Origin of the sequence: Nonomuraea sp. NPDC052129 (assembly GCF_040680095.1) — a bacterium.
In the GTDB taxonomy this organism is placed as follows: Bacteria; Actinomycetota; Actinomycetes; order Streptosporangiales; family Streptosporangiaceae; genus Nonomuraea.
Genome location: NZ_JBFAVX010000002.1, coordinates 400,470 through 458,140, shown reverse-complemented (window position 1 = coordinate 458,140; position 57,671 = coordinate 400,470). Strand labels below are relative to the sequence as shown.

Genomic DNA, 57,671 nt, shown 5'->3' with positions numbered 1-57,671 from the left:
CGGTCCGCCCTGGTCAGCGGCCACGAGACCCGGCCGCGCGGGTCTGACAGGTTGAACCCGCCCAGCACCCGTACGGTGCCCGCCTTGAAGTCCGGGCTGATCCGGTGCACGCGCAGCAGGAAGTCGGCGCTGTTGTTCTTGCCGCCGTACCCGTTGTCGGACAGCACGTCGAAGCTGCCGTCGCCGCGCCGGACGATGCCGCTGAACCCCTGGACCGGCTGGCCGGCGAAGGGCGGGGTGACGCCGTTGATCGGGGTGGTGCCGATCTGGGAGCCGGAGGGCTCGCTGCCGGGCACGAAGGTCTGCGCCGGGAGCGCGGCGAAGCCGGTCAGCGTGGCGCGGCCCGTGTTGTCCCGCGCGCCGTCCTGTGCGGCGGCGTAGGACGCGGGACCGGTCGTGGGGGCGAGGCTCACGGCCAGCAGGGCCGCGCCCACCGCGAGGGAGATGCGTTTCATGACCGGCACGCTAGGAGCGTCACATGACGTGGTTCCAAACGCAGTGCGTACGAATCATTCACTTTCGGGCGATCAAGATGATCGATCCGGGTGCCGGTTCTTCCTTGAGCGTTCACCATAAGGACGGAGTGCGGGGTGCCGCCCGTTCCCGCGACGCAATTGGGTCGGCTCCTGCAGACGTCAACGTTGGAGGCGATGTCCCATGTCCGCACCTGTCTCTCGCCGTTCCTTCCTCGGCCGCAGCGCCGCCGGTGGCCTCGGCATAGTGTTCGCCGGCAGCATCGAGGCGATCGCCGGGCCCGCCGCGTTCGCGGCCACGCGGCCCCCGCTCGGCTACGGCCCGCTGGTCGCCGATCCGGCCGGGGTGCTGGCCCTGCCCGCCGGGTTCTCGTACCGGATCGTCGCGGAGGCGGGGGTGACGCTGCTGGAGAGCGGCGAGCCGACGCCGAGCGACGCGGACGGGACGGCGAGCTTCACCCGCGGCAAGGGCGCCGGGCTCGAAAGCGACGGAGCGGACAGCGAAGGAGCGGACGCAGAGCTCGGGCGTGGCAAGGGCGGCGCCACGCTGGTCAACAACCACGAGATCGGCGGCAGCGAGCCGTACCGGGTGCCCGCGTTGCCCGGCCTCACCTACGATCCGGGCGCGGGCGGTGGCACCACCAACATCGACGTGGACGCGCACGGCGTACGGATCCGCGAATACGTCAGCCTGGCCGGCACGCACAACAACTGCGCGGGCGGCAAGACTCCCTGGAACACCTGGCTGACCTGCGAGGAGACCGAGCAGCGGGCCGGGGGCGCCTTCCAGAAGGACCACGGGTACGTCTTCGAGGTCGACCCGTTCGACCGGAAGGCCAACCAGGACCCGGTGCCGCTGAAGTTCCTCGGCCGTTACTCGCACGAGGCCGTCGCTGTCGACCCCAAGACGTCGGCGATCTACCTGACCGAGGACGCTTCCGGACCGAACGGGCTCTACTACCGCTGGACGCCGCCGAAGGGGTTCCACGGCGGCAAGGGCGCGCTGCGGGAGCTGGCCCTCTCCGACGGCGGCGCGACCGCGGGCAAACTGGAGGCGTTGAGCTGCTATCGCGACGGCACGCACGTCGCCGACCTGTCGGAGGCCACCTCCCCCGGCACCCGCTACCAGGTCCGATGGGTGGAGGTGCCCGAACGCGACGCGCTCGTCCAGTCCGTACGCACCCAGCTCCCCAACGACCAGGTCACCCGCAGCCGCAAGCTGGAGGGCGCCTGGTGGGCGGACGGCGGCGCCTACTTCGTCGCGAGCTACGCGCGCCACACCGACGGCAGCGTCAACGAGCACGACGGCCAGGTGTGGTTCTATGACCCGCGCCACCAGACGGTCACGCTGAAGACCATCTTCGGCGTCAACCCCGACCCCACCCAGGACACGAACTATGACGGGCCGGACAACATCACCGTCTCGCCGTACGGAGGAGTGATCCTCGCCGAGGACGGAGAGGGCATCCAGCACCTGGTGGGCGTCACCGCGCAGGGCAAGGCGTACCCGATGGCGCGCAACGAACTCAACGACAGCGAGTTCACCGGCCCCAACTTCAGCGCCGACGGCCGGATCCTGTTCGCCAACATCCAGAGCCCCGGCCACGTCCTGGCGATCACCGGCCCGTGGCGCCGTCCTTCCAACGCCGACTGACCAGCTCGGTGTGGCGCGGAGACCGGACTTCGTTATCCGGTCTCCGCTGGGAATTCACGGCCGGTTCACCACGTGCGCCTAACGTCCGGGTTACGGCGAGACGATGGGGACAACGACATGGAGCACGGGACGTTCCTGGTCGTCGTGGTGATCATCACGGCGCTGGCCTTCGACTTCACCAACGGTTTCCACGACACGGCCAACGCGATGGCCACCTCCATCGCGACCGGCGCGCTACGCCCCAAGGTGGCGGTGGCGATCTCGGGCGTACTGAACGTCCTGGGCGCCTTCCTGTCGGTGGAAGTGGCCAAGACGATCTCTGGCGGGATCGTGGACGACAAGCTGGTGACGCCGCCGATGGTGTTCGCCGGGCTGATCGGCGCGATCCTGTGGAACCTGCTCACCTGGCTGTTCGGGCTGCCGTCCAGCTCCTCGCACGCGCTGTTCGGGGGCCTGATCGGCGCGGTCTGGGTCGGCGCCGGGATGCGCGGCGTCCACTTCGACACGGTGCTGCAGAAGATCCTCATCCCGGCGCTGGCCTCGCCGCTGATCGCCGGGTTCGTGGCCATGACCGCCACCTACCTGGCGTACACGATCACCGCCCGCGCCCGGCACGAGTCGGTGACCAGCACCTTCCGCTTCGGTCAGATCGTCTCCGCGTCGCTGGTGTCGCTGGCTCATGGCACCAACGACGCGCAGAAGACCATGGGCGTCATCACGCTGACGCTGATCTCGACCGGCGCGCTCGCCTCCGGCTCCGGCCCACCCGTCTGGGTGATCGCCGCCGCCGGGCTGACCATCGGCCTGGGCACTTACCTGGGTGGCTGGCGCATCATCCGTACCATGGGCAAGGGCCTCACCGAGATCGAGTCGCCGCAGGGCTTCGCCGCCGAGGCGAGCGCGACCACGGTCATCCTGGCCTCCTCCCACCTGGGCTTCGCGCTGTCCACCACGCAGGTGGTCTCCGGCGCCATCCTCGGCACCGGGCTGGGCCGGCGCCTGGCCCAGGTGCGCTGGGGCCTGGCCGGCCGGATGGCGCTGGCCTGGCTGCTCACCCTGCCCGCGGCGGCCGCGGTGGGCGGGGTGGCCGCCGCCGTGGCCACCACCGGCACGCTCGGCGTCACCATCGCCGCCGTGGTCGCGATCGCCGTCTCAGCCGGCCTGTACGCGGCCAGCCGCCGCGAGCCCGTACACGCGGGCAACGTCAACGAACTGCCCACCCAGCCAGAGCGAGTCGCCGCCTGAAACCAACTCCCCGCCCAACCACAGCGGGTGCCGCCTGAAACGAACTGCCCGCCCAATCACAGCGGGTCGCACACCTGAAACGACCCGCCCGCCCAACCACGGCGGGTCGCCGCCTGAGGGGATCGTGATGGACATCAAATGGGCCGCTCTCGGCCAGGTCTTCGTCGTCAGCCTCGCCGTCAGCGTCGTCGTCGTGGTCGTCTTCTCGCTCGGTGTGCTGGCGATATCGGCCCGCCAGGTAGCCGAGGAGCGGCAGGCCACGGGCACCGGCCCGCTGGCCGCCGCCGTCCTGTGCTTCGCCGCCTGCGCGGCGGTGGTCGGCTACGGCATCTACCTGATCGTCCCGCAGTTCCACTGACCTCCACCTCCGTACGGCGACCGCGCGGCGCCTTCCCTGCACCCGAGGACCCGTATGCCCGAGGACCCCTACGCCCGAGGGCGGGACCAGCGGACGAGGATGGACACCGCGATCAGCGTCGTCATCAGCGCGTCGCCGACGTGCAGGACGTAAAGCCCCACCGGATACTGCTCGTGGATGACGGAGCCCGCGATCGCCAGCGCCTGGAACCCACCCCACACCAGGAGGCCGAGCCGCAGCGCACCCGTCCAGGTCACGATCCGGAGCCGGCTCATGAGCGTGGCCAGCACAAGCATCTCGATGACGTTCCTGCCGAACTGAGCGGCTACCTCCCACGCCTGAGGAGAGGTGGACGCGATCCCACCGCTCAACCTCATCCACACGCCGCCGAACACCGCGTAGTAGACGGCGCTGGCGAACAGCGTCGCCAGTGCCGCGCCGACGACCGCCCAGTAGCTGGTCCTGATGGTCGTCGTCTCTCGCCGACCCGCCTGCTGGATCATCTGCTGCTCCGCCCGCTGACCCATCTGCTCGCCCGCCTGCTGGATCGTCTGCTGGTCCATCTGCTGGTTCATCTGCTGGTTCATCGCGATCTCCTGGTCCGCTCGACTTGCCTTTGGTGGGGACGTCGACGCCGATCGGCCGGTCTCGACATCGCCGGCGAACGGGATGCGAACTGATCGCTCGGACCGGGCGAGCGTACGGCGACGGGTGGCGAACGCGCGCTTATAGGCTGTGCCGTGTGTGGCAGGCCAGTGCTTTCGAAGAACAACTCGCGGCAGCACAGGCGCAAGGAGACCTTGCCCTCTGCCTTGGTCTGCTGCGGGCGGCGGATTTCGCGATGCCGATCAGCGAGGCAGCCGCCGCCGGCGACGAGCCCATGGCCTGGGCCACTCAGGCCGACGACGAGCGTACGTGGCTGATCGTCTACACCTCGGCGGGGGCCCTCAGGGCGGCCACCGGCGTCGAGAACCACCGGGTCGTGTCGATGGTGGAACTCGCCGCGGGCTGGCCGGACCTCCGGTGGGGGCTGGCGGTCAATGCCGGGCTGGAGCTCGCGTTCTTCCTGGAGCCGGGTACGGTGGCCAGGCTCGCCGTACCCACACTGGCCCAGGACCACGCGGTCGAACCAGGTGTCCCGATCGTGCAGAAGTTGCTGGGGCCCGCGGAGATCCAGGCATTGCTCGACAACGGCGAGCCGCAGGTGTCCGGATACTGCCACCACGCCCTCGATGTCGCCCACATCGCGACACCGTCCGTGCTCGCTGAAGCGCTGTCGCGGGAGGACGCGCTCACCGACCAGGGTGCCCTGAACATCCTGCGCTGGCCCGCAATCGGCGTCGATCTCTACCCGACGCCCTACGGCGGGGAGGACGAGGAGGGGATGCGGGCCGTCGCCGGCTGGGTGATCGAGGAGCCGCCCTTCGTCGGCATGGGACTGGTGCCGAGCGTAGATCAGACGATCAGGGAGTACAAGGTGACGGGAGTCCCGCTGCCGTACGGGGCGGAGATCGTGGAGTTGGGGATCGACGGGGTCACGCGTGGCCGCGCCGTCTTCGACGGGGACCTCGGACAGTGGCTCCTGCGGGCGGCGCAATGACCCGGTCCCTCTACCGCTGGGCGGCGCGATGACGCGGTCCTTCTACCGCGCCCGCTGGGGCGGGGTCGACTACGAGGCCGCTCCGGAGCTGCGCGCCGACGGGGTGTGGCTGCGTCTACGCGACACCGCCGCGCAGGCCGGGTTCGAGGAGATCGCTTCCGGCGTCTGGGTCAGAGCGGTGCCCGCCGCGGAGTGCGAACGGGTGGACCTCGTCACGACGGTCTGCGCGTGGAAGGGCGCGTCTTTCCTGGTCATCGCGGAGAAGGACGGCGAAGTCCTGCTGGAGTACTCCGGCGCGTCGGTGCCCGTGGCGATCGAGCTCGGGCTGGAGCGGGTCGAGCGGGGCGTGTACCGCCGCTGGATCGCCGGTGACGAGGTGACCGCGCTCCGCGAGCACACCGTTGACCTCGGGAAACTCTAGTTTTTTGCGAATTCACTATGAACAACGGTGAATAACGCCTATATGATCCGTTACTCCTAGAGCGGGTGTTACCTCTCTGTAATAAGGAGATAACGGCACGTGCAATCGACTGGAGAAGCGGGCGCGTCTGGCATGCAGGCTTACGCCGATGAACTACGCCAGGCGTTTATTCGGTTACAGGACGACGGGCTTCGCCTTTTCGCGGAGGCGAAAGCCGTACAAGTGACGGAGAAATCCCAGGACGGCCTGGTCGCGGTAACGGTCGACGCGCGCGGTGAACTGGTCCGGCTGGATCTTGACCCCCGGATTTACCGCCGCCCCGATGCCCGTACTTTGGCCGATGTCATCACCGACACCACCCACCACGCGGCGGAGAAGATGCGGCAGCGCGTCGTGGAGATCTTCGAGCCGGTTATCCCCGCCGAGCAGATGCGGGCGCACCTCGACGGCGACGTGGAGACCGTGCTCGCGCAGCTCGCCGACCAGATGGCGGGGAGGGAGAATGCCGGCGCCTAGCCCCCGGACCCTGTACCTGGGCCCGTCCATCGAGAGCGGCATCGCCCAATGGAACACCATGGCCCTCGACCTGGAGCAGGCGTGGCCGGAGGTGTCCGCGGAGCTGAAGGCGCTCAACGCGGCCGCTCCCTGGGGGAACGGCGCGGAAGGCCGGATGTTCGCGCAGGCCTACCTCAAGGACGACGGCCCCAGCAGGCTGGTCGAATCCGGGACCGCGCTGGTCGGCGAGATCGTGGACGTCGGGCCGCTGCTACGCGAGACCATCGCCAATTCCCGTTCCACGGACACCGCGATCGCGGAGGATCTCGCCTCCGGGGGTCGAATCAGAAGGGAAGTGTGACGGTCCAGCGTGGCGGGTCGCGGTGACGTCAATTCACAGACGCCGGATGGGCTGCCATCGGACAGGTTCGGGGGGATCTCGGCCAGCGATGTGCGTCCGGTGTGGGAGACGGAGAAGCTGCCGGACTGGGTGGTCTACTGGCTGATTCCGATGCTCATGTCGGGGCAGGCGTGGCCCGAGGCCAGCGAAAGCGGTCTGTGGCGGCTGCGGGAAGCGCACCGGCGGGCCGTGGACACCTATGTGGCCACGTTCGAGCCGACCGGCACGGCGGTTCAGACCATCGCCGCGGGATGGGAGTCTCCCGCCAAACCCGTCACGTTCACCCGCGTGGAGCGGATGTACGACGAGCAGACCGGCGCGCTGGCCAAGATGGCCGCCCACCATCAGTACGCCCAGCAGGCGGACGCCTTCGCGCTGGAGACCCAGTACTCGAAGATCTCGATCAACGTGGCCTTCTGGGTGGCCGTCATCGCGATCGCCGTCGCGTTGCTCGTCTCGTTCTTCTCGGCCGGTGCGACGGCGCCACTGGTGGGTCCCGCCGCGGCGAGCCTGCGGCTGGCCATCAGGAACATCCTCACCCGTCTGGGGATCGCGGCGGCCCGCCCGGCCGGGGTCACTGCGGCGGGCAGGCTGACCACGCTGGCGGGCGGCACACTGGGCCGCCGGTTCATGTCGGCCGCGCTGACGCACGAACTGATCGAGGAGATCGGTGAAGAGGTCTTCATCGACGCCTTCACCCAGTACAAGCAGATCCAGATGGGCACCCGGCTGAGCTGGGACTGGGACAAGACCATGGCCGCGGCGGTGGGCGCCGGGGTGGGCGCCGTCGCCGGCACCAAGCTCGGCGCTCCGGTGTCCCGGCTCACCAGCGCCGTCCCGGGGATCAGCCACCTGAACCGGACGGCGGGCGACCTGCCCGGATGGGGCAACGCCTTCCGGCGATTCCCCGGCCGGGCGTTGAACACCGGCCTGAACAACGTGGTGGCCTCGCCCGCGGGCAGTTTCGTGGCCAACGGGCTGGTGTACGGGCAGTGGCAGCCGCCGACCGCCGACTCCCTGGTCGGTGGGTTCATGGGCGGCGCGGGCCGGACGAACACGATCAGCCCGTTCAATCCCAGCGTGGCCGGGGCGGTGCTGCACCCGATGAGCGCCCTGAACTCCGCCATCGACACCGCGGCAGCCAGCGATCTGGCGCGGGCCACCGACCTGGCGCAGGCCAACACGGACCCCCGGCCCAACACGGGCCCTGACACAGGTGCCCGGCCCAGCACGGACGCCCGGTCCGACACGGATGCGCGGCTCGGCACGGATGGGCGGCTCGCTGGTGGTCCGCAGGCTCCGCCGAACGGGACGGGGTCCTACGGCGGGCCGGTCTCCCCCACGGTCCCCCCGCAAGGTACGCCGGGCGGTCCGGGACGGGCGACGGCCGAGCCACCGGTGAACGGCTCCCGGCCGGTGACCTCCCCGAGCGCTCCCGACATGCCCCAGACCAGGCACCCCGCACCCCCGCCTGGGGATCCGCGACCGGCTGGGGATCCGATGCCGGGTGGGGCACAGTCCGGCTCCAGCGCATCGGCCCCCGAGCCGACCCGACCCGCCGAGCCCGCGCCAGCCGAGACGGCACGACCCACCGACCCCGCGACTCTGGCCGACTCGACAACAGGGCCCGATTCGGCGGCACAGGCCGACTCGGCGACGCGGCCCGACCTGGCGGCACGGCCGGATCCGCAGGCCGCCGACCCGAGCCGATCGAGCCCGCAGGCGGCGAGCGGCCAGGAACCCTCGGCCAGCGGTCAAGGAGTCGCGGACGCGCCCGGCCATCCCTCCAGCGAGACGACGACAACGGCGCTCGCCACCGAGGGAGATCACCGGCCCGCGAGCATCGACGACCTCATCAACCGAAACTCCGCACCCCGTACAGCCGTGGACCACGCGACCCGGACCCCGACCCTCAATATGGACCCACCCCCCAGGTCCGGCCAGACCCTCGCCAACGTCCACAACCCACGGAACGTTCCGCTGGCCGCCCAGTGGGAGCCCCTGCGCGGATCGGCCACCCCTGAGCCGATCACCGTCCCCCACACCGAGGGCGCGGCCCGGGTGGAGGCCCGCAGGCTGCTCGTCCCGTGGCGGGGCGGGTTGCACCCCGTCACGGAGTTCACCGTCCGGGTCCAGTATCGCGCCGACCCCCGGCTCACCCCCGAGGAGATCGCCGACGCGCACGCCCGCCTGCTCGAAGGGATCGACCTCTACTACAACCACCAGCACCAACTGGCCGACGGATCGCTCCTCCACGTACGGATGGAGTTCGTGGCCGCGCCCGACGAGGCCCCGGACGGCACGGTCGTCCTGCTGCACCCCGGGACCGGCACCCGCGCCGCCGACTTCGCCGACCGCCGGAGCTGGCACGGCGAGGGTGAGGTGATCAGCACCCCGCTGGACCAGCTACGGTCCTACCGCGACCGGCCCCCGATCCACTATCTGAGCTGGTACGCGGGGATGGAGCCGGTCGTGTTCGCGCACGAGACGCTGCATCTGCTCGGCATGCTCGACGAATACGTCTACCAGCCCGCCGAGGACCGGCGCGACCTGGCCGCGCGCGACGTGCACGCCGACTCCAACCTGCTGGGTCAGGCCCAGCTGTTCTGGTCGGCCGGCCGGCCCGTGCTCGACCGGGACGGCCGTACGGTGGCCGAAACGGCGGGGCTCCGCGACCGGCATCTGGAGCATCTCTTCGCGCTCCTGCCGGAGAGCGACCAGCGGCCCAAGGTGCCGCTCACCCGGCCCGCCCCCGCAGCCCGGGCCGAGGAGTGGTCGCGGCCGGAGTTCGAGCCCGCCGGCCGTCTGCCGGGGAACGTCCTGAGGCTGGTCGAGGAGTTCCCGTCCGACGGGCGCCCGCTCGTGGAGCACCTCCGGCTGCTCGAACGCATGGACGGCCTGTTCGCCGACGGGCGCCCGCTGACGAACGAGCACCTGGCGTACACGGACGCTCTGGTCCGGATGACGCAGGACATCTACGGCACCGGGCCGGAGTACTCCTTCGCCATCGCCGAGCTCGCCGCCGTGAAGCACCTGGCCGAGCTGCTGCTCGACGACTCCGTGCCGCGGATCGACCTGCTGCGGACGGCGGTCAACGCGTTGCTGGGCCGGGACGCGACCACTGCGGTGACCACCCAGCAGATCCACCTGCTGGTGCGCCTCGCGGCGACGGTGTCACCCCACCCCGGAGAGCCGGGAGCGGACACGCTGCGCCGGGCCATCCAGAGCTTCCGGCGCTCGATGCCGGGCGTCATCCAGCTCCGCCGCGCGGGAATCAGCCTGCCCACGACGCCGCCACAGACGGACCCCACCGCAAAAGCGCAGGCGGATCCCACCTCAAAACCGCAGGCGGCCCCCAGCACGGATCGCAGCGCGGATTCCAGCACGGATTCCGCCCCCAATCCCACCGACGGGCTCCGCTCCAGCCTCAGCCCCACGGGTGACCGGAACGCCGACAGCGATCCCCGTCAGTTCCTGAGGTTCTGGCGCGACCTGATGAACCAGGTACGCGCCGAAGCCCACCGGCGCGGCACGGCGCCCCTCGACGAGCTGCAGCAGTTCGCACTTCAGCGCGCCATCGGCCGTATCTTCGCCGCCAACCCCGACGACTGGATGCTCAAGGGCGGCCAGGCGATGCTCTCCAGGAACCCGGGCGGCCGGGCGAGCACCGACATCGACCTCGTCAGGATGTCGGGGAATCCGGATCCGGACGCGATGGCCGACGAGTACGAGGCCGCGCTCGCCCGCGATCACGGTGACCAGCTGCGGTTCGTCCGGGAGTCCAAGACCTACATCCTGCACGGCAAGGCGGTCAGGATGGCGCACACGGTCTACTGCGGCGACATGGAGATCATGCGACTCAGCGTGGACCTCGCCCCGCCGCGTACCCGTGCGGTGTGGAAGGAACCGGAGATCATCCCCTTCCCCCGGCAGATCCTCGCGACGGGGCACCCCGACGAGAGCCCGCGCCTGCGGGTGATCTCGTACCACGACACGCTGGCGCACAAGGTGTCGGGCATCTACACCCACGGCATCAGGACGCTGGAGACGCGCTGCCACGACTGCATCGCCCGTGGCAAGGGGCTGTTCAGCTGCAAGGCGGGCGACTTGCCGTACCGGTGTCAGGACCTGGTCGACATCCTGATGATCATTCTGAACTCGTCGTGGGACGGCCCGGCCACGCACGCGATGCTGCACGCGGAGTTCGCCTGGCGGCTGGAGCAGGGCGAGAACCTGAAGGTGCCGTCGGCCTTCGAGATTCCCAGCCCGGACTGGTTCCGGAAGTTCGACCAGTACGCCAGGACGACCCCCGGCCTGCCGTACGCCGGGCTCACCGAGGCCATTCCGGTCGCGCAGGCGTTCCTCGATCCGCTGCTGCGGGAGGAGGCGCCGCCGCCGAGCCGCTGGGATCCCAACCTCCGCCGCTGGGTGGAGACGGACGACGTCACGGCCCCGGACGCCTCCGGTGACACGGTCGCGCCGGACGGCACCGCGGACATAAGGCATCTGCAGGTGCCCAGCACCGCACCGGCGTCGGCGGTGCACGCCGACCAGGACATGATCGCGATGTGGGATCGGCTGTCCGCGGGCGACCTCGACGCGGAACTCTCCCAGCTCAAGCAGCGCACGGACCTCTCCCCCGCCGAGAAGGTCGACTTCATCCGCAGCCGGATGATGTACGACAGCGGGTACGTCGAGCTGACCCGCGTCCCCGGCCCGGACAACCAGCACTTCAAACACCTGCGCTTCTACGCCCACCAGCGTGGCGAGCTGTACAGCCACGCGGCGGCCCTGATGGCCGATCCGGACACGACGGTCGAGATCGCCTACGAGCCGGACCGCGGCTTCAAGACCTTCCAGTGGGACGCCCATCAGTCCCACCTGGCCTACCTCGGCACCCTGCCGAGCGGCATCACCCTGGACGAGGCCAACGCCGCCGTGCTGCACCAGCTGATCAAGGGGCGCGCCGTCAACGACCCGGCGGCGCTGGTCGACGCCCTCATCGAGCTGCACGCCAAGCCGCTCCGGGACGCCTTAGCCCTGCGGCAGAGGCTGATCGACGACTACGGCATAGAACCGCACCGGGTCCGGCTCGCGTTCGCCAACACGAGCCAGAAGAGCCACTACAGCGAGTCGCAGTGGATGCGGGCCCAGCTCTTCGCCCTGCGGGCGATCCAGGCCGGCCCGGTTCAGGCGCGGCAGCGCATGGTGGACGCGATGCTCGGGCCGGACGAGGCGACGGCCGCACGGCGCACGGCACGGGCCCAGGCGGTGATCGACCGACTCCACCAGGCGAACGGCCAGGCCGACAGGCAGGCGAACGGCCAGGTCGGCGAATACGCCCTGCTCTGGGTCCGTGACACCCGAGGCCAGCCGGTGGGCGGCCGGCATGGCCCGCACCTGGACACCCGGCCCGAGGTCCTGCGCCAGACGATCGAGGCGCTCCACGCGCGCCATCCCGGTCGGCACGTCGTCCTTCTCGGCGACGACATCTTCGCCGGCCGTCCCGAGCTGGAGGAGGCCTGGCGCCAGGAAGGGGTGCTGGACGGGGTCGACACCCGGACGCTGGTGGAGTTCTGGGCGGCCGAGCGCAACGGCGGGCAGGCGCTGAGCTACGCCGAGCAGGGCCTGTTCTTCCATCGCCTGACGACCCAGAGCGACGTGGTGCAGATCGGGATGGAGAGCGGGGCGCTGGAGATCCCGGCCATGCTCGGCGTGCCCACCGTCTACTTCGAGGCCAGGGAGCACGACGGGAACAAGGGCAACCGCTGGCAGCTCTACTGGCAGGACTGGGCGTACGGCGACTCCGAGCCGGTCCTCGACGAGCAGGGCAATCCGCGCTTCGATCCGAGCGGGCGGCCGATCACGAGGTTCGTCACGACGGAGACCGGCCGGGCCCCGCTTCCGGCGATGCGGCGGCTGCTGTTCGGCCCCGACCTGCCCGACCCGGCCAACCGCCGGGGCCAGCCCGTCGCCGTCTACTACCCGGCCCGCGTCGCCGTCACGGTGGACCGGATCAACCGGCTCATCCGCGGCGGTGAGCTGGATCAGTGGCCGGACCGGCTGGGCCGCAGCGCCACGCTCGACGGCGACCACTGGACGTACTGGAGCGAGGAGGACTGGAGGCGAAGCGCGTACTACGCCGAGCAGCTGCGCCGATGGGTGCGCGTGGACGCCAGGACGCCCGAGGGGGCCGGGCGTAAGTGGCATGGCATCCGGCTCGCCCTGCTGGGTGTGCTGGAGCCGCAGTTCACCGTCGATCAGGAGTACGAGGGCGTGTCCCTGGCGCATCCGTACGCCGTGCTGCACCTTGAGCGCTCGCGTATCGACGTGGACGCCATCCGGATCTCCCGGGCGTACGGCCTGGATCCCGGCGAGCGCGCCACCGCCGTCGCGAACGCGATCAAGTCCCTGCTCGACTCGCCGGGCTTCGCCCGCCAGGCCCTCGACGACCTGCGGCTCTTCCAGCTCGACCGGTCGGAGGTCCGTGACCTGGGCGAGGCGGTCGGCCGTGTGACAGCGGCGCCGGTGCGACCGTACGCCGACCGGCTCGACGTCCCCTTCGGCGAGGGGCAGCCGACGCCCCGCCAGGTGCTCGACCGGTTCGACGCCACCAGGGCGGGGCTGTCGGCGGTGAGCGCGCGGGAGGCCGCCGCCTACATCGCGCGACACGCCGCCGCGCGGCCGTGGCTGGCCGCCGCGGCCGGTCTGGACCCCGCCGTCCAGCGCGTGCTCGTCGCCATCGACCAAGGTCAGGGCCATCATCTCGCCCGGCACGGGGCGTTCGCCGCCGACGGCCGGCTCCACGGCCGTGTCGCCCGCCTCGAAGATCCGGCGCAGCTCGACGAGGAGCTGCGGGGACGCGCCACGGACGCGTTCCGGCCGGGCGACCTGGAGCACCGCTGCCCGGACACGGCGACGGCCATCCACGATCCGGTCGCCTTCGCCGTGGCCTTCGCCCGCGCCCTTGAGCACCCGGTCATGCGCGGTGCTCTCGCAACCCCGTTCGACCCCGATCAGCGGCCCGGCAGGGTGTCCTTGCCGATCGACGAGCTGCTCGGCCCCGACGGCCATCTGTACTGCACGGGGTTCCGGATCGTGCCGGTCGACGGCAGTCCGGAGGCCGCCGTCGCGAACCGGTTGATCTGGGTCAGGGCGCTGCGCGCCGGGGAGCGGCCGGGCGTGCTGGAGCCGCAGGCCAGGCCCATGGAGAGCTTCGACGGCGGCACCGTCGAGTTCTTCTTCCAGGTCAACCGGCAGCGGGACGGGTACGAGATCTCCACGATGTTCGCGGATCCGCCGCCGCCGGAGAGGTGAGTGAGCGCCAAGAGCGGCCGGTCCGCCAGGAGATGAATGAGCGTCAGGAGCGGCCGATGATTTCGGCGGCTATGTCCCAGCTCAGCGCCTCATCCCCGCCCTCTGGGATCAGCCGTGCCACCGCGGGCTGCAGGTCCGCCACCCGGTCCGGGTGCGCCAGGGCGGCGTAGCCACGCTGGTTACGGGCGGGCAGCTCGGCCGGGTCGAGGTCGGGCAGGAAGTACGCCACGAACTCCCGGCCGTCCTCCGGGAACCCCTGCCGCCCGGCCAGCGGCGCCAGATCCGCGTGGATCCGGCGCAGGTCGACGAGGTCCTTCTGCACGGCGTCCATGAGGACGCGGCGCAGCTCGCCGTGCTCGGCCCAGCCGGCGGCGAGATCCACGATCGTCCGGGCGGGGGTCGTCACCGGAATCCCCTCGACCACGCTCACCTCATCCGGCTTCAGGGCCGCGACATGCATCTTCGTCGCCCGGGGACCCTCGAACTCCTCCGGCACGGTGAACGTCACCAATGGGCTCGGCTCGGCGCCCAGCCCGTGCAGGCCGCAGGCCGACTCGTGCGACAGGACGGCGTCCTCATGCAGGGACTGCGACCGCTCCCAGCGGAAACTCTCCGGCATGATCGCCAGCCAGGCGGCCATCGGATAGGCGTATCGCGGCCCTGCGGACGACCATGCGAGCTGGTAGACCGCCCAATCCAGCTCGACCAGCAACGCGGACTCGGCGAAATGGAGCAGCGCCGGCTTGTCGATCTCCAGCCGGCCGGCCTGCGCCTCCGTGATCAGCCCGCTCTGGCGCGCGGCGACGGCCGAAAGCGTGGCGAACTGCTCTTCCCACATCATTCCTCCACCAAAGATCCGCGTGACAAGGACAACCTAGCCGCCCTGGCCTCCGCGACTGGCGCTCACGGGCATATACGCAGGTCAGGAGTTTGAAGCGGGTGGAGCTGGCCATGCTGAGCGTAGGGCCGAAGGGGGGACTCATGGCGGTGACGACGCTGACGCAGGAGACGGTGACGAGCCTGTCGGAGCAGGTGGCGGCCCCCTCCTACGACCGGTCGCGGCTCACGCCCGGCATCGTGCACTTCGGGGTCGGCGGATTCCACCGCGCGCATCAGGCGATGTACCTCGACCGGCTGATGAACGAGGGCAAGGCGTTCGACTGGGCGATCTGCGGGGTCGGGGTCCTGCCCGGCGACGCCCGGATGCGCGAGGCGTTGACCGCGCAGGACGGCCTCTACACGCTCGTGCTGAAGCACCCCGACGGAACGCGCGAAGCCCGCGTCATCGGGTCGATCATCGAGTATCTCTTCGCCCCCGACGATCCGGAGGCGGTCATCGAGAAGCTGGCCGACCCGGCCGTACGCGTCGTGTCCCTCACCGTCACCGAAGGCGGCTACAACATCCACCCCGTCACCGGTGAGTTCGACCCGGAGTCCCCGGCGATCCGCGCGGACCTGGCACCCGGCGCGCGCCCGGCCACGGTGTTCGGCCTGGTCACCGAGGGGCTGCGGCGGCGGCGCGAGCGGGGTGTGACGCCGTTCACGGTCATGTCGTGCGACAACATCCAGGGAAACGGCGACGTGGCTCGCCGTACCTTCACGGCCTTCGCCCGGCTCGCCGATCCCGAGCTCTCCACCTGGATGGAGCGCGCGGTCGCCTTCCCCAACTCCATGGTCGACCGCATCACCCCGGCCACCACCGACGAGGATCGCGAGGACGTGGCCCGGCGGTTCGGAGTCCGGGACGAGTGGCCGGTCATCTGCGAGCCGTTCACGCAGTGGGTGCTGGAGGAGCGCTTTCCCGGTGGCCGGCCGCCGTTCGAGGAGGTGGGGGTACAGGTGGTCGAGGATGTCGAGCCATACGAGCTGATGAAGCTGCGCCTGCTCAACGCCGGGCATCAGGCGCTGGCCTACTTCGGTTTCCTCAGCGGCCACCACTACGTCCACGAAGCCGCGGCGGACCCGGCGATCGCGACGTTCCTGCTCGACTACATGGACATCGAGGCCACTCCCACGCTGCGGCCGGTGCCGGGCGTCGATCTGGACGTCTACAAGCGGACCTTGATCGAGCGTTTCTCCAACCCTGAAGTACGGGACACGCTCGCGCGCCTGTGCGCCGAGTCGTCGGATCGGATCCCGAAGTGGCTGCTTCCCGTCGTACGCGAGCAACTGGCCATGGGCGGTCCGGTGACCCGCGCGGCCGCCGTGGTAGCCAGCTGGGCGCGTTATGCCGAGGGCGTCGACGAATCGGGGGCGCCCATCGCGATCGTCGACCGGCTGAAGGACCAGTTGACGGCCATCGCGCGGACGCAGCGCCAGGACCCTACGGCGTTCATCGCGAATCGGGAGCTCTTCGGTGATCTCGTCGATGACGAGCGGTTCGTCCGGCCGTATCTGCGCGCGCTGGAGTCGCTGCGCGCCAAAGGCGCCCGCGCCACGGTTCGGGAGCTCGCGGAGCACCGCACCTGACAATTTTACTTAACTCACGAAAGCCAAAATATCCCCTTATTTCTACGAAAATCTCACATATGAGTTTTCAAACAATGTCGATAAGGGATAAACCTAGTCTCATCGCCCTTTTCTTATGCGGTATCGGGGGGTGAAGAGGCGGTGAACTATCCACCTCAACCGAGCAGGCGCGACATTCTCCGTGGAGCCATGGCCGCCGGCGCAGCGGTGACTCTCGGCGGCGGGCTGAGCGCTTGTGGATCTCGCGGGGACGTGGCGCGAGCCAGCACGACCGACCAGTGGCGCCAGTTCCAGGGCGCCACCCTGAACTTCATCTCGGAGAACACCGCTCCTACCGCCGCCATCGCCGCCAACACCAAGCCGTTCACCGACCTGACCGGCATCAACATCAGCATCGTCACGCTGGAGCTGACCGCCCTGGTCCAGCGGGTCGCCCTGGACCTGGCCTCGGGCCGGGCCCAATACCAGGTGATCTACGCCGACCCCTACCAGGTGCTCGCTCCGTACCAGCGAGGGCTGGTGGACCTGCGGACGCTGGAGGCGAACCCGAATCTGCCCCATCTGCCCGGCGGCATCGGCGACTTCATTCCCGTCCAGATGGACGCCGCCGGCCGGTTCGTCGAGCCCGCGCCGTACTACGCCCTGCCCTATGACGCGCCGACGATGATCTGGCAGTACCGGCAGGACCTGTTCGCCAAGTACCACGACCGCATGGCCCACGACCTCGGGTTCGACCCCACGCCGAGCGGAGACCGGACCTGGGAGGAGTACTTCCGGATCGCCCAGTGGTTCAACAAGAACGCCACCTCGGACGTCAAGTACGGCACCGGGCACCAGGCCAGGCAGCACGACTCCCTCATGAACGACTTCAGCAACGTGCTGTGGTCCTACGGCGGCACCTACTTCGACCACGGCAGGGAAGTGGGCCGTCTGGGCTCACGGGATCCGGGACCGTGCCGGCTCGACTCTGAGGCCGCCATCGCGGGCGCGGAGTTCTACAACCGGCTGCTGTCCATCGCCGACCCGGCCTCGAAGACGTGGGACTGGGACGGCGTCGGCGCCGCCTTCCGCGCGGGCCGGCTGGCGATGTGCCCGAACTGGCATGAGTTCGCGGCCAGCAACGAGCTGGTGCTGCCCGGCAAGGTCGGCTACTCGGTGCTGCCCAAGGGCCCGGTCGCCACGGCCAACATGTACGGCGGCACGGGGATCGGGATCAGCGCGAACACGATGCCCAACGAGCGCGGCGCCGCCTGGCTGTTCCTCGTGTGGGCCACCTCCCCCGAGACCCAGCTCGCCAACCTCAAGAGCAAGGCCGGTGGCGGCACCCCGACCCGGACCTCCGTCTACGAGATGCCGGAAGTGCGCGCGGCCGAGAAGCGGCCGTCGCCGATGCCCAACATGCTCGCGGCCGCCGCGGTACGGCAGGCCTGGACGCCCGACCGGATCGGCCTGCGACCCAAGATCCCCATGTGGAACGAGTGCAACACCGCGATCTTCACCCAGCTGTCCACGATGCTCAGCGGGGCGGAGTCACCGGCGAACGCGATGCGTTCGATCAAATCCCGGGTGGACCGGATCGTGGCGCGAGGGTGGGTGGCCTAGATGGCGCACGCGGCGGAGACCTCAGCGTCGGTACGTGGCTCGGCCCAGCCGAAGAGCGCCGGCCGCAAGGAGCCGCGGGTCGGCTTCGAAGGCTGGATGATGGCCCCCGGCCTGCTGCTGCTGGCCGCGCTGTCGATCGTGCCCTTCATCGCCCTGATCGCGATGAGCTTCTCCCGCGTCCGGCTGCTGGGCGGGGTGAAGCTCGACCTGGTGGGCCTCAACAACTGGGCGCGCTTCTTCACCGACGCGGACATGTGGCTGTCCTGGCTGCGGACGATCATCTTCTTCGTGCTCACCGTGGGGCTGGAGATGGTCCTGGGGATCGGCATCGCCCTGTGCCTGTTCCGCGTGCTGCGCGGCCGTAACATCCTGCTCGGTCTGCTGTTGCTGCCGATGTTCGCCGCGCCGTCGATCGTCGGCCTGCTGGGGCGCTACCTCACCGACTCCACCTTCGGGCTGTACGCGTGGGTGCTGCGCGGGCTCGGGTACACCGGTGACATCCTCGGCGCCCCGGTCAGCGCCTTCGCCGCCGTCGTGCTCATGGACGTGTGGGAGTGGACCCCGCTGATCGCCCTGATCACCCTGGCCGGGCTGTCCAGCGTGCCGCAGTCGGTGCGGGAGGCCGCCGCCGTCGACGGCGCCCGGGGCTGGATGACGCTGCGCTACATCCTCTTCCCGGCGATCTCCAATGTGCTGCTCGTCGCGCTGCTGATCCGCTCCATGGACGCCATCCGCTTCTTCGACATCATCTGGGTCACCACCAACGGCGGCCCCGCCGACGCGACCAAGATCGTGCCGGTCCGGCTGTACGAGACCGCGTTCCGCTTCTTCGACCTGGGCTACGCCGCCGCCATCGGCCTGGCGATGCTGGCCTTCTCGATCTTCATCGCGCGTACCTTCGTCCGGCTGCTGGACGTGAGGGGGTTGACCCGATGAGCACCTCGATGACACCGCCGGCGGCGCCCATGCCTCCGGAGACCCTTCCCGGCGAGGCCACCCGGCCACCGGTCACCGCCGCCCCGCGCGGCGAGGCCCAGTCGCCGCTGGAGGAGAGCAGCCGGCGTACGCGGTGGCTGGTGACGCTGCTCATCGTGCTGGCGCTGCTCTGGACGCTGGTCCCCCTGATCTGGATGCTGATGTCGTCGTTCAAGAACGCCGAGGCCGTGACGGCGGCCACGCCGCAGTTCTTCTTCTCGCCGACCTTGGACAACTACCGCAACCTGTTCACCGGCGCCAACAACCTCGGGCCGTACATCGTGCACAGCGTGCTGGCCGCCGGGATCTCCGCGCTGCTCGCGGTCGGCCTGGGCGCGCTGGCCGGGTACGGCCTGGCGCGCACCCACATGCGCGGGAAGAAACACCTGGCCTTCTGGATCATCTCCACGCGTATGGCGCCCATCGCGGCGGTCGTGGTGCCGCTGTTCCTCATCTTCCGCGGGCTCGGCCTGATCGACTCGATTCCCGGGCTGATCCTGGCCTACCTGACCTTCAACCTGCCCTTCGCCATCTGGCTGATGAGCGCGTTCTTCGCCGAGGTGCCCTCGTCGCTGGAGGAGTCGGCGCTGGTCGCGGGCTGCTCCCGCTGGCAGGCATTCTGGATGGTCATCCTGCCGCTGACCAAGTCGGGGCTGGTCACCACGTTCATCCTGTGCCTGGTCTTCGCCTGGAACGACTACGCCTTCGCCGTGGTCTTCTCCGGGCCGAACTCCCAGACGCTGCCCATCGCCGCCTCCCAGCTGGTCACGCAGACGGGCATCGACTGGGGGCAGCTCACCGCGATCGGCACGATCGTGGTCGTGCCGATGATGCTCGCCGGGCTCGCCGTGCGCCGCTGGCTGGTCACCGGACTCACCCTCGGCGCCATTACCGGGGAGTAGGAGAGGCTATGCGCGCGGCCGTACTGCATGGCATCGGCAAGATCCTGCTGGAGGAGCGTCCCCGGCCCGAGCCCGGTCCCCGGGAGGTGCTGGTACGGGTCGCGTCGGTCGGTACATGCGGCTCGGACGTGCACTACTACGAACACGGCCGCATCGGCGACTTCGTCGTGGAGTCGCCGCTGGTGCTGGGCCACGAGGCGTCCGGCACCGTGGTCGTCAGCGGGCCGGGCGTCGGCCGTGAGCTTGTGGGGCAGCGGGTCTCGGTGGAGCCGGGTACGCCCGACTTCACCTGCCGGCAATGCCGGGCCGGGCGCTACAACCTCTGCCCGCGGATGCGGTTCTTCGGCACCCCGCCGATCGACGGCGCCTTCTGTGAGTACGTCGTCGTGCGCGAGGAGTTCGCCTACCCCGTCCCCGGCAGCCTGTCCGATGACGCCGCCGCCCTGATCGAGCCGCTGTCGGTGGGCGTGTGGGCCTGCCGCAAGGCCCGGGTCGAACCGGGCGCCCGTGTGCTGGTCACCGGCGCCGGCCCGGTCGGGCTGCTGTGCATGCAGACGGCCCTGGCCTTCGGCGCCACCGACGTCCTGGTCACCGACGTGAACCCCGTACGGCTCAGGGTGGCCCGCGACCTGGGCGCGAGCGAGACCCTCGACGTGCGCGAGAACCCGCTGTCCGACGCCGGGTTCGAGCCCGACGTGCTGCTCGAATGCTCGGGTCAGCCGAGCGCGATAGGGCAGGCCATTCGCGCCGTCGAACGGGCCGGGCGGGTCGTCCTCGTCGGCATGGGCGGGGACGAGATCCCGCTGCCGCTGGCCCACGTACAGACCCGCGAGCTGGAAGTGACAGGCACGTTCCGCTACGCCGGCACCTGGCCGGCGGCCATCGCCCTGGCCGCCGCGGGCCGGGTCCAGCTGGACGCGCTGGTGACCGGCCATTACGGACTGGCCGAGGTCGAGCAGGCGCTCACGGCCGGTGCCCGTGACCCCGAGCTGGTCAAAGCCGTCGTCCGGCCGCAGGAGTGAGTTTTAGGGGAGATCATGTCCAGAGTTCTTTACGATGAGGCGACCAGGGTCTATCCCGGAACCGAGCGGCCCGCGGTCGACGCGCTCGACCTCGACATCCATGACGGTGAGTTCCTGGTCCTCGTCGGTCCGTCGGGGTGCGGGAAGTCCACCTCACTGCGCATGCTCGCCGGGCTGGAACGGGTCGACGGGGGGCGCATCTCCATCGGTGACCGTGACGTCACCCACCTGGCGCCGCGTGACCGGGACATCGCGATGGTGTTCCAGAACTACGCGCTCTATCCGCACATGTCGGTGGCCGACAACATGGGCTTCGCGCTGCGGGTGATGAAGGCGCCCAAGGAGGAGATCGACCGCCGGGTCAAGGAGGCCGCGGGCCTGCTGGACCTGACCGAGTTCCTCGACCGCAAGCCCAAGGCGCTCTCCGGCGGGCAGCGGCAACGCGTGGCCATGGGCCGGGCGATCGTCCGCGAGCCGAAGGTGTTCCTCATGGACGAGCCTCTGTCCAACCTGGACGCCAAGCTCCGTGTGCAGACCCGTACCCAGATCGCCGCCCTGCAGCGCAGGCTCGGCGTGACGACCGTCTACGTCACCCACGACCAGGTCGAGGCCATGACGATGGGCGACCGGGTCGCCGTACTCAAGGACGGCGTGCTCCAGCAGGTCGACACGCCGTTGCGGCTCTACCAGCACCCGGCCAACGTCTTCGTGGCCGGCTTCATCGGCTCGCCGTCGATGAACCTCGCCGAGTACCCGGTCGAGGGCGACGAGGCGATCCTGGACGACACGCGGGTACGGCTGAGCCGCGAGACGATCCAGGCGCTCAAGGAGGAGGGCGGCGACCGCGTCATCCTGGGCTTCCGGCCGGAGGGCGTCGAGGTGGTGGGCGAGGGCACGCCGGGCAGCTTCCCGGTCACCGTCACCGTCGTGGAGGAACTCGGCTCGGACGCCTTCCTCTACGGCCAGTACGCCGACACGACCGACCCGGTCCGCCTCGGACAGACCGTCATCGCCCGCGTCGACCCCAACATGCCCCCGGCCAAGGGCGAACGGGTCCGGCTGCGCATCCTGCCGGGCAAGGAACGCCTCTTCTCGGCGGCCACCGGCCGGCGACTGCCCGCCTGACGGTGACCCGCTCAGCGAGGGCCGGCCGATCAAGATCCATTCACTTGCTCAACCAACCGTTGAGCCCGGCTTCTGGTCGAGGGAGCCCGGCACCGGGGCGGACGGGTCGGATCCGAGATCAACGATCCGATTGCGCCCGTCAACGTGGACGACGGACGGGACGTACGACTTGACCTCGCTCTCGTCCACCTGCCGGTAGCTCATGATGATGACGAGGTCATCCGGGGACACGAGGTGGGCGGCCGCGCCGTTGATGCCGATCACCCCCGAGCCCGCCGGCCCTTCGATGACGTAGGTCGTCAGCCGGGAGCCGTTGGTGATGTCGACGACGTGGACCTGCTCGCCCTCGACGAGGTCGGCCGCGTCCATGAGGACTCTGTCGATCGTGATCGAGCCGACGTAGTGCAGGTCGGCCTGGGTCACGGTGGCCCTGTGGATCTTTCCGCCGAGCAGGGTGCGCTGCATGTCCATGCCCTCCGAAGAGTCGGTAAAAGTTAGGTAATGCTATCCTAAGTACACCCATCGACTCCCGCCTGTGCAACCCCCCGGCCAGCGGTCACCGAGACGCCGGAGAGCACAGAGACAAGGAACTCAGATGACTCCTCCCGGCACCATCCGTCCCTGGCGAGCCGCGGCGATCGCCGTGGCGTGCGTCCTCATGGTGGGTTCGCTGATCTCGTGTTCGAGCTCCGCGCAGGCCCCGAAGCCCACGGCGGCGGCCGATCCGGCCTTCCCCGTGTCCATCGACCACAAGTTCGGGTCCACCACGATCAAGTCGCGGCCCACCCGGGTGGTCACCGTCGGGTGGAACGACCAGGACTACGCCCTCGCCCTCGGCGTCGTGCCGGTGAGCACGCGGGAGTGGTTCGAGGAATACCTCGGCTATCCGTGGGTCAAGACGGCGCTGGGCGGCAAGCCGTTGCCCACGTTCTCGGCGGAGATCAACTTTGAGGCCATCATCAAGCAGCGGCCCGACCTGATCATCGCGATCTACGAGACGATCAACAAGCAGACGTACGACAAGCTCTCGCAGATCGCCCCCACGGTGATTCAGTCCAGCGCGTACCCGGACGAGCAGACGCCGTGGGACGTCCAGACGCTCACCACGGGTAAGGCACTGGGCAAGTCCGCGCAGGCGCAGGCGCTCGTCGACAAGGTCAACGGCAAGATCGCCGCGGCGAAGCAGGCGCATCCCGAGTTCGCCGGGAAGGTTCTGGTGGTGGACTACGGTCCCGAGAACGGGCAGCACTACCTGATCCCGGGCCGCGACCCGCGCCGCGCGCTGTTCGACGCGCTCGGCTTCGCCGCCCAGAGCCAGAGCGGCGACATCAGCGAGGAGCGGCTGGACCTGCTCGACAAGGACGTGCTGTTCGTCAACGGCTCGACCAAGGCGAAGATGACCTCCTCGCCGGTCTTCTCCCGGCTGAACGTGGTCAAGACCGACCGGACCATTTATACGGACTTCTCCACTCCGCTCGGGGGCGCGTTGTCGTACAGCGGGCCGGACGCGCTGCTCTACGCGCTCGACGTGCTCGTGCCCCAGCTGGCGAACGCGGCCGACATGAAGCCGTCGACCGCGATCACCGACCTGTCCAACGTCACCTGACCGGTCCTCACCCGGCTCCCACCTCGGCTCCCACCCGGCCCTCGCACGGCCTCACCGGGTGAGGTGGCGGGCGATCAGCGGGCCCAGGGTCTCCAGAGTGCGGGTGTCCAGCAGTTCGGAATGCCCGCACTCGACGGCGAACGTCCGTAGCTCTCCCCCGACGTACCCGCTCCACTGCTCGGAGGCCGTCCCCACGAACCCCTGCTCCGGTACGGTCGCGTCGACGAAGACCACGTCTCCGGGGAAGACGCCGTACTCGGCCCGCTCCATCAGGCGGTCGCTGGCCAGGTAATTCTCCACCACCCGAGCGATGTGGGCGTCCTCCAGCGCGGCCACGCCGCCGCCCAGATCCCGGACGAACCCGACCGCGTCGGCGATCGACAGCGTGGCCCGCCGCCCTTCCGGCACCTGGCAGCCCATCTCGCTCAGCAGGTCGGCGATCGCCACCGGCCGGCCCCATGCGCCTTCGGGCCTCTCGGCGAAGTCCTTATGCGTGTCGAGCATGCCGAGGAACATGACCTCGCGCCCGCCGGCCGCCAGGCGTACCGCCACCTGGTGGGCGACCGCACCGCCGAACGACCAGCCGAGCAGGCTGACGGGCCCCTCGGGCGCGGTCCGGTCGATCAGCCCGGCGTACTCCTCGACCAGCTCGGGCATCGTCGCCGGCAGGTCGGTAGTACGGCCCAGGAGGGGCGACTGCAGCCCATAGAGGGGTACGTCCTCGGGCAGGTAGCGCTTGAGCCCGGCGAACTGCCAGCTCAGGCCGCTGGCGGGCGGCAGGCAGAACAGCGGTGGCCGGGTGCCGCCTGCCCGCAGGAGCAGCAGCGGAGCCATCGCGTCGCCGGCGGTCGCGGGGTCGCCGGCATGTGCGGCGTCACCGACAGGCCCAGCCTCGCCGATGGACACGGCCTCGCCGACGGTCCCGGCAGGGGCCGCGTCGGCGATGCGCTGGGCGAGGGTGGCGGCCGTGGGTGTCGTGAACAGCTCCGCTACCGGGAGGTCGGCGCCGAGTTCCCGGCGCAGGGCCGCGGCCAGCCGTACCAGCAGCAGGGAGTGGCCGCCGAGGACGAAGAAGTCGTCGTCCACGCCGACCGAGTCGAGTCCAAGTACCTCCGCGATGACGGCGCAGACGGCCGCCTCGGTACGCGAGCGCGGCGCGGCGGGGGTGGTCAGCCGGGCGAAGTCGACGTCCGGCAGGGCCGCGCGGTCCACCTTGCCGTTCGGGGTGAGCGGCAGCTCGTCGACTACCGTCACGACCGAGGGGACCATGTACGACGGCAGGCGCTGGGCGAGGTACTCCCGCAGCGGTGGCGCCGATGAGCCGTCGCTGGTGGTGACATACGCGAGGATGCGGGTTTCGCCCTGCGCGTCCTGGCGGACGGCCACCGCGGCCTGCCGGACCGCGGGATGCCCGGCCACGACCGACTCGATCTCGCCCGGCTCGATGCGGAAGCCGCGCACCTTGACCTGCTGGTCCGAGCGGCCCAGGAACTCCAGCGAGCCATCACCGGTCCAGCGGGCGAGGTCGCCGGTGCGGTAGAGGCGGGCGCCGTGCGTGTACGGATCGGCGACGAACCGGGACGCGGTGAGACCGTGGCGGCCCAGGTAACCCCTGGTGACCTGAGCCCCGCCGAGATACAGCTCACCGACGGCACCGGGAGGCACCGGGCACAGGGCCGCGTCCAGGAGGTGGACCGTGGTGCCCGGCAGGGGACGGCCGATCGTGGGGTGGTCGCACCAGCCGGTATCCACGGCGGCGAATGTCGCCCAGACGGTCGCCTCCGTGGGTCCGTACAGATTCGTCACGCTCCGGGCTCTGGCCGCCAGCTCCCGGGCCAGCGAGGGCGGGAGCGCCTCGCCGCCGACCAGCGCCCGCACGCCGCCGAGGTCGGCGCCAGGTGACTGTGTCAACGCCGACCACAGGGACGGGGTCGCCTGCATGACCGTGACCTGTTCGGCCTCGGCCAGCGCGGCGAGCAGTTGCGGGTCGCGTACCTGCTCCTCCGTGGCCATCACCACGCATCCGCCGGCGCGTAGGGGCGCCATCAGCTCGAGTACGGAGATGTCGAAGGACAGGGTGGTCACGGCGAGCAGGCGATCGGAGTCGCCGATCGGCGCGGCGGCGGTCACGGCGGCCAGGAACGTCTCCAGATCGCGATGGGTGACCACCACGCCCTTCGGCCTGCCGGTGGATCCCGAGGTGTAGATGACGTACGCGGCGGCGTCCAGATCGGGTGAGACGGGGTGGAAGGGTTCCACGTCCGCCTGTCCCCGGCCGAGGTCGATAAGCGACGTGCCGTCAGGCAGGACGGGGAACAGCTCACGCGAGTGCTCGTCGATGACCACGACTGCGGGCCGGGCGTCATCGATCATGAAGCGCAGGCGGTCGGCCGGGAACGCGGGATCGAGCGGCAGGTACGCGGCCCCCGCCTTGGCGACTCCCAGCACCGCCACCAGCAGATCGGCCGAGCGCGGCAGGGCGAGCCCGACCAGGCTCTCCGGACCGGCGCCGAGGTCGGCGAGCCTGGCGGCGAACGCGTTCGAGGCCGCGTCGAGCTCGGCGTAGCTCATCGTCCGACCGCCCGACACGCAGGCATCCGCGTCGGGCACCGCCTTCGCGCGTGCGGAGAACCGCGCGTACCAGGACAGGTCACCCCGTTCCACCGGCCCGCCTGACCGCCACCTGGCGAGGTCGTCGAGGTCGCCCGCGGCGAGTACCGGGATCGTGCCGACCGGCTGTTCCGGCCGGACGGTGAGCTCGCCGAGCAGCACGATGAGGCGGTCGAGCAGGCGCCGCGCGGTGCCATCGTGGAAGCGTGCGGCGTCGTACTCCAGAGTGAGTTCGACCGGCTGTCGCGGGCCGGCGTCGACGAAGGTGAAGTTCAGGTCGACTTTCGGATCGGAGAGATATGAGGGCGTGTCGCCCGTGGGCAGGCCCAGAGCGGCCTCGTGGCCGGTCGGCCGGTGCAGGAAGCCGATCATTACCTGGAACAACGGGTTGCGGCCCTGTTCGCGTACCGGATTGACCACCTCGACGACCTGCTGGAAGGGCACGTTGGCGTGCTCGAACGCGGCCAGGTCGGTCTCGCGCACCCGGCGCAACAGCTCGGTGAAGGACGGCGAGCCGGAAAGGTCGGCGCGAAGTACTACGGTGTTGACGAAGAAGCCGACCAGGTCGTTCAGCACCGCGTCGGCGCGCCCCGAGGTCGGGCTGCCGATCGGGACGTCGGCACCCGCGCCGAGGCGGTGCAGCAAGGTAGCCAGTGCGGCGTGCAGCACCATGAACAGACTCGCCGACTCGGCACTGCCCAGCTCCCGCAACGGGTCGATCAACCCCGGCGAGAGCGGCGCGGACACTTGACCGGCCCGGCGGGCGGCGCGTGCCTGCCGGGGCCGGTCGGCGGGGAGGGGGATCTCGTCCGGTAGGCCGCGCAGGCGCTCCTGCCAGTAGGTCCGCTCGGCGGCGTGCCTGCTGGCCGGATTTCCGGGGTCGCCGAGCAGTTCGCGCTGCCACAGGGCATAGTCCGCGTACTGCACCGGCAGCGGCTCCCACTGCGGGGCATGACCGGCCCGCCGTGCGGCGTAGGCGGTGTCGAGGTCGCGCAGCAGCGGCCGGTCGGACCATTCGTCCATGGCGATGTGGTGCAGGATCAGGGCCAGCACGCTGTCCCCGGTGTCCTGCTCTTGGATCAGGGCGACCCGCAACGGCGGGTCCGCGGCCAGGTCGAAGGGTCGGGCCACCGCCGCCGACACCACGCTCCCGGTCTCGGCGGCCGGGCAGTCCACGACCGCGACTTCGATCGGGGACGGGTCGAGTACGTCCTGGAACGGCTGGTCGTCCATGACCGTGACCAGCATTCGCAGCACCTCGTGCCGCGCCACGACGTCTCCGAGCGCGGCCCGGAGGGCGTCGTGGTCGACGGATCCGCGGAGACGGACGAGCAGCGGGTAGTTGTACGCCGTCGAGGTGGGGTCCAGTTGCTGGAGCAGCCAGAGCCGTTCCTGGGCGGCCGACAGCGGTGGGCGCTCCTGCCGCGGGCGGGAGGTGAGCTCGGGGGGTTCGGTCCCGGCTCGGTCGGCGAGACGGGCGGCCAGGCGCGCGGGTGTTCGCGTGTCGAACAAGTCGCGCAACGACAGCTCGACGCCCAAAGCCGCACGCACCAGCCCGAACAGCTGGATGGCGAGCAGGGAGTGCCCGCCCCGGTCGAAGAAGTCGTCCTCAGCGCCGAACCCGCCGAGATCGCCGAGGACCTCGCCGAACAGTTCGCACAGCCGCCGTTCCAGCTCACCCGCCGGCGCCCTCGAACTCGACGGCAGCGACCGCGGTGCGGGCAGCGCGGCGGTGTCCAGCTTGCCGTTGATCGTCAGCGGCAGCGCCTCCACGACCGCGAAGGCCGACGGCACCATGTACCCGGGCAGCGCCGACTTCAGCTCGCGATGGACGGCCACAAGCAGCGAGTCCTCGTCACCGGGCTCCTCGGGAACGACATAGGCCACCAACCGTTTGCCACCCGACGGATCGGGAACCGCGAGCACCGCGCTCTGGTGCACGCCCGGCCGTGCCGTCACGGCAGCCTCGACCTCCGCCGGTTCCACCCGATAACCGCGGATCTTGACCTGATCGTCAGTACGGCCCAGGAAGTCGAGGTTCCCGTCGGCACGGGCACGCACCAGGTCGCCCGTCCGGTACATCCGCCCACCGGGCACGAACGGATCCGCCACGAACCGCGAGGCGGTCAACGCGTACCGGTCGAGGTATCCACGTGCCAGCCCCGCCCCGCTGATGTACAGCTCGCCGGGCACGCCCACGGGCACCGGGCGTAGAGCGGCGTCCAGCACGTAGCCTCGGGTGTTCCAGATGGGCCGGCCGACCGTGGTGCCCGCGCTGTCCTCGGTGCCCGCGCCGAGGGTGTTGATCGTGTACTCGGTCGGACCGTACAGGTTGTAGCCCGCCACCCCCTCGGCCTCGCTCAGCGCGTTCCACAACGTCTGCGGCACCGCTTCGCCACCGAGCAGCACCAGAGCCGGACGGTACGAACCGGGCGGCCCCCCATACCGTGCGCCGTCAAGCAGACCCTGGTCGAGCAGGTGCTGGGCGTAGGTCGGGGTCACGTTGACGACGTCGACGCGGTGTCGATCGCAGTACGCGACGAGCGCGCGAGCGTCGCGGCGCAGCTCCTCGTCGCAGATGTGCACGTGATGGCCCTCGACCAGCCACAGCAGCTCCTCCCACGACATGTCGAAGGAGAACGAGACCGTGTGCGCGATCGTGAGGATCCGGTTCCCGGCGGCCGCGATCGTGGGGGCGAAGATGGCCTCGCGGTGGTTGAGCTGCATGTTCGTCAGCCCGCGGTACGGCGTGATCACGCCCTTCGGCCGCCCGGTGGAGCCGGAGGTGTAGATGACGTACGCCGGGTGGTCGAGCCGTCCCGGACTGCCGGGCGCGAAGTCGCCCAGCTCGTGGTCCTCGATCGGGTCCGCCGATCCGGTACGCCCGCCGGCGCCGTCCAGGCACAGCACCGGCACGGGATGGGAGGCGAGCCGGGGCGCCACCGCTTCGGTGGTGACCAGCAGGACCGGCCCGGCGTCGGCCAGCATCGCCAGCAGGCGTTCGTCGGGATGGTCCAGTTCGAGGGGAAGGTAGGCGGCCCCGGTGCGGAGAACGGCGAACAACGCGGCCACCATGTCGATGGACCGGGGCACGGCCAGCGCGATGATCCGCTCGGGGCCCGCTCCCCGGTCGAGCAGCAGGCGCGCGAGCTGGTTCACCCGCGCGTCGAGCTCGGCATAGGTCAGTGTCCGCGCGCCTGAGGTGAGCGCGACGGCGTCCGGTGTTCGCCGAGCCTGGGCTTCCATCAGCTCCGCAATGGTCGCAGCACCGATGGGATGGGTGACGGCGTCCCATTCGGTCTCCAGCGCCGCGCGCTCGTACGGGAGGATGACGGGCACGTCGGCCACGGTCGTGGCGGGGTGCTCGGAGAGGTGGAGCAGTACCTGCTCCAGCCGGGACAGCAGCGCTCGCGCCTGCTCCGGCGCGACCACATCGGCGCGGTACTCCAGCCGCACCGCCAGCCGCGCCCCCGGCGTGGCCACCCAGGTGAGCGGGTAGTGCGTGGCGTCCACGCTCCGCACGCCGACGATGCCGTGCTCGTGCTCCAGGTCGGTGAAGGTGTCGTCGTCGAGGAAGTTCTGCAGGACGTACAGGCTGTCGAAGAGCTGGTCATGGCCGGCCGCGCGCTGGATATCGCCCAGGCCGAGGTACTCGTGCGGCATCATCTCCACGCGGTCGGCCTGCACCCGCCGCATGACCTCCAGCGCGGGCTCGCCCGGAGCCAGCCGGACATGGACCGGAACGGTGTTGAGGAAGACCCCGATCACCGAGTCGATGCCGTCCAGCTCGGTCGGCCGTCCGGCGACGGTCGTCCCGAACACGGCCTCCTGACGGCCGGAGGCATGACTCAGCACCATCGCCAGCGCCGTACTGAGCAGCGCATTGAGCGTCACCCCGCCACGGCGCGCCCGGTCGGTGACGCGCCCGGTCTGCTCCCGGGTCAACCGGAATGACAGGCTGGTGGCCAGCACCGGCGCGGTCCCTACGGCCGCCGGGAACAGGATGGTCGGCTCCTCGACCCCGGCGAGCGCCCGCGCCCACGCCCGCGCGGACGCGTCCGTGTCCTGCCGCCCCACCCAGGCAAGGTAGTCGATGAACGTCGCCGTCTGCTCGGTTGGCGGCAGGGCGGGGTGATCGGTGGACGTCGCCGTCTGTTCGGCGGTCTCTGGGGTCGGGCGGTCGTCGCGGGCGAGGGCGTACTGGCCGAACAGCTCGCGCAGCACCAGCTCCCGCGACCATCCGTCCCACAGCAGCAGGTGGTACGTGAGCAGCAGCCGGTCGCGCCCGCCGGGCAGCCGGACCACGGTCAGGCGACACAGCGGCGGCCGGGCCAGGTCGAACGGCCGCCGACGATCCTCCTCCATCAGCACCCGGAGCCGGTCATCGTCGACCGCCCCCAAGCCGTCGTCGGCCGCACCCGAGTCGCCGTAGACCACTTCCGAGTCGCCGGCGGCCACGTCCGACAGGTCAACCACGTCGACCGAGCTGTCCAGCGCGGTCCCGACGAGGGCGACGGGCCGGGTCGTGCCCTCGGCGGTGAAGCCGAGCCGCATGGCCGCGTGCCGGTCGAGCACGGCGGCGTAAGCGCGGCGGAGGGCCGCGACGTCGAGCCGCCCGGCGAAGTCGAACGCGTTCTGCGCAACGTAAACGTCGGCGTCACCCGCGTAGCCCGCCTGGAAGTACAGGCCCTCTTGAAGCGGCGACAGGGGCCAGATGTCCTGTACGTGGATCGGGGCCGCGGCGACCACCCGGTCGATCTCATCGGGGGTGAGGGTGGGGTGGGTGACCGGGGTGGGCCGGGCGGACCGGTCCGTCCCACCCGGCCCGGAGGACGCGGAACCGGAGGACGCGGCGGCCAGCTCGCGGGCGGCCGTCACCCAGCCGTCGGCGAGCGTGTCCACGTCGGCCGCGGCGAGCCCGCCGTCCGCGTAGGTGAACACCGCGTGCAGCTCCGGCCCCGCCGCCGTGTCGTGGCAGGCGACGTTGATCTCCAGCAGGTACGGGGTGCCCAGGTCGGGGTCCGGGTGTACTCGCAGCGCCGTCGCCTCTGGTGCGGAATCCCAGTCGCCGGATCCCCCGGCAGGGAATCGGCCGAGGTAGTTGAAGAGCAACTGGGGTGTTCCCAGCCGGGCGAGCGCGGGCGCGGTGCGGGCGTTGCAGTAACGCAACTGCCCGTACCCCAAGCCCCGGTCCGGGGCGGCTCGCAGTGCCTGATCCACGTCGCCGAGTACGTCTCGGGGGCCACCGGTAACGGCGGGCAGGCGTACGGGGGCGATGGCGGTGAACCACCCCACAGTCCTGGACAGGTCGTCTCCGTCCGCGATCTGCTCGCGCCCGTGCCGCTCCAGGTCGATCACCAGCGGCGCCCCGGACTCACCGCCACGCGCCGCACGCCAGCGCGAAACGGCGAGGTGCAGCGCGGCAACGAGCACAGCGGTCACATCGGCGACGGGGACGGCCGACGCGGTGGTCAGCAGCGGTGCGGCCACCTCGGGGGGCAGATGCACGACGTGGTCCCGGGTTTGGCCTGCTGTCAGGCTAATGGCCGAGGTTGACGGGTCGAGTTCGCCGCCCGGTGCCAGGGTCGTCGTCCAGTGCTCGAACTCGGCGAGCCGGGCCGCCTGGATGGCGTTCTCAGTGATGGACCGTGCGAAGGCGCGCAGGGACGTGCCAACCGGTTCGAGCCGGACGCGGCGCCCGGTGCTCACAGCCTCCCAGCCCTGCCGCAGGTCGTCGGTCAGGATCCGCCACGAGACCCCGTCGACCACCAGGTGGTGCGCGACGAGCAGCAGCCTGCCCTGATGCTCGGGCCCCCGATCGAACCACACCGCCCGCAGTACGTGACCGCCGTCGGGGTCCAGCCGATCGGCGGCGGCGTCGGACTCGGCGGCGACCAGGGCGCGTAGGGCGTCCTCGTCGAGACCCACCGCGTCGACCGAGGTCACGGCGGGATCGGAGGCACCACTGGGACCGGGGATGTCGGCGGCCGGGCGGACCTCCAGGGACCAGAGCAGCGGAGACGGCCGGTGCAGCCGCAGCCGGAGCGCGTCGTGACGCCTGACGAGCGCGTGGATCAGCGCGACGACCTGCTCGTGGGTCGCGCCCGGTGGGGTGAACAGCAGCTCGGATTGGTTCAGCCGGGAGATCCGCCCGCCCAACTCGGCCAGCCGATGCACGATCGGCATCAGCATGACCTCGCCTACCCCGTTGGGTACGACCTCGTCCGGCGCCCGCCCAGATCCGGACGCGAGCTCGTCCGGCGCCCGGCCGGGGCCGGCGTCCGCGCCACCGTGGCCGACCGCCCCAGCAAGCGCGGCCGGAGTGCGGTGGACGAACACGTCCCGGGGGGACAGCCGCAATGACCGGCGCCGAGCCAGGTTGACCAGCTGGATGGCGATGATGCTGTCACCCCCCAGCACGAAGAAGTCGTCGTCGGGGCCCACACCGTCCAGCCGCAGAACCTCCGCGTACAGCGCCCGCAACATAGCCACAGGCGGCCCCCCGGTGTCGCCAACGACGGCGGCCCGAGCGGGCGAAGGGGCGGGCAGGGCAGTGCGGTCGAGCTTGCCGTTCACCGTGAGTGGCAGCGCGTCGAGCGGGACGAACGCCGAGGGGATCATGTAGCCGGGCAGCCTCTCGGCCAGGTGGGCGTGGGCCTCGGCGGCACCGAGACGCGCCCCGTTCCGCACGACCAGGTACGCCACCAGCCGCCGCCGTCCCGGCTCGTCTTCCCGCACGGTGACGGCCGCGTTCACGACGCCGTCCAGCGTGAGCAGCGCGGACTCGATCTCGCCGGGTTCGATGCGGTATCCCCGTATCTTGACCTGCTGGTCGGAGCGGCCCACGTAGACCAGGTCGCCGTCGGGAGTCCACCGCGCGAGGTCGCCGCTGCGGTAGAGGCGGGCGCCGCCGGTGTGTGCCACGAACCGCTCGGCGGTCAGGCCGGGGCGATCGAGGTAGCCGCGGGCGAGCTGATCGCCCGCGACGTAGATCTCGCCGGTGACGCCCGGCGGGACCGGCTGGAGACGGCCGTCGAGCAGGTGTACGCCGAGACCGGGCAGCGGCCCGCCGACGACGCTGTCGCCGCTCGCGTCTTCAGCGTCGGCCGAGGTCAGCGCACGGAACGACACGTGTACACAGGTCTCGGTGATCCCGTACATGTTCACCAGGCGCGGCGCACCGTCCGCGTGACCCTGATACCAGGGCGCCAAACGCGCGAGGTCCAGCGCCTCGCCGCCGAACACCACGTACCGCAGCGCGAGCTCGCCCGGCCGCTCCCGTTCGGCCTCCATCAGCGGGTAGAACGCGGACGGCGTCTGGTTCAGTACGGTCACGCGTTCGCGTCCCAGCAGTGCCAGGAAGCGGCGCGGGTCGCGGGCCACGTCGCGGTCGACGACGACCAGGCGACCGCCGTGCAGCAGCGCGCCCCACAGCTCCCACACCGAGAAGTCGAACGCGTACGAGTGAAACATGGTCCACACATCAGAGGGACCGAAATCGAACAGCTCCCCGGCCGCCGCGAACAGCGACAGCACGTTGCGATGGGTCACCGCCACACCCTTGGGCAGGCCCGTCGAACCCGAGGTGTAGATGACGTACGCCGCATTGTCCGCCGCCGGCGGGACACGGGGCGGCGGGGCGGCGGGGTGGCCCGCGAGGACGTGCGGGTCGTCCAGCAGCATGACCGGCACCGTGACGGGGGGCAGCGAGTCCAGCGTCGCGCTGTCAGTGATCAGGCATACGGGGGCCGAGTCGGCGAGGATGTGGCTCAGCCGTCCGGCCGGGGCACTGATGTCCAGCGGCACGTAGCAGCCGCCCGCCTTCACGACCGCGAGCAGGGCGACAACGAGGTCCGCCGAGCGGGGCAGCGCGACGGCGACCCGCGACTCCGCCCGTACGCCGCCGACGGCCAGCGCGCGGGCCAGCCGGTTGGCGGCCGCGTCCAGTTCGGCGTGCGTGAGCGTTGTGCCGCCCGAGGTGACGGCGATGGACCCCGGCCGGACCGGTGCGGCGGCGTACGCGTCGGCGAGCGTCAAACCGTCCGCCACCAGCACGTCCAGCCGCGAGACCGGCGTGCTCGGCGCGGTGGCCAACTGGTCGAGGACACGTCCCACCTGGTCGAGCAGCCGACGGGCCGCCCGTTCCCCAACCAGCTCGACGTCGTACTTGATCTCCAGCGTCAGCCGCTCCCCAGGAAAGGCCACCAGCGAGACCGGGTAATGCGGCGCATCAGTGCCGGTGAACCCCAGCACGCTCAGCCCATCCCGCACCCCGGCCCGCACAGCGGGGAAGTTCTCCACCACCACCATCGTGTCGAAGAACTCCCGGACCCCCGCCACGGCGGCGAGATCCCCGAGCCCCACCTGCTGAACGTCCAGCAGGTCCGTCTGCTGCTCCTGCAGCCGGGCGAGCACCTCCCGCAGCGTGTCACCGGGACCCCAGGACATCGGCACCGGGACGGTGTTGATCAGAAGGCCGACGATCGACTCGACGCCGGGCAGCTCTCCGCCCCGCCCCGACACCGTGGAGCCGAAAACCACCCGCTCCCGCCCGAGCAGCCTGCCGAGCAGCAGACCCCAGGCCCCGTGCACGAACGTACTGAGAGTCACCCCCTGCTCGCGGGCGGCCTCGACGAGGGCGTCCGTGCGTTCGGCGGACAGCGCGACATGGACGCTGTCGTGCCGGGACACCTTCTGTCCCTCTGCCGCGCCGACCAGGCGGGTGGCGGAGCCGATGCCGGACAGCGCGCGGGCCCACACTTCGCGGGCCCGTACCCGGTCCAGGGCGGCCACCGCCTCGACATGGTCGCGGAACGTCACCGCCGGGGCGGGCAGCTCGTACCCGCTTCCGAACCGGCCGCGCTCGTAGGACTCCAGCAGGTCGCCGAACACCAGCGGGTACGACCAGCCGTCGGCGAGGATGTGGTGCATGGTCTCCACGAGCCGATGTTCGGTGGGACCGAGCGAGACCAGCGTGTAACGCAGCAGGGGCGCGGCCGACAGGTCGAAGGGCTCGGCCAGCTCGGCGGCCGTGACCTCGGCCAGCCGCTCGCTCGCCGCCGCCGCGTCGAGACCGGTCAGGTCCACCTCGCGCCACGGCACGTCCACGGCGCCGGCGATCACCTGGACCACCCGGCCGTCGGCCACATCCCGGAAGCAGGCGCGCAGGGCGTCGTGGCGGTGGACCACCGCTTCCACGGCGCGGCGCAACGCCGTCCGGTCGACCGGGCCGGACAGCTCGGCCACCTGCTGCACGATGTACGTGTCGGTCTGGTCCTCGGCGAAGGACGCGTGGAAGTACATGCCCTCCTGCAACGGCAGCAGCGGGAGGATGTCCTGCACGCCGTCCGGCGCGAGCCGGTCCACGTCACCCTGGGTCAGCTCGACCAGCGGGAAGTCGGAGGGAGTACGCCCGGCGAGCTCGGCGCACCGGGTCAGGGCGGTCAGCGCGGCCATCCACAGCTCCGCCAGCTCGCCCACCTCACCGGCCGTCATGACGCCGGACGGCCAGGACAGCGTGGCCGAGAACACGGTGCCCGCCCGCCCGTCCCGGGCCAGCGCGTTGATCTCCAGCCCCATCGCGGGATTGTTCGGGTGGACGCCTTCGCGCAGCGCGCCGGCCGCCGCCCAGTCCTCGCCCTCGTCGGCGGCGAACCGTCCCAGGTAGTTGAACAGCATCTGCGGCGGTTCGCCCCGAAGGTCCGCCTCGCCGTCCAGATAGCGCAGGATCCCGTAGCCCAGGCCCTGCCGGGGTACGGCGCGGAGCTGCTCCTTGACCCGCTTCGCCGCCGCCGCCAGAGCGGGCCCCGCCTCGGTGACCTCCGCCCAGCTCAACGGTCCGGGGTCGAGGCGTACGGGGTAGATGGCGGTGAACCAGCCGACCGTACGGGACAGGTCCACACCGTCGAGGGCGTCGCGGCCGTGGCTCTCCAGGCTGAGGACCACGGCCGAGCCGGCCGTGTCGCCGCGCCAATGGGCGAGCGCGGCGGCGAAACCGGTCAGCAGGACGTCGTTGACGCCGCCGTGCATCGCGGCGGGCACGGCCGACAGCAGGGCGGCGCTCACCTCGCCGGGCAGCGAGACCGTCAGCGACTCCACGGTCGCGGCCGTGTCGGTCGCGGGGTCGAGCGGGCGCGTACCCAGCAAAGGGTCCTGGGTGGCGAGGACGGCCCGCCAGTGATCGAGCTCGTCGCGGAACGTACCCCGCGCGGTCGCCTCTTCGACCAGCTTCGACCAGGTACGGAAGGAGGTCGGCACCTCGTCGGGCACGGGCTCGCGGCCCGCCCGTACCTCCGTCCAGGCCCGCGCGAGGTCGTCGGCGAGCACCCGCCAGGAGACGCCGTCGATCACCAGGTGGTGGATGACCAGCAGCAGGCGACCCGGCTCCGACTCCGGCTCGGAGGCGAACCAGACTGCCCGCAACATGATGCCGCGATCCGGGTCGAGCAGGTCGGCGGCCTGCCGGGTGGCCTCCTCCACGTCCCCGAGGACGGACTGGGTGAGCGCGTCCGCCGCACTGAATGCCTCCGGTGGCGGCACCGACAGCACCCATTCGGCGTCGCCGTGGCGGTCGAGCCGGGCCCGCAGCAGGTCGTGGCGTTCGCCGACGGCCTGAAGCACGCGTTCCAGCTGCGTGCGGGTCATGTCCGACGGGGTGCGGAAGACCATCGACTGGTAGAAGTGCTCCAGCGGCGTCTCCGCTCGCATGGTCTCGACGAGCATCGGGGTGAGCGCGACCGTACCTTCGCCGTTGTCCCGTGGCCCGACGCTCGGAGCGGCCTGGGGCGCGACCGCGGCGAGCGCCCGTACGGTGCGGCGGCGGAAGACGTCGCGCGGAGTGAGGTGCAGGCCCGCCTTGCGCGCGCGGCCGGTCACGGCGATCGAGGAGATGCTGTCGCCGCCGAGGGCGAAGAAGTCGTCGTCGATGCCGACCTCCGGCAGGCCGAGCACCTCGGCGTAGATGCCGCACAGGGTTCGCTCGCGGTCGTCGCGTGGCCGGTCGCCGCCGCTGACAGGTGCCACGGGCTCGGGCAGCGCGGCGACGTCGAGCTTGCCGTTGACGGTCAGCGGCAGCTCGCCGACGACGCCGTACAGCGCGGGGACCATGTAGCCGGGCAACCGCTCGGCCAGCGCGGCTCGCAAGTCCGCGACTAAGGCGGCCCCCTCGGACCCGTTCGTCGGCACCACGTACGCGACCAGCTTCTTCAGGCCGGTCACCGCCGAGTCGGTACGGGCGATGACCGCGGCCTGCCGGACCTGGGGCAGCGCGGCCAGCGCCGACTCCACCTCGCCGAGCTCGACCCGGTAGCCGCGGATCTTCACCTGGTCGTCGACCCGGCCGAGGAAGTCGAGGTTGCCGTCCGGGCGCTGCCGTACGAGGTCCCCGGTCCGGTACATGCGCCCGCCCGGCACGAACGGATCCGCCACGAACCGCGACGCGGTCAGGCCCGGCGCGTGCAGGTAGCCGTGCGCGAGCCCGGCGCCCGTCACGTAGAGCTCGCCGAGCACGCCGGGGTGGACCGGGCGCAGCCAGGCGTCCAGCACGTACGCGCGGGTGTTCCAGATGGGCCGGCCCACGGTCGGGGTGGCGCTGTCGCGCGTGCCCGCGCCCAGGGTGTTGATCGTGTACTCGGTCGGGCCGTACAGGTTGTAGCCCTCGGCGCCGTCCGGCTCGCTCAGCCTGTCCCAGACGGCCTCGCTGACCGCCTCGCCGCCCAGCAGCACCAGGCGGGGCGGGTGCCCGTCCCGGTCGAGCAGCCCCTCCTCGAACAGGTGGTGGGCATACGTGGGGGTCACGTTGATCACGTCGATGCGGTTCGCGCGGCAGTAGGCGGTCAGCGCGGCGGCGTCCCGGCGCAGCTCCTCGTCGCAGATGTGCACCTCGTGGCCCTCGACGAGCCACAGCAGCTCCTCCCACGACATGTCGAAGGAGAACGACACCGTGTGCGCGATGCGCAGCCGCTCCCGTCCGGCGCTCCGCGCGCGGGCGACGGCCGGGTCGAAGATCTCGGCCCGGTGATTGAGCTGCATGTTGGTCAGGCCCCGGTACGGAGTGACCACGCCCTTGGGGCGGCCTGTGGAGCCGGAGGTGTAGATGACGTACGCCGGATGCTCCAGCCTGCCCGGAACCGTACCGGCGAACGCCCCCAGCTCGGCGTCGCTCAGTGGCTGCGAGGACGGCACGTCGAGGCTGCTCAGCGAGAGTGCGGGCGGTGTGGCCGGCTCGCCATCGAGCACCAGGCACTCTCCGCCCAGCCGCCGCTGCCGCTCGGCCAGCGGTGTGCCCGCGTCGGCGCACACCAGCAGCCCCGGCCGCGCGTCGTCGAGCATCTCGGCGAGCCGGTTCACCGGGTGATCGAGGTCCAGCGGGAGATAGGCGGCGCCCGTACGCAGGACGGCGAACAGCGCGACCACCATCTCGACGCCGCGCGGCAGCCCCAGCGCCACGATCCGACCTGGTCCCGCGCCCTTGGCCAGCAGCAGCCGGGCGCAGCGGTTGATCCGGCCGTCCAGCTGGGCGTAAGTCAGTGACAGCTCCCCGAACACCAGGGCGACCTCGTCCGGGCAACTCCCGGCCCGCTCGGCGAGCAGGTCGGCGATGGTCGCCTCGCCGATCGGGTGCTCCGTGGCCGCCCACTGCCCGGCCAGCTCGGCGCGCTCCTCGTCGAGCAGCGGATCGAGCGCGCCCGCCTGGACCGACAGGCCGTCGGCGAGCGACTCCAGCAGCCGCCTGAAGCGCCGGACCAGCCGCCGCGCATCCGCCTCCGTCACCGCGTCGGGCCGGTATTCGAGCTTGATCCGCAGGTTGGCGCCGGGGGTCAGCACCCAGGTGTAGGGGTAGTGGGTGGTGTCGACGTACTCCACTCCGACGATGCCCTGCTCGCGTTCCAGGTCGGTGAAGGTGGTGTCGGACAGGAAGTTCTGCAGGACGTACAGGGTGTCGAAGAGCTGTTCCTGACCGGCGGCGCGCTGAATGTCGCCGAGCCCCAGGTATTCGTGCGGCGCCAGCCGGATGCGGTCCTCCTGGGCCTGGCGCGCCAGCTCGATCACCGTCATGTCGGGCGAGGCCGTCACCCGGGCCGGGACAGTGTTGAGGAACAGGCCGATCACGTTCTCGATCCCGGGCAGCCCTGCTGGTCGGCCCGCGACCGTCGTGCCGAACACGACGTCGGTGCGCCCGGTCTCGTACCCGAGGAGGAGGCCGAGCGCGGCGGTCAGCAGCGAGTTGAGCGTTACGCCGCCGCGCCGGGCCTGCTCCCCCAGCCGGGTCGTCACCTCGGCCGGGAGCGCGGCCAGGACGCGTTCGGACGGAATCGGCTCCCGGCCGACCGCCTCCGGGACCAGGATGGTCGGCCCGGAGACGTCGGCGAGCACGGCGGCCCAGGCGGCGGTGGAGGCGTCGCGGTCACGGGCGGCGATCCAGGCGAGGTGGTCGGTGAACGCCGCCTGGGTGGGCGGCAACGCGCCGCGCTCGCCTCGGGACTCGTACAGCGCGAACAGCTCACGCAGCACCAGCTCGCGCGACCAGCCGTCCCAGAGCAGGAAGTGGGCGGTCAGCAGCAACCGGTCCCGGCCGCCGGGGAGGCGGATGACGGTCAGCCGGACCATGGGCGGCCGACTGAGGTCGAACGGCTCCTCCCGGTCGGACCGCATCAGCTCCGCAATGGCGTCCGCCCGGTCCGTCTCCGCTCCGGTGGACAGGTCCACGACCGTGGCCTCGGCCGGGACCTCGGCGCCGATGTACTGCACGACACCGGGCACACCGTCGCCGGTGAACCCGGCCCGCAGCGTGGGATGGCGCCGCAGCAGCGCCGCGAACGCCGTGGTCATGGCCTCGACGTCGAGCCGGTGGTCGAAGTCGAACACGTTCTGCGCGATGTAGGTGCCGGCGCCCTCGGAGTAGGCCGCCTGGTAGTAGACGCCCTCCTGGAGGGGCGAGACCGCCCAGATGTCGGCCACCGGAACCGGGCTGTTCGCCACAACATGGTCGATCTCGGCCCGCGTCAGCGACACGGTCGTCAGCTCGGCCGGGTCCAGTTGAGCCCAGACCGGTTGGGCCGCCGGTTCGCTGCCCGCCAGGTGCGCCTCAATGGCGGAGGGGGTGCGCAGGCGGAAGACGTCCTCCGTGGTCAGCTCGATCCCGTCATTGGCGAGCAGGCTGACGACGCGGATGGCGAGGATGCTGTCTCCCCCGGCGGCGAAGAAGTCGTCGTGGACACCGATGCCGTCGAGGCCGAGCACCGTACCGAAGTGCCGGCGGACCAGCGCCTCCCTGGCGGTGCGCGGCAGTCCGCCTCTGGCAATGGGCTCGGGGTCTGGCAGTGCCCGGCGGTCCCGCTTGCCGTTGGGCAGGGTCGGCAGGCGGTCCAGGACGGTCACGGTCGCGGGGACCAGGTAGCCCGGCAGCTCGGCGCGCAGGGTCGCGCGAAGGGCGTTGGGGTCGAGCTCCTCGCCCGGGGCGGGCACCACGTACGCGTGCAGGGAACGCGTGCTTTTGCCGGTGGTGCGTACGGCGACCACGGCGTCGGCCACGCCTGGGCGGCGCATCAGGGCGGCCTCGAGTTCACCCGGTTCGATCCGATATCCGGTGATCTTCACCTGGTCGTCGGCCCGGCCCAGGAACTCGACCCGGCCGTCAGCCGTCCACCTGCCGAGGTCGCCGGTGCGGTAGAGCCGGGCGCCGTCGGTGTACGGGTCGGCCACGAAGCGGGTGGCCGTCACGCCGCCCTGGCTCAGGTACCCGAGAGCGAGCTGAACCCCGCCGACATAAATCTCCCCGACGGCACCGGCCGGAACGAGGTCGAGAGCGGCATCCAGCAGGTAGACCCGCGCCCCGGGCACGGGCCTGCCCAGCGTCACCGGCCCCGCCGGTTCGACCTCGCCCTGGAGTACGTCACCCGCCACCTCGGAAGAACCGTAGGAGTTGACGATCCGGGCACCGGGGGACGCCTGCCGGAGCGCGTTCACGCAGGCCAGATCGAGGGGTTCCCCGCTGCAGATCCAGCGTCTGAGCGCATTGAGCCGCACCGGTTCCGTGTCCGCCAGCGCACCGGCCAGGCTGGGCACGGCGAGCAGCTGGGTCGCCCCGGACCGCTCGACGAGCCGCGCCAGCGCGGCGCCGTCGGTGGCCTCGGTGGCGTCGGCGATGACCGTCGTGGCCCCGGCGACCAGGCCGCCGAGCAACTCCGTGGTGCCGTCGATGAAGCTCAGCGAGCTCTTCGCCACCCGGACGCCGGACTCCCACTCCTGAGCGGCCCAGGCCAGCCGGTTGGCGAGCGCCTCCTGCGTCCCGACGACCGCCTTCGGCCGACCCGTCGAGCCGGAGGTGTACACAACCGAAACGGCATCCCTCGGGCCCGCCCCGGTCTCGTCACGGGTCTCGTTGCCGGACCCGTCATCAGTCCCGTCACCAAGTTTGTCGCCAGTCCCGTCAGCAGTGACGTCTGTGTCGGCGATGGCGTCGGCGGCGGCTCGTACGGTGAGCGTCGGCAGGTCGTGCGGTGGCAGCGACCTGGCGCTCGCCTCATCGGTGAGTACGCACACCGGACGCGCGTCCCCGAGCATGAACTCGATCCGGGCCGCCGGATAGCCGGGATCGACCGGAAGGTAGGCGGCCCCGGCGCGCATGACGGCAAGTAGAGCCACGGCCATGTCCGCCGAACGGCTCGTCGCCACCGCGACCACGTCGCCGCGCCGCACCCCCGCCCGGGTCAGCGTCCGGCCGACTCTCCGGGCGCGATCGTCCAGCTCAGCGTAGGTGAGCACGCGCTCCCCACAGACGACGGCCGTACGCTCCGGGTACTCGGCCACCTGCCGCGCGAACAGCCCCACCACCGTGCTGCCCACCCGAGCCGGGGCACCGGAGCCGACGGCCGTCAGCCGCTCGCGCTCCTCCTCGCTCACCAGCGCCAGCCGCTCGCAGGCCCGCTCGGAGTCGTCGGCGAGGGCGGTCAGCACCATCTCGTACTGGCGGGCCAGCCGGACCGCGGCATCCGCCCCGACCACCCGCCGGTCGTGGGTCAGCGTGACGGCGATCCGCGCACCCGGCTTGGCCATCAGGGTCACCGGGTAGTGCGGCGCCTCGACGGTGTGCACCGCCGCGATCTGTACCTCGCCCGCCGGGGTGGGCTCGGCCGGGTAGTTCTCGATGACCACCAGCGTGTCGAACAGCTCCGGCACGCCCAGCCGCCGCTGCAGCCGGGCCAGCGAGACGTGTTCGTGCTCCACCACCTCACGCCGGTCGCGAGCGAAGCGCCGTACCACGGTGGCGAGGGAGTCCCCGGGCACCCACCGTACCCGCGCCGGAACGGTGTTGATCAGCAGCCCGACCATGGAGTCGATGCCCGCGACGTCGGCCGCCCCGCGGCCGGACACGGTCGAGCCGAACGTCACGTCGGACCGACCGGCCAACCGCCCGACGAGGATCCCCCAAGCGGCGGCGATGACGGCGCCGACCGTCAGCCCGTGCTCCCGCGCCCAGTCACGCACCCGGTCGCCGACATCCGCGGGCAACTCCCACTCGACCCGCCCGAACCCCTCGCCACCCTCGTCGGCGAGCCCGGTTTCTTGGGGGGCGCCCAGCGTGTCGGCGAGCCTGGTCGGCTCCGGCACGTCAGCCAGGACGTCCGCCCATGCCTCGGTCGCCACGTCAGGGTCCTGCGCGGCCAGCATCCGCAGGAATTCCCGGTACCGCGCGGGCGCGGGCAACGCCTCGGACCGTCCCCCGGCCTCGTAGAGCGCCAGCAGCTCGCGCAGGAGCAGCGGCACCGACCAGCCATCGGCCAGGATGTGGTGCACGGTGTGGATCAGCACGTGCCGTCGCTCGCCGAGCCTGAGCAGCGCGTACCTCATGGACGGAGGCCGACCTAGATCGAACGGCGCGGACCGCTCCGCCGCGGCGATGGCGGCCACCCGCGCTGCGACGTCCTCGGCGCCGGTGAGATCCTCCACCCGCCACGGCACCCGCGGACGGCCCGCGATCACGGACACGACCCGCCCATCCCCGACAGTACGGAAGGCCGCGCCCAGGTTGGGATACCGGTCGATCAGCCGGTCCGCCGCCCGCCGCAACCGGTCGCCGTCGAGCGGGCCGGTCAGCTCGATGGTCTGCTGGACGACGTACGGGTCGGCGTCGCGGGAGAAGGTGGCGTGGAAGTAGAGGCCGAGCTGCAGCGGCGACAGGGGAAGCACTTCCCGCAGTTCCGGTGCCGCGGCCTCGATGGCGGCCACGTCGCCGGGCTCCAGGGCGAGGAGGGGGAAGTCCGAGGGGGTGTGCCCGGCGACCGTCTCGCTCGTGGCGATGCCGGTGAGCACTTCGGTCCACAGATCGGCCAGCGCTCGCACCCGTCCGGCGTCGAGCACACCGCCGGGCCAGCTGAACCGCGTCTCCAGCACCGGCCCGTCGGCCGTGTCCACGGCGACCGAGTTGATCTCCAGTACGCGCGGCAGCGGCATTCGCGGGTCACGCCGCTCGACCACGACCTCGGTGTCACCGACGGCCGCCCACGCCTCGGTGGACCCGGCCGCGAACCGCCCGAGGTAATGGAACAGCACCTGCGGCGCCACCGCCAGGTCGGGACGAGGCTGGTCGCCGAGATAACGCAGAGCGCCGTAACTCAGCCCGCGCCCAGGGACCGCGCGGAGCTGCTCCTTGACCGCCTTCACCGCGTCGCCGTACGCGGCGTGGGCCGAGCCCGGATCGAGTACGGCAGGGAAGAGCGTGGTGAACCAGCCGAAGGTACGGGAGAGATCGACGTCCCCCACGGCGTCTTCCTCACGCCCGTGCCCCTCCAGCTCCAGCAGCACCACGGAACCGGCGTCCGGACGGTGTCCGGCCCGCCACCGGCCCAGGGCGATCGCCGCCGCCGCGACCAGCACGTCGTGCACGCCGCCGTGAACGGCCGCGGGCACCGGGCCGAGCAGGCGAGCGGCCACGGGCGAAGGGACCGTGACCGTCAGCGACTCCTCGGCGGCCACCACGTCACGGCTCGGGTCCAGGGGCCGCTCCCCCAGCATCGGGTCCGGCGTGGCCGCGGCCCGCAGCCAGTACGCCTCGTCGGCGGCGAACTCACCCGCGCGGGTACGTTCGCGCAGCAGGGTCGCCCACTGCCTGAATGAGGTGGGTACGCCGGGCAGCGACACCGCCTGCCCGTCGCGTACCGCCGCCCATGCGTGACCGAGGTCCTCCAGGAGCACGCGGAGCGACACCCCGTCCACGATCACGTGATGGATCACCACCACGAGCCGGCCCTGCGCGTGCGGCCCGGCATCCAGCCACACCAGATCGACCATCCGGCCGCCGACCGGATCCAACCGCCGCGCCGCCGCCGTGATCTCACGATCCACCACGAGGTCGAGCCGCGCCGCCGGTGCGATCTCGCCGTCCGGGACGGCCGCCGCCTGCGCCGGGCCGGTCACGTCCACGCGGGTGATCAGCTGTGCCGCCCGGGGTGAGCCCACCGGCTGGACCGACAGGGTCCAGGGGGAGGCGCCGTCTGTCCGTGCCCGTAGCAGGTCGTGGGTGGCGAGTATGGCGTCGACGACGCGTTCGAGCTGTTCGGCCGTCATGCCGGCGGGCGTGCGGACCGTCATCGACTGGATGAACCCGTCCATCGATGGGCCGGTGGCCTGGAGCCACTCGGTGATCGGGGTCGCGGGCACCTCCCCGACGGCACCGGTGGTGGGCCCTGAGGTCGGGGCGACCTCGGTCACCGTGACCGCCAACGCGGCGGGGGTGGGATGGGCGAACAGGTCGCACGCCCGCACCACGAGTCCCGCGCGCCGCGCCTGCCGGACGACGCCGATCGCGACGATGCTGTCACCGCCCAGCGCGAAGAAGTCCTCATCGGCCCCCACCTCGTCGAGGCCTAGGACCCGCGCGAAGATCTCGCAGAGAGCGCGTTCCCGCGACTGGCCCGCGCCCACACCGCGGCCCGACTCCGGCTGGGCGCGGCGACCATCCTCCGGCTCCGGCAGTGCTCGGCGGTCCACCTTGCCGTTGGCGGTGACCGGGAAGTGGTCCAGGACGACGAAGGCGCTCGGCACCATGTACTCGGGCAACCGGTCGGCGCACCAGCGCCGTAGTTCCGCCGCCGGAAGGTCGTCGTGGGAGGTCACGTACCCGATGAGGTGCCGTACGCCCGCCGCGTTCGTACCCACGGTGACGGCCGCCTGCCGGACCCCCGGGTAGGTGGCCAGCACGGCCTCCACTTCCTCCGGCTCCAGCCGCATGCCGCGGATCTTCACCTGGTTGTCCGCCCGCCCCACGAACTCCAGGGAGCCGTCGGCGTTCCAGCGCGCGAGGTCGCCGGTGCGGTACATCCGGGAACCCCCGTCGCCGAACGGGTTGGCCACGAACCGGGAGCCGGTCAGCGCGGGGGCGTTGATGTACCCGCGCCCGAGCAGGAACCCCGCCGCGTACAACTCTCCGACCGCACCCACGGGCAGCGGCTCCAGCCGGTCGTCGAGCACGTAGAGCTGCGTGTGCGGGTTGGGGCGGCCGATCGAGGTCGCGATGCGCTCGGCGGTGTCCCGGTAGATGACGTGCGAGACGCCGATGGTCGCCTCGGCCGGACCGTAGCCGTGGTAGAGGGTGGTGGACAGCCGGCTCCGGAACCGATCGAACAGCTCCGGGGTGAGCACCTCACCGCCGCACCAGACGTGCTTGAGCCCGGACAGCAGCGAGGTCCCGTCGGCCATCTCCAGCAGGGTGTCGAGCATCGACGACACCAGATAGACGAACGTCACCCGCTCCCGCGCGATCAGGTCCAGCAGGTATTGCGGGTCGCGTTCGCCACCGGGCTCGGCGACGACCACGTAACCACCGGAGACGAGCGGCAACAGGATCTCGTTGACCGAGATGTCGAACGACAGCGGCGCCTTGAACAGCGACGCGTTCCCCGGCCCGAACCCGAGGATCTCCTCGACCTGCCACAGCAGCCGGGTGCTGATCGCCTCGTGCCGGATCATCGCGCCCTTGGGCATGCCCGTGGAGCCGGAGGTGAACATCACGTACGCGAGCCGTGCCCCGCTGATGGGCGGCAGCGGCGGCGGCTCGACGGGTTCGCCGCCGTAGCGCCAGGTGCCGAGGTCCACCTCTATGACGGAGTCACCGGTCTCCATGCCGGGGGCGGCGATGACCAGGCCCGCCCCGGCCTCGGCGCGTACCTTGGCTCGGCGTTCCGCGGGCCAGGACGGCTCGACCGGTACGAAGGCGCCGCCCGCGACCATGACCGCCAGCACGGCGACGACCAGCTCCGCGGAGCGGGGCGTGGACACCGCGACGACGTCCTCCGCCCCCAGCCCGCGACCGCGCAGGTGGTGCGCGAGCTGGAAGACGTGCGCACTCAGCTCGGCGTACGTGAGGCGGGCGCCGGGCGCCACCACCGCGAGGGCGTGGGGAGTGCGGTGTACCTGTGCGGTGAACAGGTCGGCGACCGTGGTGATCGTCTCTGGAGTGGTCGCGTTGTTCCACCTGCGCAGTGCCGCAAGTCGCTCGCCTATGCCGTCCGGACGCCCTGGGTTCACGATATTCGCCACGCGATTTAGGTTAGCCTAGCCTTACTTGATGGGGAAGTGGGTGTACGCGTCTCCCAAGCCCGCCACAGTTCGGCGTACCGGCCGCCGGCGGCGACCAGTTCGTGGTGCGGGCCCTCCTCGACGACCTTGCCGTGTTCGAGGACGACCACCCGGTCGGCCGACGCCGCCTGGGTGAGACGGTGGGCGACGATCAGGGTGGTCCGTCCCCGGGTCGCCGCGGCGGCGGACGCCTCGATGTCGCGGGCGCCCAGGCTGCCCGCTTCCGCCGTGGCCTCGTCCAGGACGGCGATCGCGGGGTCCGCGAGTACCAGCCGCGCGAGAGCGAGTTGCTGGGCCTGGGCCGCGGTCAGCTCGTGACCGCCTTCACCGACCACCGTGTCGAGGCCGTCCGGAAGGCTCCGCGCCCAGTCCAGCGCGCCGACGGTGTCCAGTGCCGCGGCGGCCTCGTCCGGCGAGACCCCCGGCCGGGCCAGGCGCAGGTCCTCGATCAGCGGCCCGGCGAAGACGTGGGTCTCCTGGGTGACGATCGCCACCCGCTCCCGCAGGTCCGCCGGGGCCGGCTCCGCCAGCGACACGCCGCCGACGCGCGCCTCGCCGTGCCCGGCCCGCAGGATCCCGGCCGCGATGGCCGCGAGGGTGGACTTGCCCGCCCCCGTCGACCCCACCAGCGCCACCCGCGCACCCGCCGCGACCCGCATGCTCACGTCGTGGAGCACGTCGACCCGGCCGTCGTAGCTGAAGCGCACGCCGGACAACTCAAGGGAGCCGTCCGCGGGCACACTTGGTGCCGCGGGCCGCTCAAGCAAGCCGTCTGCGGGCATGCTTGCCACACCGGACGCTTCCGGCTGGCCGTCCGCAGGTACGCGCGGCGCCCGGTCCGGGCCATGGCCGGTGACCGGTCGGGGCGCCGGAGTGAATTCCACCACCCCAACCAGCCGGGCCAGGCTCGCGCCCGCCGCCTGTACCTCGTCGAAGGTGAACAGCAGCATCGCGATCGGGTTGAACAGCCGATGGAAGAGGACGGCCGCGGCGGCACTCTCGCCGACCGTCACCGACCCCCCGCGCACCAGCAGGAACCCCGCCACCAGGATCGCGGCCAACCCGAAGAACTCCGCCCGGTTGACCCGGCCGACGAAGCGCGTGAACAGCGTGAAGACCGAGACCGAGATGTCGCGGGCCCGCCCGGAGGCGATCCCGATGTCGTGCAGCCGCGCCTGCTCCAGACGGTAGGCGTGCACCGTGCGTACACCCTGCATGTTCTCGACGAGCAGCTGCGACGAGTCCGCCACCGCCTGCCGCTCCCGGGCGTATTGGGGCGCCGCGCGCGGCAGATACCACCGCAGCGCCACCGCGTACAACGGCACCGCGACCGCGCCGGCCAGCCCGAGCCGCCAGTCGATCCCGGCCATCGCGGCGACGCTCAGGACGCCGAGCAGGAAAGCCGAGATCATCGTGGGAATCACGTCGGAGGCCGCCTTGCCGATCGCGGCCGCGTCGCTGCCCACCCGCGAGAGCAGATCGCCCTTCCCGGTCCGTTCGAGCGTCGTGGCGGGCAGGGTCAGCGCCCGGGCCACGGTCGCCTCCCGCAGCACCGCGAGGATCTGCCCGCACAACCGGCCGATCAGGTACGTGGCCAGGCCGGTGGCCAGCCCGCCGACCACGGCCGCGACGGTGATCACGATCGTGATGGGCACGATCGCGGAGGTTGGGGCGTGCTCCCGCACCCGGTCCACGAGAGCGCCCAGCGCGTACGCCGGCACCACAGAGGCGACCGCCCCCAGCAAGCCCACCAGCAGCGCGAAAGTGAGGCTCGGCCACCGGGCGCGCAGTTCCCGCCACAGCCACGCCCACGTGAGGCGCGCGCCGGCGACCGGGAGCAGCTCGCGATCTCGCCCGGTGTCCGTCCCGTCGCCGCCTGATCCGGTCATGTCGGCCTCGCCTGGTCGTGGTTTCCGCCTGATGCGGTCATCGCAGTACCGGCCTCGTCGGCTCGGGTCATCTCAATACCGCCCGGTTGTAGTCGCTGTCGGTCGCGGCCAGCTCGGCGTGGCTCCCCTCGGCGACTACCCGGCCGCCGTCGATGACGACGACCCGGTCCGTCGCGGCCAGCATCGCGGGGCTGCTCGTGACCACAACGGTGGTGAACGGGCCCGCCTCGCCGCGCGGGTGCCACGGAGCCTGTACGCCCTGCTCGGGAGCCTGCCCTGGGTCCTGCGCGTGCCGCAGCGCTCGTACGCCCTGGGCGATCGCGTGTTCGGTGACGGCGTCCACGGCCGTCGTCGGGTCGTGCAGGACGAGGATCGGCGGCCGGGCCAGCAGCGCCCGGGCAAGCGCGACCCGCTGCCGCTGCCCGCCCGACAGACTGGCACCCCGCTCGGTGACCAGGTGCTCCAGACCGTCGGGATGAGCGGACAGCACCTGGTCGGCAGCCGAGGCAGCCAGGACCTCGGCCAACAGAGCCGGACCGGCCGAGCCCGCCGCCAGTGCGCCGACGTCGAGGTTGTCACGGATTGTGCCCGTGAACAGGTCCGTCTGATGGGGTTCCACCAGCATCGTCCGGCGGGCGTGCGCCAGCCGTATCCGGGCCAGCTCTCGACCGCCGACCAGGACCCGGCCGTCGTACTCCTCCGGCGCCACCCGCCCCGAGAGGACCTTGACCAGCGCCTCTCCGTCAGCGGAGCGGTGTGCCGCGACGCCCACGAACTCGCCGGGCCGCACGAGGAGGTCCACCCCGTCGAGGGTGCCGTATCTGAGAGCGCGCACCTCCAGACCGGGCGCACTGTTGCCGGACGCCCCGTTGTCGAGCGGCTCGGTGCCGTCGGGTACCAGTGGGTCCGCGTTCAGGATGACGGCCACGCGCTCGGCCGACGCTCGCGCCTCCGCCACCCAGCTCGGGACGATGGCGAGCAGCCCGATCGGCTCCATCAGGAACTGAGCCAGCCCGATCACGGTGATCAGCTCCCCGGCGCTGATCCGCCCGGTCAGCGCGAACCACCCGGCCAGGATCGCGATGCCGCAGGCCAGCAGCGCGCCGCAGGTCGTCGAGGCGGCCACGTACACACCCTGGGTGCGGGCCGCCCGGACGACGGCTCGCAGGGAACGCCCGCTGACCTCCCGGTAGCGTTGGGCGGCCGCCTCCTCGGCGCCGAGGCCGCGCAGCGGACGCAACCCGCTGACCAGGTCGGTCGCCAGTGACGTGGCCTCCGCCGCGCGTTCCTGCTGCTCGGTCACCCGCTTGGTGATCAGCGGCGTGCCCGCCTGCAGCGCGAGGAGCACCACGGGCGTCCCCACGAGGACGGCCAGCCCGAGCCGCCAGTCGATCACGAGCAACGCGACGGCGCTCACCACGGTCGCCGTCACCGCGCCGGCGACACGCGGCACGTAGTCCAGCAGGTACGAGGTGTTGTCGGTGTCGGTGGTCGAGACGGTGAGCAGGTCGCCGACGCGGCGGTCGGTACGGATGCCGCGCGGATGCATGATCTTCTCCGCCACCTCGACCCGGAGGGTGTGGGCCTCCACCGCGATGGCGAGCATGAGCTGCCGGGCGCCGAACCGGTACGCCGTCGTCAGCATGACGAACAGCACCGCCAGGGCCGCCACCCAGAGCACGAGGGCGCCACCGTCGCCCGGGCCGATGGCCCGGTCGACGATGACACCGATGAAAATCGGTACGAGTGACTCGCACACCTGGTGGAGGCTGATGAGAGCGGTTCCCAGGCCCAGCCGCCGCCGGTTGCGGGTCACCGTACGCAGGAGAACGCGCCACCCCGTCCGGGGCCGCGCCGTGGCTGACGCGTTCAGCTGTCGTTCACCTGGGCCGACGCGCGGGCCATGCTCTCACGCAGGCTCTTGGGACGCAGGTCCGTCCAGTTCGTGTCGACGTAGTCGAGGCACTCCTGCCGCTTGCTCTGGCCGCCTTCGCCGAAGACGATCCGCCAGCCGCCGGGCACCTCCTTGAAGGTCGGCCACAGGGAGTGCTGCTCCTCGTCGTTCACCAGGACGTAGAAGGTGCCGTTCTCGTCGTCGAAGGGGTTGTCGGACACTGTGCCTCCTCGGCATCGGGGGTGGGTGGATGGATGGGAGCGCGACCAGTCAGGAGCACCGGGTCGCCCCGCGCCACGGCGGCGATGACTCTCCTCATCGGCTGCGCGCCTGCCTGGCCAGCAGCCAGGCGAAGTAGACGCCGCCCAGCGACACCGTGACGATGCCGACGGGGAGTTGGGTGGGGGCGAAGGCCCGCTGCGCGAGCCAGTCGCTCGTGGCCAGCAGCAGCGCGCCCGTGACCGCCGACGGCACCAGCGCGATGCCGGCCGTACGCGTCAGCAGGCGGGCCAGCTGCGGGACGGCGAGCGCGACGAACGAGATCGGTCCGGCGGCGGCCGTCGCCACCGCCGTCAGCGCGACCCCGATGACGAGGTACGCCAGGCGCGACCGCTCCGTCCCCACGCCGAGCGCCGCGGCGGCGTCGTCCCCCATGGCCAGCAGGGACAGGCGTGGCCCGAGTGCCACCAGGAGCGCGGTCGGCAGCGCGACCGAGACGGCCACGGGCAGGACCTGGTCCCAGGTCAGGGTGTTCAGGCTGCCCTGTCCCCAGATCGCGGCGGCGACGGCGGTCTGGAGGTTCACCTTGATGACGAACCACTGGTTGGCCGCGCCGAGGATCGCGCTGACCGCGATCCCCACGATGATCAGCCGGAATCCCTGGACGCCCTTCCGGTAGGCCAGCAGGTAGACCACGGCGGCGGCGAGCAGGCCGCCCGCCAGCGCGCCCGCGGCCGTCTGGTAGTAGTCGCGGCCGACGAACATCATCGTGACCAGCACTCCGGTGTAGGCGCCGGTGTTGAAGCCGATCACATCGGGGCTGCCCAGGGGATTGCGCATCAACGACTGGAACACGGCACCGCTCAGCCCCAGGGCCATCCCGATGAGCAGGGACAGCAGCACTCGCGGCAGCCGCCATTCCATGATCACCAGCCGGGCGGGACCCGGCTCGCCACCCAGCAGGACGCGGACCACCTCCCCCACGGGCACCTCGAACTCACCGGTGCCGAGAGCCAGCACGCCCACCGCGAGGGCCGCCAGACCCAGCACGCCGCAGATGACCGCCGTCCGCACCCCGAACCGCAGCGACACCGACGCCCCACGCACGACCGCGACCCGCCGACCGAAGTCCAGACCAGATCCCGAGTCCAGGACGGACCCCGGCGGGCCCAATGGGTGGGATCCGGCCGCACCGGATCCCACCGGACCCGATCCCGCCGGACCGGAACCCGCCGGGCCGGTCACTGGCCGCTCACCGTTCTGCGGCGGATCAGCCAGATCAGCACCGGCGCGCCCACGAACGCGGTCACGATCCCCACCTGCAGCTCCGCCGGCCGGATGACCACCCGGCCGACGACGTCGGCGGCGAGCATGAGGACCGGCGCACACACCATCGTGTACGCGAAGATCCACCGCTGGTCCGGCCCGACGATCCAGCGAACGGCGTGCGGCACCATCAGGCCCACGAACCCGATCGGGCCCACGGCCGCGGTGGCCGCGCCGGCCAGCAGGGTCACCGCGACCATGGACAGCGCCCGCGCCCGCGCGATGTTCGTACCCAAGGACCGGGCGAGATCGTCCCCGAGCGCGATGGCGTTGAGGGACCGCGCGACGGCCAGTGCCAAGACCAGCCCCGCCGCGACGAACGGCGCCACAGCTCCCGCGATCGACAGCGGCCTGCCCGCCAGCGTGCCGACGTCCCAGAACCGCAGGTAGTCGAACGCCCGCGGCTTCAGCAGCCGGATCCCGGCCGAGACACCCTCCATGACCGCGCCCAGCGCCACACCGGCGAGCGTCAACTGGATCGGCGTCGCGCCTCTGCTGCCCGCCGAACCCAGCGCGTACACCAGGACCATCGCGACGGCGCTCCCGAGGAAGGCGAACCACACGTACGACCAGATCCCGGTGAGCCCCAGCACCCCGATCGCGAAGACCACGAACAGGCCCGCGCCCGCGTTGACGCCGAGGATCTGGGTGTCGGCCAGCGGGTTGCGGGTCACGGCCTGGAGGAGCGCGCCCGCGATGCCCAGCGCCGCGCCGACGAGCAGGCCCAGCGCGGTCCGGGGGACGCGCAGCTCGCGTACGAGCACCTGGTCGTCGGTGTTGGTGAAGTGGGCGAAGGCGTTCCAGACCGTGCCCGGGGCGATGTTCTTGGTGCCGATGACGATGCTCAGGACGCAGGCGACCGCCAGCAGCACCAGGCACACCGCCAGCCACGCGCTCCGGCCCGCGTTGGTCGCGGCGACGCCGCCGGCCGGCTGCCGCTCCGTCTGCTTCGGCTGCTCGGGCTGCTTCGGCAAAGGTTGTGGGCGCAGGGATACCACTAGCTCGTGGCTCGCGCGCGGTTGGCGAGCAGCGAGTCGCGGATCTCCCCGGCGCGGACGGCCGTGGTGGACAGCAGGGTGGAGGTGATGCCGTGCGTGTGCTCGCTGGCCCCCTGTACGTAGATGCCGGCCGACACATGCCAGGGCACCTCGACGCGGTAGTCGCGGCCGATCCGGACCTCGTCCTCCTCGTCGCGCAGGCAGAGCTTGGCCGTCTCGCCGAGCACGGCGCCGATGTCCTGGGGGCGGTAGCCGGTGGCGTGCACGAGGATGTCCGTGGCCAGCACCTCCCGCTCGCCAGTCGGCAGGAACTCCACCGTGACGTCCAGGCGGTCGCCGTTGACGCTGACGTCCCTGATGCGGGAGACCTTGAGGATGCGCAGGCGTTCGTTGCCCTGGACCTTCTCGCGGTACATGGTCGCGTACAGGGACTCGATGAGGTCCATGTCGACCACCGAGTAGTTGGTGCCCCGGTGATAGTCGTGGAGCGCCTGCTTGACCGGGGGCGGAGCCTGGAAGAAGGTGTCGACGGCTTCGGGGTCGAAGATCCGGTTCGCGAAGGGGCTGTCGTCGGCCGGGGTGTAGCCGTACTTCGCGAACACCGCGCACACCTCGGCGCCGGTGAAGGTCCGGTGGAGATAGTCGGCCGTCTCCGCCGCGCTCTGCCCAGCTCCGAGCACCAGGATCCGGCGTACTGGGACACCGGCCTCGGTGAGGGCGGTCACGCGCGGGATCAGCTCGCTGTTGTGCCACACCCGGTCGGACAGGGCGGCGTCCGGCGGCAGGTGGGGTTCCAGGCCGGTGGCGACGCAGATGTTGCGGGTCCGGCGGACGATGACGCGCTCCGGGTCGCCGGGGTCGCGGCTGGTCACGTCGAACAGGGGGACCTCGCCGTCCTCCGTGACGACCGGCTCGATGGACAGGACCTCGGCGGAGTACTCGACCATTTCCCGCATCCGGGCCGCGGCCCACTCGAAGTAGCCGTGGAAGTCGATCCGTAACGGGAACAGCGTCTTGTGGTTGAGGAAGTCCACCAGCCTGCCGCGCTCCTTGAGGTAGCACAGGAAGCTGAAGTCGCTCGCCGGATCCCGCATGGTGACCAGGTCCTTCAGGAACGACACCTGCATGGTGGCGTCGTCGAGCAGCATGCCCCGATGCCAGCCGAAGACGGCCTGCTTCTCCAGGAACCCGGCGCGCAGCCGGTCCGCTTCCGGGACCCGCGCGTTGTGCTCGTCGACGGCTATGGCCAGCGCCAGGTTGGATGGCCCGAATCCGACTCCCAGGATGTCGTAGATCGTGTCCGGACCACTCGGCAGGGTCTCCACCGCGGCATCGCCTCCCTTATCGGGGCAATAGTAGATAAGGTAAGGCTAACCTTTCAAGAAACATGGCAGAGAGGATCGATCATGCGAGTGGTCATGTTCGGGTACCAGACATGGGGCCATCGGACATTACGCGCCCTGCTCGACTCCGGCCACGACGTGGTCCTCGCCGTCACCCACCCCAAGAGCGAGCACGCCTACGAGAAGATCTGGGACGACTCGGTCGCGGAGCTCGCGGAGCGGCACGACGTGCCGGTGCTGCTGCGCAACCGGCCCGACGACGCCGGCCTCCTCCAGGCGCTCCGGGACGCCGCACCGGACATCATCGTCGCCAACAACTGGCGGACCTGGCTGCCGCCGGAGATCTTCGACCTGCCGCCGCACGGCACGCTCAACATCCATGATTCGCTGCTTCCGGCGTACGCGGGCTTCTCTCCGCTGATCTGGGCCCTGATCAACGGCGAGCGGGAGGTCGGCGTCACCGCGCACCGCATGAACGCCGAACTGGACGCGGGCGACATCCTGCTGCAACGGGCCGTACCCGTGAAGGACGACGACACCACGACCGACCTCTTCCACCGGACGGTGGACCTGATCGAGCCGCTCGTGCGGGAGTCGCTGGACCTGATCGCCTCCGGCCGGGCACGCTGGGTCCCCCAGGACCGCACCCAGGCCAGCTTCTTCCACAAGCGGTCGGTCGAGGACGGCCGGATCGACTGGTCCTGGCCGGCGGAGGACCTGGAGCGGCTGGTCCGCGCCCAGTCCGACCCGTACCCGAACGCGTTCACCCACCATCGCGGCGAGCGGATCCAGATCGTCTCGGCCGCGGTGTCGCAGGCCCGCTACGGAGGCACCCCCGGACGGATCTTCATCCGGGAGGGGGATGGCGTGGTCATCGTCGCCGGCGCGGACGCGCGGACGGGGCAGCGGCGCGGGCTGGTGGTCAAACGGCTGCGGACACCGGACGGCGCCGAGCACGCGGCCACCGACTACTTCCGCACCATGGGCGGCTACCTCGGATAACGCAACAGGCGCGGCCACCTCGGACAGCGCCACGACATGCCTGAGCGCCGGAGGGTGTCCGGTTTTTGCGGGGCCCGCTCCTAGAATGGGGTGATCATCTGACTGGCGGTCGCCAGGTTCTTCCCGGCTGATGGTGTCCGGATCGCACTACACCCACCGCCAGTTGGAGGAGCCCTATGCCTACCGTCTTGCGTGGGGGTGTCTACCGTGCCCTCACTGTGGTCGCGGCACTCACCCTCGCCCCTGTCGCCGCCCACGCCGACGCCGCCCCCGGCCCTGCCGAGGGGAGCCTGATCGGCTCCGGTGCCCTCGCGGCGGTCAAGGAGCACCTGCGGGCGTTGCAGGCCATCGCCAACATCCACCACGGCACCCGCGCGGCGGGCACCCGCGGCCACGACGCGTCGCGCGACTACGTGGCCGCCAAGCTCAGGGCCGCCGGTTACCAGGTGACCGTTCAGCCGTTCGACTTCCCCTTCTACCAGGAGCGATCCACCGCGCTGATGGAGCGGGTCGCCCCGGCGCACAAGGTCTACGCCCCGACCCCGCCCGACGGCTCCAGCCTCGGCGAGTTCGCCACGATGAGCTACTCCGGGCGCGGCGACGTCATCGCGGCCCTGCAGAACGTCGACCTGGTCCTGCCGCCCGGCCCGACGCCGAGCACCTCCACCTCCGGCTGCGAGGCCGCCGACTTCGCCGGGTTCACGCCGGGCAAGATCGCGCTGTTGCAGCGCGGCACCTGCACCTTCCTGGTCAAGGCACAGAACGCCCAGGCGGCGGGCGCCGTGGCCGCGATCATCTTCAATGAGGGCCAGCCGGGCCGTACCGCGACTCCGCAGGGCAACCTCGGCGAACCGGTCTCCATCCCGGTCGTCGGCACTTCCTTCGCGGTCGGCCAGGAGCTCGCCACGGGGGCGACGGTCCACCTCAAGACCGACACGATCAGCGAGGTACGCACCACCTCCAACGTGATCGCCGACTCCCCCTGGGGCGACCCGAACAAGGTGGTCATGTCCGGGGCGCATCTGGACTCCGTCCTGGAGGGGCCGGGCATCAACGACAACGGCTCGGGCAGCGCCGCGCTCCTGGCCGTCGCCGAGGCGCTCGGCAAGATCCCCACCCGGAACAAGCTCCGCTTCGCCTGGTGGAGCGCGGAGGAGCTGGGCCTGCTGGGCTCGAAGTTCTACGTGGAGCACCTGACCCCCGCCCGGCGGAGCAGGATCAAGCTCTACCTCAACTACGACATGATCGCCTCGCCGAACTACGCCCTCAAGATCTACGACGGTGACGACTCCGACGCCACGGGCGAGCCCGCCGGTCCGCCCGGCTCGGCCGAGATCGAGAAGCTGTTCGAGAGCTACTACGACCTGCTGCACCAGGGCCACAACGGCACCGACTTCGACGGCCGCTCCGACTACGGCCCGTTCATCGCGGCCGGCATCGCCTCCGGCGGCCTGTTCACCGGAGGCGAGGGCATCAAGACGGCCCAGGAGGCGGCCCTGTTCGGTGGAACGGCCGGCCAGCCGTACGACGCGTGCTATCACAAGGCCTGCGACACCACGACGAACATCAACGACCGGGCCCTGGCGCTGAACACCGGCGCCATCGCCGCCGCCGCCCTGGTCTACGCCTTCAAGCCCGTCCTGCCCGGCCCGGCCGCCACTGCGGAAACCGCGGCGATCACCGCGATCGACAACACCGGCGCCGAGCTTCGCGGAAGAATAAGGCGATAAATCCGCTCCTGCGGCCATCGAACCGCCGCAGGTACGCGGACGTACCCGTCCATAGGGGGACGCTTACCCAACGGAGGGACGCCCCCTGACAAAGGAGGACGCTGGTGCTGTCATCCGGGCGTCGGGCGCTGTTATACGCCGGTGTAGCCGTCGCGGTCGGCGTCCTGGCGCTGGTGGGCGCGTTATGGGTCGGCGGAGGCGGGACGCCGCCGCCGATCAAGGGACTGCCGACACCCGATCCGCTGACCGTCTGGGGAGTGCCGCTGGCGCGGCTGGCGCTGGAGGTATGCTCCGTCGGCACGGTGGGGACCCTGGTCGCCGGGGTGGTCCTGGTCCGGCGCGACGCGCCCGAGGCGAGCGCCTGCGTACGCGCCGCGGGCGGCTGGGCACTGGGCTGGGCGCTCTGCGCGCTACTGACC

The 57,671-nt window shown here is 71.2% G+C and carries 29 protein-coding genes (2 of these 29 cut by a window edge); 18 read left to right on the top strand and 11 right to left on the bottom strand.

What is annotated here, in order from left to right; translation table 11 throughout:
• Window positions 1-455, bottom strand: the 5' portion of a protein-coding gene (locus AB0L53_RS06845; protein WP_358544364.1) for an esterase-like activity of phytase family protein. 745 nt of this gene lie to the left of the window's left edge; 455 of the gene's 1,200 nt are visible here — the first part of the coding sequence; it begins with the start codon at window positions 453-455; its stop codon lies beyond the left edge, outside the window.
• A gap of 202 nt (window positions 456-657) precedes the next feature.
• Here AB0L53_RS06845 and AB0L53_RS06840 point away from each other — a divergent pair, with 202 nt between their 5' ends.
• The 3 genes from AB0L53_RS06840 (at window position 658) to AB0L53_RS06830 (ending at window position 3,730) form a co-directional block, all read left to right on the top strand.
• Window positions 658-2,127 (top strand): alkaline phosphatase PhoX, encoded by a 1,470-nt coding sequence (locus tag AB0L53_RS06840; protein WP_363991421.1) that lies wholly within the window; start codon window positions 658-660, stop codon window positions 2,125-2,127.
• A gap of 117 nt (window positions 2,128-2,244) precedes the next feature.
• On the top strand, window positions 2,245-3,372 hold the full coding sequence (locus tag AB0L53_RS06835) for an inorganic phosphate transporter (RefSeq protein ID WP_363991418.1): 1,128 nt from the start codon (window positions 2,245-2,247) through the stop codon (window positions 3,370-3,372).
• 127 nt (window positions 3,373-3,499) lie between these two features.
• The gene (locus AB0L53_RS06830; RefSeq protein ID WP_363991415.1) at window positions 3,500-3,730 is read left to right on the top strand and encodes a hypothetical protein; all 231 of its coding nucleotides are present in this window, start codon (window positions 3,500-3,502) and stop codon (window positions 3,728-3,730) included.
• 68 nt (window positions 3,731-3,798) lie between these two features.
• Here AB0L53_RS06830 and AB0L53_RS06825 read toward each other — a convergent pair whose 3' ends face one another.
• The gene (locus AB0L53_RS06825; RefSeq protein ID WP_363991412.1) at window positions 3,799-4,317 is read right to left on the bottom strand and encodes a DUF1761 domain-containing protein; all 519 of its coding nucleotides are present in this window, start codon (window positions 4,315-4,317) and stop codon (window positions 3,799-3,801) included.
• A gap of 155 nt (window positions 4,318-4,472) precedes the next feature.
• On the opposite strand from AB0L53_RS06825, the gene AB0L53_RS06820 reads away from it, so the two are divergent.
• The 5 genes from AB0L53_RS06820 to AB0L53_RS06800 all read left to right on the top strand — a co-directional run bounded on the left by AB0L53_RS06820 (window position 4,473) and on the right by AB0L53_RS06800 (window position 13,963).
• Window positions 4,473-5,330 (top strand): SseB family protein, encoded by an 858-nt coding sequence (locus AB0L53_RS06820; protein ID WP_363991410.1) that lies wholly within the window; start codon window positions 4,473-4,475, stop codon window positions 5,328-5,330.
• 28 nt (window positions 5,331-5,358) lie between these two features.
• Entirely contained in the window at window positions 5,359-5,751 is a 393-nt protein-coding gene (locus tag AB0L53_RS06815; protein WP_363991407.1) for a hypothetical protein, read from the top strand.
• Window positions 5,752-5,883: 132 nt separating this feature from the next.
• Window positions 5,884-6,267, top strand: coding sequence for a YbaB/EbfC family nucleoid-associated protein (locus tag AB0L53_RS06810; RefSeq protein WP_363991404.1), 384 nt, complete (start codon window positions 5,884-5,886; stop codon window positions 6,265-6,267).
• Window positions 6,254-6,607 (top strand): hypothetical protein, encoded by a 354-nt coding sequence (locus AB0L53_RS06805; RefSeq protein ID WP_363991401.1) that lies wholly within the window; start codon window positions 6,254-6,256, stop codon window positions 6,605-6,607. The genes AB0L53_RS06810 and AB0L53_RS06805 overlap by 14 nt, the downstream gene beginning before the upstream one ends.
• A gap of 99 nt (window positions 6,608-6,706) precedes the next feature.
• Window positions 6,707-13,963, top strand: a complete 7,257-nt coding sequence (locus AB0L53_RS06800) for a nucleotidyl transferase AbiEii/AbiGii toxin family protein (protein ID WP_363991398.1) — start codon at window positions 6,707-6,709, stop codon at window positions 13,961-13,963.
• 43 nt (window positions 13,964-14,006) lie between these two features.
• Here the strand turns inward: AB0L53_RS06800 and AB0L53_RS06795 are convergent, their stop codons facing one another.
• Window positions 14,007-14,804, bottom strand: coding sequence for a hypothetical protein (locus AB0L53_RS06795; RefSeq protein ID WP_363991395.1), 798 nt, complete (start codon window positions 14,802-14,804; stop codon window positions 14,007-14,009).
• Between the two features lie 140 nt (window positions 14,805-14,944).
• On the opposite strand from AB0L53_RS06795, the gene AB0L53_RS06790 reads away from it, so the two are divergent.
• From AB0L53_RS06790 to ugpC, 6 genes are all read left to right on the top strand, one after another.
• Window positions 14,945-16,432, top strand: a complete 1,488-nt coding sequence (locus AB0L53_RS06790; RefSeq protein ID WP_363991392.1) for a mannitol dehydrogenase family protein — start codon at window positions 14,945-14,947, stop codon at window positions 16,430-16,432.
• A 252-nt stretch (window positions 16,433-16,684) separates the two neighbouring features.
• The gene (locus tag AB0L53_RS06785; RefSeq protein WP_363991389.1) at window positions 16,685-18,034 is read left to right on the top strand and encodes an extracellular solute-binding protein; all 1,350 of its coding nucleotides are present in this window, start codon (window positions 16,685-16,687) and stop codon (window positions 18,032-18,034) included.
• Window positions 18,035-18,970, top strand: coding sequence for a sugar ABC transporter permease (locus AB0L53_RS06780; protein WP_363991386.1), 936 nt, complete (start codon window positions 18,035-18,037; stop codon window positions 18,968-18,970). It begins immediately after the preceding gene.
• Window positions 18,967-19,911 carry a carbohydrate ABC transporter permease gene (locus AB0L53_RS06775; protein ID WP_363991383.1) on the top strand — a complete coding sequence of 315 codons (945 nt, stop codon included), beginning with the start codon at window positions 18,967-18,969 and terminating at the stop codon, window positions 19,909-19,911. Before AB0L53_RS06780 ends, AB0L53_RS06775 begins: the two co-directional genes overlap by 4 nt.
• Before the next feature lie 8 nt (window positions 19,912-19,919).
• On the top strand, window positions 19,920-20,933 hold the full coding sequence (locus tag AB0L53_RS06770) for an NAD(P)-dependent alcohol dehydrogenase (protein WP_363991380.1): 1,014 nt from the start codon (window positions 19,920-19,922) through the stop codon (window positions 20,931-20,933).
• 15 nt (window positions 20,934-20,948) lie between these two features.
• Window positions 20,949-22,058, top strand: coding sequence for a sn-glycerol-3-phosphate ABC transporter ATP-binding protein UgpC (gene ugpC / locus AB0L53_RS06765; protein ID WP_363991377.1), 1,110 nt, complete (start codon window positions 20,949-20,951; stop codon window positions 22,056-22,058).
• Between the two features lie 48 nt (window positions 22,059-22,106).
• Here ugpC and panD read toward each other — a convergent pair whose 3' ends face one another.
• Window positions 22,107-22,523, bottom strand: a complete 417-nt coding sequence (gene panD, locus AB0L53_RS06760) for an aspartate 1-decarboxylase (RefSeq protein ID WP_363991374.1) — start codon at window positions 22,521-22,523, stop codon at window positions 22,107-22,109.
• Between the two features lie 130 nt (window positions 22,524-22,653).
• On the opposite strand from panD, the gene AB0L53_RS06755 reads away from it, so the two are divergent.
• The gene (locus AB0L53_RS06755; RefSeq protein WP_363991371.1) at window positions 22,654-23,664 is read left to right on the top strand and encodes an ABC transporter substrate-binding protein; all 1,011 of its coding nucleotides are present in this window, start codon (window positions 22,654-22,656) and stop codon (window positions 23,662-23,664) included.
• A 51-nt stretch (window positions 23,665-23,715) separates the two neighbouring features.
• On the opposite strand, the gene AB0L53_RS06750 is transcribed toward AB0L53_RS06755, so the two are convergent.
• The 7 genes from AB0L53_RS06750 to AB0L53_RS06720 all read right to left on the bottom strand — a co-directional run bounded on the left by AB0L53_RS06750 (window position 23,716) and on the right by AB0L53_RS06720 (window position 54,502).
• Window positions 23,716-46,812, bottom strand: coding sequence for a non-ribosomal peptide synthase/polyketide synthase (locus tag AB0L53_RS06750; RefSeq protein ID WP_363991368.1), 23,097 nt, complete (start codon window positions 46,810-46,812; stop codon window positions 23,716-23,718).
• A 5-nt stretch (window positions 46,813-46,817) separates the two neighbouring features.
• On the bottom strand, window positions 46,818-48,740 hold the full coding sequence (locus AB0L53_RS06745; RefSeq protein WP_363991366.1) for an ABC transporter ATP-binding protein: 1,923 nt from the start codon (window positions 48,738-48,740) through the stop codon (window positions 46,818-46,820).
• Between the two features lie 67 nt (window positions 48,741-48,807).
• Entirely contained in the window at window positions 48,808-50,556 is a 1,749-nt protein-coding gene (locus tag AB0L53_RS06740) for an ABC transporter ATP-binding protein (protein WP_363991363.1), read from the bottom strand.
• Window positions 50,557-50,609: 53 nt separating this feature from the next.
• Entirely contained in the window at window positions 50,610-50,855 is a 246-nt protein-coding gene (locus AB0L53_RS06735) for an MbtH family protein (protein ID WP_363991360.1), read from the bottom strand.
• Between the two features lie 94 nt (window positions 50,856-50,949).
• On the bottom strand, window positions 50,950-51,960 hold the full coding sequence (locus tag AB0L53_RS06730) for an iron chelate uptake ABC transporter family permease subunit (protein ID WP_363991357.1): 1,011 nt from the start codon (window positions 51,958-51,960) through the stop codon (window positions 50,950-50,952).
• 134 nt (window positions 51,961-52,094) lie between these two features.
• Window positions 52,095-53,153 carry an iron chelate uptake ABC transporter family permease subunit gene (locus AB0L53_RS06725; RefSeq protein ID WP_363991355.1) on the bottom strand — a complete coding sequence of 353 codons (1,059 nt, stop codon included), beginning with the start codon at window positions 53,151-53,153 and terminating at the stop codon, window positions 52,095-52,097.
• A 23-nt stretch (window positions 53,154-53,176) separates the two neighbouring features.
• Window positions 53,177-54,502, bottom strand: a complete 1,326-nt coding sequence (locus AB0L53_RS06720) for a SidA/IucD/PvdA family monooxygenase (protein ID WP_363991352.1) — start codon at window positions 54,500-54,502, stop codon at window positions 53,177-53,179.
• Window positions 54,503-54,583: 81 nt separating this feature from the next.
• On the opposite strand from AB0L53_RS06720, the gene AB0L53_RS06715 reads away from it, so the two are divergent.
• The 3 genes from AB0L53_RS06715 to AB0L53_RS06705 form a co-directional block, all read left to right on the top strand.
• Window positions 54,584-55,522: a methionyl-tRNA formyltransferase gene (locus AB0L53_RS06715; RefSeq protein WP_357952236.1), complete on the top strand. Its 939-nt coding sequence runs from the start codon at window positions 54,584-54,586 to the stop codon at window positions 55,520-55,522.
• 176 nt (window positions 55,523-55,698) lie between these two features.
• Window positions 55,699-57,252: a M28 family peptidase gene (locus AB0L53_RS06710; RefSeq protein ID WP_363991349.1), complete on the top strand. Its 1,554-nt coding sequence runs from the start codon at window positions 55,699-55,701 to the stop codon at window positions 57,250-57,252.
• A 104-nt stretch (window positions 57,253-57,356) separates the two neighbouring features.
• Window positions 57,357-57,671 carry the 5' end (the start) of a cytochrome c oxidase assembly protein gene (locus AB0L53_RS06705; protein WP_363991346.1) on the top strand. 1,614 nt of this gene lie beyond the right edge of the window, so 315 of the gene's 1,929 nt are visible here — the first part of the coding sequence; the start codon lies at window positions 57,357-57,359; the stop codon falls past the right edge of the window.

Excerpts from the sequence above, each read along its gene's own strand:
- AB0L53_RS06840 (WP_363991421.1), top strand. The coding sequence starts at position 658 with ATGTCCGCACCTGTCTCTCGCCGTTCCTTCCTCGGCCGCAGCGCCGCC.
- AB0L53_RS06835 (WP_363991418.1), top strand. The coding sequence starts at position 2,245 with ATGGAGCACGGGACGTTCCTGGTCGTCGTGGTGATCATCACGGCGCTG.
- AB0L53_RS06830 (WP_363991415.1), top strand. The coding sequence starts at position 3,500 with ATGGACATCAAATGGGCCGCTCTCGGCCAGGTCTTCGTCGTCAGCCTC.
- AB0L53_RS06825 (WP_363991412.1), bottom strand. The coding sequence starts at position 4,317 with ATGAACCAGCAGATGAACCAGCAGATGGACCAGCAGACGATCCAGCAG.
- AB0L53_RS06815 (WP_363991407.1), top strand. The coding sequence starts at position 5,359 with ATGACGCGGTCCTTCTACCGCGCCCGCTGGGGCGGGGTCGACTACGAG.
- AB0L53_RS06810 (WP_363991404.1), top strand. The coding sequence starts at position 5,884 with ATGCAGGCTTACGCCGATGAACTACGCCAGGCGTTTATTCGGTTACAG.
- AB0L53_RS06805 (WP_363991401.1), top strand. The coding sequence starts at position 6,254 with ATGCCGGCGCCTAGCCCCCGGACCCTGTACCTGGGCCCGTCCATCGAG.
- AB0L53_RS06795 (WP_363991395.1), bottom strand. The coding sequence starts at position 14,804 with ATGATGTGGGAAGAGCAGTTCGCCACGCTTTCGGCCGTCGCCGCGCGC.
- AB0L53_RS06790 (WP_363991392.1), top strand. The coding sequence starts at position 14,945 with ATGGCGGTGACGACGCTGACGCAGGAGACGGTGACGAGCCTGTCGGAG.
- AB0L53_RS06780 (WP_363991386.1), top strand. The coding sequence starts at position 18,035 with ATGGCGCACGCGGCGGAGACCTCAGCGTCGGTACGTGGCTCGGCCCAG.
- AB0L53_RS06775 (WP_363991383.1), top strand. The coding sequence starts at position 18,967 with ATGAGCACCTCGATGACACCGCCGGCGGCGCCCATGCCTCCGGAGACC.
- AB0L53_RS06770 (WP_363991380.1), top strand. The coding sequence starts at position 19,920 with ATGCGCGCGGCCGTACTGCATGGCATCGGCAAGATCCTGCTGGAGGAG.
- ugpC (WP_363991377.1), top strand. The coding sequence starts at position 20,949 with ATGTCCAGAGTTCTTTACGATGAGGCGACCAGGGTCTATCCCGGAACC.
- panD (WP_363991374.1), bottom strand. The coding sequence starts at position 22,523 with ATGCAGCGCACCCTGCTCGGCGGAAAGATCCACAGGGCCACCGTGACC.
- AB0L53_RS06755 (WP_363991371.1), top strand. The coding sequence starts at position 22,654 with ATGACTCCTCCCGGCACCATCCGTCCCTGGCGAGCCGCGGCGATCGCC.
- AB0L53_RS06745 (WP_363991366.1), bottom strand. The coding sequence starts at position 48,740 with ATGACCGGATCAGGCGGCGACGGGACGGACACCGGGCGAGATCGCGAG.
- AB0L53_RS06715 (WP_357952236.1), top strand. The coding sequence starts at position 54,584 with ATGCGAGTGGTCATGTTCGGGTACCAGACATGGGGCCATCGGACATTA.
- AB0L53_RS06710 (WP_363991349.1), top strand. The coding sequence starts at position 55,699 with ATGCCTACCGTCTTGCGTGGGGGTGTCTACCGTGCCCTCACTGTGGTC.